This is a genomic window from Flavobacterium sp. NRK F7 (assembly GCF_024054195.1).
GTDB lineage: Bacteria > Bacteroidota > Bacteroidia > Flavobacteriales > Flavobacteriaceae > Flavobacterium.
This window is the reverse complement of the sequence record NZ_JAMXLB010000001.1, coordinates 3,232,080-3,289,750: the sequence shown is the minus strand read 5'-3', so window position 1 is coordinate 3,289,750 and position 57,671 is coordinate 3,232,080. Positions and strand designations below refer to the sequence as shown.

45 protein-coding genes and 1 pseudogene (2 of these 46 cut by a window edge) are annotated in these 57,671 nt (G+C 31.9%); 31 read left to right on the top strand and 15 right to left on the bottom strand.

The annotated features are described in order from the left end of the window. Positions 1 to 1,811 carry the 5' portion of a TonB-dependent receptor domain-containing protein gene (locus tag NHF47_RS14955; RefSeq protein ID WP_252765690.1) on the bottom strand. 544 nt of this gene lie to the left of the window's left edge, so only the first 1,811 of its 2,355 coding nucleotides appear in the window; its start codon is at positions 1,809 to 1,811; its stop codon lies beyond the left edge, outside the window. Between the two features lie 176 nt (positions 1,812 to 1,987). On the opposite strand from NHF47_RS14955, the gene argS reads away from it, so the two are divergent. From argS to NHF47_RS14925, 6 genes and pseudogenes are all read left to right on the top strand, one after another. Further along, a complete protein-coding gene (gene argS, locus NHF47_RS14950; RefSeq protein ID WP_252765689.1) occupies positions 1,988 to 3,775 on the top strand; it encodes an arginine--tRNA ligase in 1,788 nt (595 codons plus the stop codon). A gap of 152 nt (positions 3,776 to 3,927) precedes the next feature. Further along, positions 3,928 to 4,686, top strand: a pseudogene (locus NHF47_RS14945) (ParA family protein); the annotation flags it as partial. Positions 4,687 to 5,142: 456 nt separating this feature from the next. Beyond that, positions 5,143 to 6,489 carry a cytochrome ubiquinol oxidase subunit I gene (locus tag NHF47_RS14940; RefSeq protein WP_252765688.1) on the top strand — a complete coding sequence of 449 codons (1,347 nt, stop codon included), beginning with the start codon at positions 5,143 to 5,145 and terminating at the stop codon, positions 6,487 to 6,489. A gap of 10 nt (positions 6,490 to 6,499) precedes the next feature. Continuing rightward, entirely contained in the window at positions 6,500 to 7,537 is a 1,038-nt protein-coding gene (gene cydB, locus NHF47_RS14935) for a cytochrome d ubiquinol oxidase subunit II (RefSeq protein ID WP_252765687.1), read from the top strand. A gap of 228 nt (positions 7,538 to 7,765) precedes the next feature. After that, entirely contained in the window at positions 7,766 to 8,062 is a 297-nt protein-coding gene (locus tag NHF47_RS14930) for a hypothetical protein (RefSeq protein ID WP_252765686.1), read from the top strand. Between the two features lie 90 nt (positions 8,063 to 8,152). Further along, entirely contained in the window at positions 8,153 to 8,362 is a 210-nt protein-coding gene (locus tag NHF47_RS14925) for a hypothetical protein (protein ID WP_252765685.1), read from the top strand. Here the strand turns inward: NHF47_RS14925 and NHF47_RS14920 are convergent, their stop codons facing one another. Next, on the bottom strand, positions 8,363 to 9,481 hold the full coding sequence (locus NHF47_RS14920) for a hypothetical protein (RefSeq protein WP_252765684.1): 1,119 nt from the start codon (positions 9,479 to 9,481) through the stop codon (positions 8,363 to 8,365). 264 nt (positions 9,482 to 9,745) lie between these two features. On the opposite strand from NHF47_RS14920, the gene NHF47_RS14915 reads away from it, so the two are divergent. From NHF47_RS14915 to NHF47_RS14880, 8 genes are all read left to right on the top strand, one after another. Then, the gene (locus NHF47_RS14915; protein ID WP_252765683.1) at positions 9,746 to 11,326 is read left to right on the top strand and encodes an NADP-dependent glyceraldehyde-3-phosphate dehydrogenase; all 1,581 of its coding nucleotides are present in this window, start codon (positions 9,746 to 9,748) and stop codon (positions 11,324 to 11,326) included. A 67-nt stretch (positions 11,327 to 11,393) separates the two neighbouring features. Next, the gene (locus tag NHF47_RS14910; protein WP_252765682.1) at positions 11,394 to 11,915 is read left to right on the top strand and encodes a nuclear transport factor 2 family protein; all 522 of its coding nucleotides are present in this window, start codon (positions 11,394 to 11,396) and stop codon (positions 11,913 to 11,915) included. Continuing rightward, positions 11,908 to 12,414 (top strand): hypothetical protein, encoded by a 507-nt coding sequence (locus tag NHF47_RS14905; RefSeq protein WP_252765681.1) that lies wholly within the window; start codon positions 11,908 to 11,910, stop codon positions 12,412 to 12,414. Before NHF47_RS14910 ends, NHF47_RS14905 begins: the two co-directional genes overlap by 8 nt. 586 nt (positions 12,415 to 13,000) lie before the next feature. Then, entirely contained in the window at positions 13,001 to 14,314 is a 1,314-nt protein-coding gene (locus NHF47_RS14900) for a TolC family protein (protein WP_252765680.1), read from the top strand. A 162-nt stretch (positions 14,315 to 14,476) separates the two neighbouring features. Next, the gene (locus NHF47_RS14895) at positions 14,477 to 15,553 is read left to right on the top strand and encodes an efflux RND transporter periplasmic adaptor subunit (protein ID WP_252765679.1); all 1,077 of its coding nucleotides are present in this window, start codon (positions 14,477 to 14,479) and stop codon (positions 15,551 to 15,553) included. Between the two features lie 80 nt (positions 15,554 to 15,633). Continuing rightward, positions 15,634 to 18,831 (top strand): efflux RND transporter permease subunit, encoded by a 3,198-nt coding sequence (locus tag NHF47_RS14890; RefSeq protein WP_252765678.1) that lies wholly within the window; start codon positions 15,634 to 15,636, stop codon positions 18,829 to 18,831. An 11-nt stretch (positions 18,832 to 18,842) separates the two neighbouring features. After that, a complete protein-coding gene (locus tag NHF47_RS14885; RefSeq protein ID WP_252765677.1) occupies positions 18,843 to 19,148 on the top strand; it encodes a hypothetical protein in 306 nt (101 codons plus the stop codon). A 1-nt stretch (position 19,149) separates the two neighbouring features. Beyond that, positions 19,150 to 19,338, top strand: a complete 189-nt coding sequence (locus NHF47_RS14880; RefSeq protein ID WP_252765676.1) for a DUF2892 domain-containing protein — start codon at positions 19,150 to 19,152, stop codon at positions 19,336 to 19,338. A gap of 73 nt (positions 19,339 to 19,411) precedes the next feature. Here the strand turns inward: NHF47_RS14880 and NHF47_RS14875 are convergent, their stop codons facing one another. From NHF47_RS14875 to NHF47_RS14860, 4 genes are all read right to left on the bottom strand, one after another. After that, positions 19,412 to 19,714, bottom strand: a complete 303-nt coding sequence (locus NHF47_RS14875; RefSeq protein WP_252765675.1) for a YbjQ family protein — start codon at positions 19,712 to 19,714, stop codon at positions 19,412 to 19,414. Between the two features lie 101 nt (positions 19,715 to 19,815). After that, entirely contained in the window at positions 19,816 to 22,332 is a 2,517-nt protein-coding gene (locus NHF47_RS14870) for a carboxypeptidase-like regulatory domain-containing protein (protein ID WP_252765674.1), read from the bottom strand. Then, the gene (locus NHF47_RS14865) at positions 22,322 to 23,233 is read right to left on the bottom strand and encodes a FecR family protein (RefSeq protein WP_252765673.1); all 912 of its coding nucleotides are present in this window, start codon (positions 23,231 to 23,233) and stop codon (positions 22,322 to 22,324) included. Before NHF47_RS14865 ends, NHF47_RS14870 begins: the two co-directional genes overlap by 11 nt. A gap of 42 nt (positions 23,234 to 23,275) precedes the next feature. Continuing rightward, positions 23,276 to 23,791 (bottom strand): RNA polymerase sigma factor, encoded by a 516-nt coding sequence (locus NHF47_RS14860; protein ID WP_252765672.1) that lies wholly within the window; start codon positions 23,789 to 23,791, stop codon positions 23,276 to 23,278. A 250-nt stretch (positions 23,792 to 24,041) separates the two neighbouring features. Here NHF47_RS14860 and NHF47_RS14855 point away from each other — a divergent pair, with 250 nt between their 5' ends. The 3 genes from NHF47_RS14855 (at position 24,042) to NHF47_RS14845 (ending at position 27,520) form a co-directional block, all read left to right on the top strand. After that, on the top strand, positions 24,042 to 25,061 hold the full coding sequence (locus NHF47_RS14855) for a hypothetical protein (protein WP_252765671.1): 1,020 nt from the start codon (positions 24,042 to 24,044) through the stop codon (positions 25,059 to 25,061). A gap of 178 nt (positions 25,062 to 25,239) precedes the next feature. Further along, a complete protein-coding gene (gene ffh / locus NHF47_RS14850) occupies positions 25,240 to 26,577 on the top strand; it encodes a signal recognition particle protein (RefSeq protein WP_252765670.1) in 1,338 nt (445 codons plus the stop codon). Positions 26,578 to 26,638: 61 nt separating this feature from the next. Continuing rightward, positions 26,639 to 27,520 carry a bifunctional 5,10-methylenetetrahydrofolate dehydrogenase/5,10-methenyltetrahydrofolate cyclohydrolase gene (locus NHF47_RS14845; RefSeq protein ID WP_252765669.1) on the top strand — a complete coding sequence of 294 codons (882 nt, stop codon included), beginning with the start codon at positions 26,639 to 26,641 and terminating at the stop codon, positions 27,518 to 27,520. Between the two features lie 52 nt (positions 27,521 to 27,572). Here NHF47_RS14845 and NHF47_RS14840 read toward each other — a convergent pair whose 3' ends face one another. Both NHF47_RS14840 and NHF47_RS14835 read right to left on the bottom strand, forming a co-directional pair. After that, entirely contained in the window at positions 27,573 to 27,779 is a 207-nt protein-coding gene (locus NHF47_RS14840; RefSeq protein WP_252765668.1) for a hypothetical protein, read from the bottom strand. Between the two features lie 69 nt (positions 27,780 to 27,848). Beyond that, entirely contained in the window at positions 27,849 to 29,444 is a 1,596-nt protein-coding gene (locus NHF47_RS14835; RefSeq protein WP_252765667.1) for a peptide chain release factor 3, read from the bottom strand. A 357-nt stretch (positions 29,445 to 29,801) separates the two neighbouring features. Here NHF47_RS14835 and NHF47_RS14830 point away from each other — a divergent pair, with 357 nt between their 5' ends. The 6 genes from NHF47_RS14830 (at position 29,802) to NHF47_RS14805 (ending at position 38,326) form a co-directional block, all read left to right on the top strand. Further along, on the top strand, positions 29,802 to 31,766 hold the full coding sequence (locus NHF47_RS14830; RefSeq protein ID WP_252765666.1) for a peptidylprolyl isomerase: 1,965 nt from the start codon (positions 29,802 to 29,804) through the stop codon (positions 31,764 to 31,766). After that, a complete protein-coding gene (locus NHF47_RS14825) occupies positions 31,766 to 32,617 on the top strand; it encodes a hypothetical protein (RefSeq protein ID WP_252765665.1) in 852 nt (283 codons plus the stop codon). Before NHF47_RS14830 ends, NHF47_RS14825 begins: the two co-directional genes overlap by 1 nt. Next, a complete protein-coding gene (locus tag NHF47_RS14820; RefSeq protein WP_252765664.1) occupies positions 32,601 to 33,959 on the top strand; it encodes a peptidylprolyl isomerase in 1,359 nt (452 codons plus the stop codon). Before NHF47_RS14825 ends, NHF47_RS14820 begins: the two co-directional genes overlap by 17 nt. Before the next feature lie 167 nt (positions 33,960 to 34,126). Beyond that, on the top strand, positions 34,127 to 35,080 hold the full coding sequence (locus NHF47_RS14815; protein ID WP_252765663.1) for a MoxR family ATPase: 954 nt from the start codon (positions 34,127 to 34,129) through the stop codon (positions 35,078 to 35,080). Positions 35,081 to 35,218: 138 nt separating this feature from the next. Continuing rightward, positions 35,219 to 35,908 (top strand): hypothetical protein, encoded by a 690-nt coding sequence (locus tag NHF47_RS14810; protein ID WP_252765662.1) that lies wholly within the window; start codon positions 35,219 to 35,221, stop codon positions 35,906 to 35,908. A 153-nt stretch (positions 35,909 to 36,061) separates the two neighbouring features. Beyond that, positions 36,062 to 38,326, top strand: coding sequence for an acyl-CoA dehydrogenase (locus tag NHF47_RS14805; RefSeq protein ID WP_252765661.1), 2,265 nt, complete (start codon positions 36,062 to 36,064; stop codon positions 38,324 to 38,326). A gap of 457 nt (positions 38,327 to 38,783) precedes the next feature. On the opposite strand, the gene NHF47_RS14800 is transcribed toward NHF47_RS14805, so the two are convergent. Continuing rightward, positions 38,784 to 39,920, bottom strand: a complete 1,137-nt coding sequence (locus tag NHF47_RS14800) for a hypothetical protein (protein WP_252765660.1) — start codon at positions 39,918 to 39,920, stop codon at positions 38,784 to 38,786. Positions 39,921 to 39,952: 32 nt separating this feature from the next. Here NHF47_RS14800 and NHF47_RS14795 point away from each other — a divergent pair, with 32 nt between their 5' ends. Continuing rightward, positions 39,953 to 41,062, top strand: a complete 1,110-nt coding sequence (locus tag NHF47_RS14795; RefSeq protein ID WP_252765659.1) for an acyltransferase — start codon at positions 39,953 to 39,955, stop codon at positions 41,060 to 41,062. Positions 41,063 to 41,378: 316 nt separating this feature from the next. After that, positions 41,379 to 43,643 carry an aconitate hydratase gene (locus tag NHF47_RS14790; protein ID WP_252765658.1) on the top strand — a complete coding sequence of 755 codons (2,265 nt, stop codon included), beginning with the start codon at positions 41,379 to 41,381 and terminating at the stop codon, positions 43,641 to 43,643. Positions 43,644 to 43,694: 51 nt separating this feature from the next. Here NHF47_RS14790 and NHF47_RS14785 read toward each other — a convergent pair whose 3' ends face one another. After that, complete coding sequence (locus NHF47_RS14785) at positions 43,695 to 44,360, bottom strand: hypothetical protein (protein ID WP_252765657.1); 666 nt, start codon at positions 44,358 to 44,360, stop codon at positions 43,695 to 43,697. A 299-nt stretch (positions 44,361 to 44,659) separates the two neighbouring features. Here NHF47_RS14785 and NHF47_RS14780 point away from each other — a divergent pair, with 299 nt between their 5' ends. From NHF47_RS14780 to NHF47_RS14760, 5 genes are all read left to right on the top strand, one after another. Then, on the top strand, positions 44,660 to 46,066 hold the full coding sequence (locus NHF47_RS14780) for a glycogen synthase (RefSeq protein WP_252765656.1): 1,407 nt from the start codon (positions 44,660 to 44,662) through the stop codon (positions 46,064 to 46,066). A 3-nt stretch (positions 46,067 to 46,069) separates the two neighbouring features. Continuing rightward, positions 46,070 to 47,332, top strand: a complete 1,263-nt coding sequence (locus NHF47_RS14775) for a glucose-1-phosphate adenylyltransferase (RefSeq protein ID WP_252765655.1) — start codon at positions 46,070 to 46,072, stop codon at positions 47,330 to 47,332. A 1-nt stretch (position 47,333) separates the two neighbouring features. Then, positions 47,334 to 49,241, top strand: a complete 1,908-nt coding sequence (glgB, locus tag NHF47_RS14770; protein ID WP_252765654.1) for a 1,4-alpha-glucan branching protein GlgB — start codon at positions 47,334 to 47,336, stop codon at positions 49,239 to 49,241. Positions 49,242 to 49,289: 48 nt separating this feature from the next. Next, entirely contained in the window at positions 49,290 to 51,710 is a 2,421-nt protein-coding gene (locus tag NHF47_RS14765) for a glycoside hydrolase family 31 protein (protein ID WP_252765653.1), read from the top strand. A 517-nt stretch (positions 51,711 to 52,227) separates the two neighbouring features. Continuing rightward, positions 52,228 to 52,896: a Crp/Fnr family transcriptional regulator gene (locus tag NHF47_RS14760; protein WP_252765652.1), complete on the top strand. Its 669-nt coding sequence runs from the start codon at positions 52,228 to 52,230 to the stop codon at positions 52,894 to 52,896. A gap of 4 nt (positions 52,897 to 52,900) precedes the next feature. Here NHF47_RS14760 and NHF47_RS14755 read toward each other — a convergent pair whose 3' ends face one another. From NHF47_RS14755 to rmuC, 4 genes are read right to left on the bottom strand one after another with little or no spacing between them, the layout of a single operon-like run. Beyond that, on the bottom strand, positions 52,901 to 53,455 hold the full coding sequence (locus NHF47_RS14755) for an acyl-CoA thioesterase (RefSeq protein ID WP_252765651.1): 555 nt from the start codon (positions 53,453 to 53,455) through the stop codon (positions 52,901 to 52,903). Continuing rightward, complete coding sequence (locus tag NHF47_RS14750) at positions 53,448 to 54,491, bottom strand: isoaspartyl peptidase/L-asparaginase family protein (protein ID WP_252765650.1); 1,044 nt, start codon at positions 54,489 to 54,491, stop codon at positions 53,448 to 53,450. The genes NHF47_RS14755 and NHF47_RS14750 overlap by 8 nt, the downstream gene beginning before the upstream one ends. After that, complete coding sequence (locus NHF47_RS14745) at positions 54,491 to 54,871, bottom strand: 6-phosphogluconate dehydrogenase (RefSeq protein WP_252765649.1); 381 nt, start codon at positions 54,869 to 54,871, stop codon at positions 54,491 to 54,493. The genes NHF47_RS14750 and NHF47_RS14745 overlap by 1 nt, the downstream gene beginning before the upstream one ends. A gap of 3 nt (positions 54,872 to 54,874) precedes the next feature. Beyond that, positions 54,875 to 56,254, bottom strand: coding sequence for a DNA recombination protein RmuC (gene rmuC, locus NHF47_RS14740; protein ID WP_252765648.1), 1,380 nt, complete (start codon positions 56,252 to 56,254; stop codon positions 54,875 to 54,877). A gap of 102 nt (positions 56,255 to 56,356) precedes the next feature. Between rmuC and NHF47_RS14735 the strand changes: the two genes are divergently transcribed. After that, positions 56,357 to 56,926 (top strand): pseudouridine synthase, encoded by a 570-nt coding sequence (locus NHF47_RS14735; RefSeq protein WP_252765647.1) that lies wholly within the window; start codon positions 56,357 to 56,359, stop codon positions 56,924 to 56,926. A gap of 34 nt (positions 56,927 to 56,960) precedes the next feature. Here NHF47_RS14735 and NHF47_RS14730 read toward each other — a convergent pair whose 3' ends face one another. Further along, positions 56,961 to 57,671, bottom strand: the 3' portion of a protein-coding gene (locus tag NHF47_RS14730) for a dienelactone hydrolase family protein (protein WP_252765646.1). Its footprint extends 54 nt past the window's final position; 711 of the gene's 765 nt are visible here — the last part of the coding sequence; its start codon lies beyond the right edge, outside the window; its stop codon occupies positions 56,961 to 56,963.

Sequence of the window (57,671 nt, the reverse complement as noted above, 5' to 3'; positions counted from 1 at the left end):
GGATCGGTCGGACTTTCGTAAATATAACGATTGATTTCATCATAAATTTTTCTATAAAAAACTCCAGAAGTAATGGAACCAATTTTTGTTCTTCGGGTATAATTTAACTCGAAAGAATTGGTAAACTGAGGTTTTAGATCGGGATTACCTTTAGAATCTATGGTTGGTGTAGACCATTCTCTAATTGGATTCACTTGTTGAATACTGGCACGATCCACACGTCTAGCAACACTAAAGTTAAACGAATTGTTGTCATTCGGATTATAACTTATAAATCCAGAAGGATAAACGGTTACAAAGCTATCTGAAAAATGAGCACTTGCATTCCCTACTTGATTAAAATCGGCTGCGGCTTCAAATTTTTCTAATCGCGCTCCCGCTTGTGCACTCCATTTTTTCCACTGTTTACCATAAGTAGCATAAGCAGAATAGATTTTTCTTTCATAATTGAAACTAGAATTATAACTGTTGTTCACATGTAATAAATTATCTGTCGATTCAATACGCGTTTCTAATCCAGTTTCTAGTTTAGTGGTTTCACTTAATGGATTTACATAATCCAAATTAATAATAACATTGTCGTTAGTGTTATCTACAGTATTTAATGTATAACTTGGAATAAGTGGAAATTCAAATGTAGTGCGTTCAGGGCTATCGTTTTTGTTAAAATTAACTTCTAATTCAATATTTTCTCCTTCTTTCTTAAAATTGTGTTTGTAATCCAAATTATAAGCTTGCGAAGTATTGTCATTTTTAGAGTTAAATAACTGTAAGATATCATCTGTTGCTGGGTCTTCATAATTGACATCGGTACGACCAATAGCGCCTCCATAAAAAAGATTTTGCGTGGTATAAAAGGAAACGGTGTTTTTTTCGTCAATAAAATAATCCATTCCTACTTTAAATAAATGGGATGTATTTTTATTATTGAAATCAAAACCTTGTCTGTTTCTATTATTCGTTTCAAAACTATTGATATAACCATTATTGGCATTTTTTCCATGATTGAAACCATAATTACCATAGAAATTTACTTTCCCTGTTTTATAATTTAAGTCTAAAGACGAATTTACTTTAGGAGTAATACCAAAAGTAACTCCAGAGTTTACCGAACCATTAAAACCATCATTAGCATTTTTATGCAATACAATATTAATAATACCGCTCATTCCTTCCGGATTGTATTTTGCTGATGGATTGGTAATCAACTCAATTTGTTTAATGGAAGCCGATGGAATTTGTTTTAATATTTGTTCGGGAGATAGATTCGTTGGTTTTCCATCAATAAGAATTCGTACATTCGAATTTCCTCTTAAAGTAATTTGATTGGTTTGTGGATCAACGGAAACCGAAGGAATGTTATTCATGATTTCTCCAGCAGTAGCACCCGCACTGATTAAATCTTTACCTACATTAATTACTTTTCGGTCGATTTTTTGTTCCATGATGGAACGCTCTTTAACGACTTCTACACCAGCCAATTGAGCAACATCTTCTTCTATGGCAATCGTTCCTAAATCGGCACGTGAATTTTCAGATAAATCCACTTCTTTAATTAAAGTTTTGTAACCAATAAACTGAATTTCAAGTGTGTATTTTTGAGGAACTAATTTATTAATTTCAAAATTTCCAGTTTCGTTGGTAATACCACCTGTTACCAAAGTGGCATCGTGTTTTACAACAATGGTTACATAAGGTAAAGGTTCACTTGTTTTTTTGTCGATTACTTTTCCTGAAATATTTCCAGAGATTTGAGCAAATAGGGAATACCAACTACTCAATGCAAGTAAAATAAATAATTTTAATTTCATTTTAATAACTGTTTAACGTGATTTGATTGATACTATACTAGACTGTACTTTTTATTCTTTGTTACAAAGGGTATGTTTTTTTGGCTTTTTTTTAACAGTACGACAAATTTTGTAAACTAATTACAAATTACTAATCACTAATCACTAAATTTGCACCTTCATAAAAATCAAGAAAAATGACTTTACAAGAAACACTAACCAAACACATTTTAGAAGCCGTTCATTCTGTTTTCAATTTAACCATTGATAAAGTTGAATTTCAAGCGACTAGGAAAGACTTTGAAGGTGATATTACAATGGTTGTTTTTCCTTTGGTAAAAGCATTAAAAGGGAATCCAGTTGAAATTGGAACCAAAATTGGAAGCTATTTAGTTGAAAATGTAGCCGTAGTTGAAAAATTCAATGTAGTGGCGGGTTTTTTAAATATTGTTATTTCCGATGTTTTTTATGTTGATTTTTTCAATACTATTAAAAGTCAAGATACTTTTGGATATGTTTCTCCAATAGAAGGCGATACAGCTATTATGGTGGAATATTCTTCACCAAACACAAATAAACCGTTACATTTAGGACACATTCGTAATAATTTATTAGGCTATTCCGTAGCTGAAATTATAAAAGCTTCTGGTAAAAAAGTATACAAAACTCAAATTATAAACGACCGTGGCATTCATATTTGTAAGTCGATGTTGGCTTGGCAAAAATTTGGTGAAGGAACAACTCCAGAATCTACAGGATTAAAAGGAGATAAATTAGTTGGGAATTTTTATGTTGCATTTGATAAGCAATATAAAAAAGAAATAAACGAATTAATAGCACAAGGTAAAACAGAAGAAGAGGCTAAAAAAATAGCGCCTTCTATTCTGGAAGCTCAGGAAATGTTGCGTAAATGGGAAGCGGGTGATGAAGAAGTAGTAGGCCTTTGGAAAAAAATGAACCAATGGGTGTATAATGGTTTTGAAGAAACCTATAAAAACTTAGGTGTTGATTTTGATAGTTATTATTACGAAAGCAACACTTATCTTTTAGGAAAAGAAGTGGTTCAGTTCGGTTTGGAAAAAGGAATTTTTGAGAAAGATCCTGATGGTTCTGTTTGGATTGATTTAACTGCTGAAGGTTTGGATAGAAAAATTGTTTTACGTTCGGATGGAACGGCAGTTTACATGACACAAGATATTGGAACGGCAATTCAACGTGTTAAAGATCATGCGGATATAGGCGGTATGGTTTACACCGTTGGTAACGAACAAGATTACCATTTTAAAGTGCTGTTTTTAATTTTAAAGAAATTAGGCTTTGATTGGGCAGAACATTTATATCATTTGAGTTATGGAATGGTTGAATTGCCTTCTGGGAAAATGAAATCACGTGAAGGAACTGTGGTTGATGCAGATGATTTAATGGAGGAAATGACCCAAACTGCTCAAAAGATTTCTGAAGAACTAGGAAAATTAGATGGTTATACTGCTACTGAGAAAGCAGCTTTGTACAAAGTAATTGGATTAGGTGCTTTGAAATATTATATGTTAAAAGTAGATCCTAAAAAACAGATGCTATTCAATCCAGAGGAATCAGTTGATTTTAATGGGAATACGGGACCTTTTATTCAATATACCTATGCACGTATTCAATCGATTTTAAGAAAAGCCGATTTTGATTATTCTTCTGTCGCGATAACATCGAGTGGAGTTGAGATGCAGGATAAAGAAAAAGAATTAATCAAACAAGTACAATTATTCCCTGAAGTAATTCAAAATGCAGCAACCCATCATAGTCCGGCTTTGATTGCAAATTATACGTATGATTTGGTAAAAGAATTCAATTCATTTTATCAAAATGTGCCTATTTTACCTGAACAAAATTTAGAAAAGAAAGCCTTTAGAGTACAATTGGCTAAAACGGTTGGTACTACAATCAAAAATGCATTTCATTTATTAGGGATTCAAGTACCAGAACGTATGTAAAAAATAATATTTTAAATAAAAAAAGAGGTTTTAAATACCTCTTTTTTTATTTGTTTTTTTAATAATTTTTTTACAAAAATTTATTTTATATCTTTGTAAAAGAGGGAGAAAATACTGCAAAAAAACATTTATTAATGACTTATTAGTACTTGATGTGTAGAATTATCGCAATAGCCAATCAAAAAGGAGGTGTAGGAAAATCTTCTACGTCTATAAACTTGGCTGCCTCATTGGCTGTATTAGATAAAAGAACACTTTTAATTGATGCCGACCCTCAAGCAAACACTACCAGTTCGTTTCCAATTGCCGATAATGAAGATTGTACTTTTACTATCGATTTATATAATTATGAAAAAAATAGTATTCGCGCTTTTAGAACTGAAACTCCAAATCTTAGCTTCATACCAACCAATATTAATTTGGCTAATCTAGAAATTCAAGAAAAGAATTATTTTGGTACACATCACGAACTCAAACACTCTATTGAAGATATAAAGAACGAGTATGATTATATTGTAATTGATTGCGGGCCTTCCTTAAACTTTATAACAACCAGTTTTTTATGTATCGCCGATTCCTTATTGATTCCTGTACAATGTGAGTTTTATGCACTTAGTGGCTTGTTTAAATTATTTAACGTTTTCAAAACAATACGAGACAATTATAATCGTAATTTAGACATAGAAGGGGTTTTAATAACGATGTATGATAAACGTTTGGCTTTTTCAAATGTAATTGTTGAAGAAATTAAAAATCATTTCAAAACTTTAGTTTTTTCTACGATAATTGTCAGAAATATTACTATTAGTGAAGCGCAAAGTCACCGAAAAACAGTAATAGATTATGATGCAAGCAGTAAAGGTGCTTTGAATTATTTATCTTTAGCAACAGAAATTATAGACAACAATAAAAACGACGAAATGAGTAATGATAGCTTAGGTAGAAACTTGAATCAAATATTGGAGGATGCGAAAAAGGAAAGTGATTTAAGCACTATTTTCGATAAATTACCAATCAATAAAGAGCGAAAAAGTGCCAATTATTTTTCAAAAAACTACGAAAAATTAATTGGACTAAGCAAAAAGGATATTAATTCAATTTTTTCCGAATCCTATAATGACTACTATAGTGATATTTGGGTTTTTCGCTTGAACGAAAAAATGAGTTATTTTAAGAAAAATTACCTCTATATTTATTTTACTGAAGATAAAGTTGAAAAATATGAACTGACAGTCTTTAGACGAAAAGATGTTATTTAACGTTTTTTACTAAAAATAAATCCTTTTATCTTAGTTAAAAATGTAACTTTTCTTACCCAAACGTAATGCAAAATAAGGTAACTTTGTAAGAAGCTAAAATTTACTACCATGGATGTTGAAATACTTGCTCGAATCCAATTTGCCTTTACAATTGCTTTTCATTACATCTATCCTCCTTTAAGTATCGGAATAGGCCTTTTAATAGTTATTATGGAAGGTTTGTATTTAAAAACGGGGAAAAAAGAATATGAAATTCTCACTCGTTTTTGGTTGAAGATATTTGCCATAACCTTTGGAATAGGAGTGGCAACGGGTATTATCATGGAATTTGAATTTGGTACTAATTGGGCAATATATTCCAAATATGTAGGCGATATTTTTGGAAGCGCTCTTGCTGCTGAAGGCTTGTTTGCTTTTGGCTTAGAAAGTACCTTTTTAGGGATTTTGCTTTTTGGATGGAATAGAGTATCACCAAGAGTCCATTTTATATCAACAGTTGGGGTTTTTTTAGGGTCCATGTTTTCTGCTGTTTGGATAGTGGTAGCCAATAGTTGGCAACAAACCCCAGCAGGTTATCATATTGTAGGCGAAGGTATTCATACTCGTGCAGAAGTGACTGATTTTTGGGCTATGGTTTTTAATCCTTCCAGTTTGGATCGTATCATTCATGTATGGCAAGGTGCTTTTTTAGCCGGAGCCTTTATGGTTTTAAGTGTACATGCTTATTATTTAAGAAAAGGAAGATATGCTGATATTTCTAAGAAAGCCTTTAAAATGGCATTGGTTGTTGCCACTGTAATATCATTTTCTCAATTGATTTCAGGGCATAGCTCAGCTGATGGAGTAGCTAAAAACCAACCCGCTAAATTAGCAGCAATGGAAGGTCATTATGAGAAAAAAGCACCTGCCAATTTATATCTATTGGGTTGGGTTGATAATGAACAACAAGAAGTAACGGGTTTAGCAATTCCAGGTGGCTTATCTTTTTTAGTACATCAAGATTTTGAGGCGCCAATAACAGGATTGAATGCTTTTCCTGAAGAAGATAGACCAAGCCAGGTAAATGCAGTATTTCAATTTTATCATATTATGATTGCTATTGGAATGTTTTTAATTGGTTTAACTATCTATGCATGTTTTTTATGGTGGAAGGGGAAATTGTTTGAAACGAAATGGTTATTATGGATTTTTTCTTTTTCTGTTATTTTACCTCAAATAGCCAATCAAGTAGGTTGGTTTACCGCTGAAATGGGAAGGCAACCTTGGATTGTTTACGGTCATTTAAGAACGAGTCAAGGGTTTTCTCAAGAAGTATCTGCCAATCAAATTGTTTTTTCTTTGGTACTATTCACAATAGTTTATAGTTTGCTTTTCTTGTTGTTTTTATATTCTTTAAATAAGAAAATTAAACACGGACCTTACGATGAAGCTCAAAATGCATTAGAAATTATTTAAAAAGCATCAGATGGAAACATTTTTTGGAATCGATTATCCCACACTTTGGTACCTAGTAGTAGGGTTATTATTTTCTGGTTATGCAATTTTGGAAGGATTTGATTATGGAGCTGGTGCTTGGCACTTATTTTTAAGAAAAGATCTTAGCAGACGCATTGCGATTAATGCTATTGGTCCGGTTTGGGACGCCAATCAAGTGTGGTTAATTATTGGAGGAGGTGCTTTATTTGCTGGTTTCCCTGTAATGTATGCAACCATGCTATCTGCAATGTATATTCCTTTTATGCTTTTTTTAGTGTTATTAGTGTTGCGTTCTTCGGCTATAAAATTTAGAAGTGCAGAAGAAATGCTTTGGTGGAGAACTACTTGGGATTATATCTATTTTATTTCGAATGTACTTATTTCGTTTCTTTTAGGTGTAGTGTTAGGAAATATTTTAGAAGGCTTTGAAATTGGTCACGAATTTAAATATCAAGGTGGCGTTTTTCTGTCTTTTTTGAGTCCGTATGCCATTATGGTTGGTGTTACAACCTTATTTTTATTTATGACACAAGGCGCTATTTTTCTATTGTTAAAAACCGAAGGAAAGCTTTATGAAAGAATTACGTTTCTGCTTAGAAAGGGAATGATTTTCTTTATATTGAGTTTTTCCGTTACATCATTATATACGTTGGTTTTTATTCCAGGAGTAACCGATAATTTTAAAGAAAACCCCATTTTCTTTGTTTTGCCAGTTTTGGCTTTTTTGGCTGTAGCCAATGTACCACGGTTGGTTTCAAAGAAAAAATATGGTTATGCATTGATATTCTCTTCATTGACCATGGCTTTTTTATTAATGTTAGTAGCCTTTCAATTGTATCCCGTATTGTTGCCTTCAACAATACATCCAGAACATAGTGTTACCATTTATAATGCAGCTTCTTCTCAAAAATCTTTAGGAATTATGCTGACCATTGTGGCAATCGGTTCTCCCTTATTAGCGGCCTATTTTGTTTTTCTATATAAAACTTTTTATGGTAAAGTAAAATTAGATGAAACTAGTTATTGATTTTGGTTAATATTATTAAAAAATACGTATAAATACGTATAAAAAAACGGTTAAAATACGTGTAAATACGTATTGCAAGATGTAGAATTATAAACTAACTTTGTATCTAACAAAAAACAAATATCGTTTTTTATTTCTCATTTAAAAAGACATGCTATTACCACACTGTATTGCCTGCAGGTCTGTCATTTAATTATAACCAAATTTATAACATAATAAATATTTATCATGAAAAGAGTACTATTTGTGATTGGTTTAGTTTTGTTGAATTTTGGAATATTTAATTATTTAACAAATCATTTTAAGTCAAATTTTACCTACGAAGAAATGTTGAAAACACTTTTACTTTCTTTTGTAGCAGTAACAGTGATTAGTTTTTTTGTTTCCTCTTGTTTGTATTTTTTAAAAATGTATGTCGAAAAAACGTTGATTTCATTCCGATCTATTTATGTCAATTTGTATTTTAATGTGTCGGTTACCATTTATTTTTTATTGCTACTTCTAATTATTGCTACTTTTATTTGATTCTTTTCAATAAAAAGACAACCCTATTGACATACTGTTGTCATTTTTGGGTTTTAAGTTTGTAGCACAAATAAATAATTAGTTTTAGTTATGGTTTACGTTTTCAAAACTTCAATTGAAGATAAAAAACAAATTAAAAGTATTTCTAAAAATTTAAATGAAATACAAGAAATCCAAAGATGGAATTTCGATTTAGAAGATTGTGATAATATTCTAAGAATTGTGGCCGAAAAAAATATTTCTAAAACAGTTTGTGAACTATTTAGCGCCTTTAATTATACGTGTATTGAATTAGAATAGTTATTGAATAGTTGAATTTGTCACAACTATAGGTGTGTCATCGTGCATCGATATACTCGGATAAACAGGATACCAAGAACCTCCGATATTATTTCGAATGATTGAATTGTCAATTCGAATATTCCCTGTATGATTATTGCTCACAAAGAAAATAGAAGAGCCATAAGCATTTACTTCATTTTGTTCGATTATACTGCCTAAGATAGTTAGTGTCATTTCATTTCCATCATTGTAGATAGCACCGCCACTGCCTCCACCAGGTGTACCACTTTGTGCAGGATTACCACCATTTCCAATGGCTTTATTATGCGAGAATAAACTATTAATTATCGTCCATGAAGTACCGATACTACTAATGGCTCCACCATTGGAACCGCTATTTCCATAAATGTTACCACCACCAAAAGTGGTGTTCACGACATAAATGGGTAAACTATTGTATTGACTAAAGGCTCTAATAGCACCGCCACCTACATCCGGACCAGTACCAACACATCGATTATTGAAAAAGCGACAATTCACTACTTTTAAGCGTCCGCCTCTTGCCCAAATGGCAGCACCACCACCAGATGAACCCGTATCCATATTATGACCGTCAGCAAAAGTGATATTTTGAACCGTAACTCTTGGATGATCTTGATTCTGACAATGGTCTGTTGTCCAAACTAAATCAGGATCACAAGTATTCATATATAAAATACGAGTCGTACCACCACCACTTAAAGTAACTAATCCACCACCATCAATTACCACATCAGGGTTGGCATTGTTAAAAACACATGCCGGTCGATCCATAACAATAGTCACAGGGTTGGGACCGCAATTAAATGTAATTTTTCCTCCTTGTGCAACCGCAGCAACAACGGCATCACAGGTGCAACTTTCAGGTGTTCCATTACCCACTACTACATCAGGATTGTTTACATTCTCAGTTCCAGCACCTACAGGAATGGATGAATTACCATTTGGGTTTCCGGCTGGTGGTCCATCTTGTGGGTTTTCTAATGGATTGTGTACTTCAATACCTTCTTCGTTATTGTCTTTGGAACATGCGATACATAATACAATTACAAAACAATAACCTACTGTTTTGAAATAGTTTAGGGCTGTTTTTTTCATAGTTGTTGTTTGAAAATATATAACGTAAAAAGGAATAAATAATTGTTTGGTTTCTAGGTTTTTGTTTAAAGAATACTTGGCTTTTTTAATTTCTGTTTTATGCGAAAACGTTTGAAGTATTTTATTTTTTAAATTATCAATAATAATGCGTCAAATAATTGTATTTCAGTTGAAAAAGTTTGGTTCTTCCAGTAAATAGTTGGAATTTTATAGTAGCTTTTTTGTATCGATAAGCATTGGAACTCTAAAATAAAAACAAATAAAATGACAACAATTCCAGAAAGAATACAACTGCAACAACCTTGGCATCAAAAAGACTATCTCTTAGATGGCGAACTTAAAATTTGGGATGGAGAAAGTGCTGAGGTATATTCTTCCATTTCAACTACAGCAAATTACCAACCTACTTTATTGGGTTCTGTACCGAATATGAATGAAGCAGCGGCTTTAGCAGCTTTAGAGTCTTCACACAAAGCCTATAATAATGGTCAGGGTGATTGGCCTACCATGAAAGTACAAGACCGTATCAAATGCATGGAGCAATTTGTAAAACAAATGGAGCAAACACGTACTGAAGTGGTCCGACTATTAATGTGGGAAATTGGGAAAACCTTACCGGATAGCGAAAAGGAATTTGATCGAACAGTTGAATATATTTATGATACAATAAAAGATTACAAAGCCTTAAATCAGGAAGGGAATCGCTTTCAGAAAGTACAAGGTATTAATGCCATGATTAAAAGGAGTCCGCTGGGTGTGGTTTTGTGTTTAGGACCGTATAATTATCCTTTGAACGAAACCTTTTCTTTATTGATTCCAGCTTTAATTATGGGAAACACCGTATTGTTTAAACCGGCAAAGTATGGTGTTTTGTTATTAGCTCCTTTACTAAAAGCATTCCAAAGTTCATTCCCAAAAGGTGTTATCAATATTTTATACGGACGCGGTAGAGAAGTGGCGGCACCTATTATGAAATCAGGATTGGTTACCGTTTTATCTTTAATAGGAAATAGTAAATCTGCGATTGCTTTACAAGATTTACATCCGAATAAAAATAAATTGCGTTTGATTTTAGGTTTGGAAGCCAAAAACCCAGCTATCATTTTACCTGATGCGAATTTAGATTTGGCCGTTTCCGAATGTATTACAGGATCACTTTCGTTTAACGGACAACGTTGTACAGCTTTAAAAGTTATCTACGTACACGAATCGATTGCCGAAGAATTCAACAAGCGATTTGCAGCCAAAGTAGATGCACTAAAATTTGGCAATCCTTGGGAAGAAAATGTGTTCTTAACACCACTTCCTGAACCTGATAAACCTGATTATATTCAAGAGTTAATTGATGATGCCAAAGCACATGGTGCTAAGATTATTAACGAAAGAGGTGGCGAACGCATGGAAAATTATATTTTTCCAGCGGTTTTATTTCCTGTAAATAAAGCCATGAGAGTGTATCACGAAGAACAATTTGGACCAGTAGTACCTATTTTAACCTTTAAAGATATCCAAGAGCCTTTAGATGATATGGCGGCTTCCGATTATGGCCAACAAGTGAGTCTTTTTGGAAAAGACATTACCACAGTAGCACCACTAATTGATGTTTTAGTTAATTTAGTTTGTAGGGTTAATTTAAATAGTTCCTGCCAAAGAGGTCCAGATGTTTTTCCGTTTACTGGAAGAAAAGATTCTGCTGTAGGAACTTTGAGTATTCATGACGCGTTGCGCTCGTTTTCGATACGAACTTTTGTTGCCTCAAAAGATAACGATTATAACAATGCCATTTTACAAGAATTATTAGACAGTAAAAAAAGTAATTTCATTAATACCGATTATATACTGTAATTTGGTATCTTGCTTACGTATATAAAAACTAGTTTAGAAATAAGCTAGTTTTTTTAATATAAATAATATGAAAAAAACACTAATCCTAACGTTACTACTTATTCTTTCTACGCTTTCCTTTGGGCAAACCAATGAAAGTCAAAATGAAAAATTGGCTTTAGCGTATATGCAAGCCTATGGAAAATGGGATTTTGATACCATGAAAACCTTTTATGCTGATGCGGTTCATTTTGAAGATCCTACTGCCAAAGCAGCTTTTCAACAAGATTTTGTTTTTGATGGAAAAGAAAAGGTGTACCAATTTTTTAAAACGGTTTTTAAAGACAAATTTAAAAACGACAAGCCACCTTATGTTAATTTCGTTATCGAAAAAGTCTTTACATCAGGAAATCATACCATTATCAATTCCACTTTTGAATGTGTTTTGCCCAATGCTTGGTTTCAAGAAAAAACAAATGAAACCATTCTTGTAGCCATTCCTTTTGTAACCATTCTCACTATCGAAAAAGGAAAGATTACTAAACATATCGATTATGGGAATTATACCAAGTATTTCGAACAAATAAAAGCGCAGGTTGGTAATGAATAAACTACTTCTTTTTATTTTAGTCTTTTTTTCAGCTTTTGTTTTGGGACAGAATGAATCTGTTTTGAAAAATAAAATAGATTCAATTGCGTATAATGCGGATAAATCCAATTTAAAAGTGATAAAAGAGTTAACACTAAAAATGGATAGTATACAAGTAAAAGTAAAGCGATTTAAGAACAAAATTGAGACTGAAAATACATTCCTTAAAAGTAAATCTTTTGTTACAATCAATTTTTATTTTAAGGATGAGAAATTAATTTTAGTAAGAGCAGAAGAGAAAAGTCCATTGGTAGAAGATTTGTCAAATTTTACTGCTTTTTATTATGACGAAAAAGACGTTTTTTATAAAAACTATTATCAAAAGGTTAGGATTTGTCTCCCCATAGATTTTGATAAAAGTATTTATGAGGTATATGGTTATAATAAAAATTTAAACGAATCCTTTTTTACATTGTATTTCGAAGCTTTATATACTAAAATTAGTAAGAAATCTCTATAACAGAGTTTGTAATCAGCACTGCGTCAGTTCGAGTGATTTTTATAAAATGTAAAAAACAATTTTATAAAAATAGTATCGAGAGCTAGTTTTTCTATTGTTTTTCAACCAAATTTAGCGTTGTTAACTATGTAACCAATGCACTTAACTATGTATTCAATACAGTTAACTGTGTATCAATTGCAGTGTACTAGTTATCAATTACACAGAACTCTGAACTCAATACAGTGAACTATGTATCAATTACACAGAACACTGTATCAATTGCATAGAGCTAGTAATCGAGTTACGTTTAAACCAAATTAAGTTTTGCTTATTACGAATCAAGTTATGTTTAAACCGAATTAAGTTTTGCTTATTACAAATTAAGTTACGTTTAAACCAAATTAAGTTTTGCTTATTACGAATCGAGTTATGTTTAAACCGAATTAAGTTTTGCTTATTACAAATTAAGTTACGTTTAAACCGAATTAACTTCAGGTTCTTCATTAAACCTTATAATGGAAATAAAATACTTATGTAACTTTGGTTACCAATTGGGCCATTTTGCCATTGTACTTTTGTTTCAGAAATTAAGAACAAAATAGCAATGAAGAATATAAAATGGAACCTCTTTACAGGCGTACTCTTTTTTACGATTGGAGTTTTTAGTCAGGAAACCCTCTCGATTTCGAAAGAAGAAATACTACAAAAAGCTTCTGAGAAAAATTTGCAACTACAAGCTGCTAATGCCTCTTATCAAGCTGCAAAAGCTGATTATCGTCAATCGAATGCTTTGTTTTTGCCGAATGTAAACGTGTCTTATACAGGTATAGTTACCACCAATCCGCTAATGGCGTTTGGTTCCAAATTAAATCAGGAAATCTTAACTCAAGCTGATTTTAACCCTACTTTGTTGAATAATCCCGATCAAACTCAAAATTTTGCAACGGTAATTGAAGTCAAACAACCTTTAATTAATGTAGACGGATTGCTTGGAAGACAGGCTGCAAAAGCTAAAATGGATGCTTTTCAATTGCAAACCGAACGAACCAAAGAATATTTAGTCTTAGAAGTTTCTAAAGCCTACATGCAATTGCAATTGGCTTACAAAGCTGTTCTTGTTTTAGAAAAAGCAAACGAAACCGCAAAAGGAAATTTAAAACTAGTAGAAAATTACTTCAACAATGGCATGCTACAAAAAACCGATGTGTTGAATGTACAAGTTCGTGTAAACGAAATAGCAAACCAATTGCAATATGCCAAAAGTAATGTGCAAAATGCTTCCGATTATTTGGCTTTTCTTTTAAACGAAGATACCAATGGAAAAGTATATGTGCCAGCAGAATCGTTAGCCAATGAAGTAACCTTAGAAGCTATTGAGGTGGGTTTGAATACGAATAGAAAAGATATTCAAGCCATGGAAAAATCAACTGAAGCGTATAAAAAAATGTTTCAATCTTCTAAGTATGGTTTTTTACCACGTTTAAATGCCTTTGGAAATTATCAATTATACGATAGCCAATTCTTAGGAACTCAAGCTAAAGGCTACTTACTTGGAGCACAATTGTCTTGGGATGTATTTGATGGTTATAAAAACATTGGGAAAACCCAAAAAGCCAAAGCCGATTTTAATAAAGCTAAAATTGAAACCGAACACTATAAAAAACAAAGTCTTTTAGAAGTTACTAAAACCAATCGTCAATTAGTGGATGCTGAAAACAAAGTGCAATTAAGTCAATTAGCCTATGAACAATCTCAGGAAGTTTTTCGCATTCGTCAAAATCGCTTTGCGCAAGGTTTAGAAAAAACAACCGATTTACTAGCAGCTGAAACACAAATGGCTCAGAAAGAATTGGAAGTATTGCAAGCTGTTTTTGAATATAATTTTACGAAAGAGTATTTACAGTTTTTAATGAAATAAAGCCGTCAGTACGAGTGTTTTTTATGAAATGCAATGCAATAAAAAATGTATCGAGAACAAAAAATATAAAGTAAAGTTTCTCGATACGCTTCGCACTCGAAGTGACGTGAAGAGAGAACAGAAAATAAATAACCGTCGACAGATCACCTATAAAAATAAAATATGAAAAAAATAACTTTAATGATAATCGTAGCACTTGTTGCAATGTCTTGTGGAAGTGAAACTAAGAATACTGCTGCTACTTCCTCTCCCATAAAAGTCATGGTATATGGAAAAACTAGTAATGAAAAACAAGCTTATGTGGCAGCAAGTGGAAAAATTGAATCCGAAAATAGTGCCAATTTGAGTACTAGAATGATGGGATTTGTAACCAAAGTACCTGTGAAAGTGGGACAAAAAGTGAAAGCAGGACAATTGTTAGTTAGTATTAACAACACCGATTTACAAGCTAAAAAAGCACAAGTAGATGCTTCTATTATTCAAGCTACGGCAGCTTATAACAGTGCTAAGAAAGATTACGAACGTTTTACGAACTTATTTGCGCAACAAAGTGCTTCTCAAAAAGAATTAGAGGATATGACCGCTCGTTATGAAATGGCAAAAGCAGGTTTGGAAGCAGCCAAACAAATGCGTAATGAAATTCATGCCCAATTTGCTTATGCAAATATTACCGCACCTTTTAGTGGAATCATTACCAATTCTTTTGTGAAAGAAGGTGATATGGCTAATCCTGGTATGCCTTTAATTAGTATTGAAGGCGCTCAAAAATTGCAAGTTACTGCTATGGTTTCCGAAAATGATATTACGTCTATAACCAATGGCATGAAAGTAAAAGTGTTAGTAAAGTCATTAGGGACTACAGTAAATGGAACGGTTAGTGAAGTGAGTTTATCGGCTAAAAATACGGGCGGACAATATTTAGTAAAAATTGATTTAGAAAAAACAGATGCTAAAATTTTGTCAGGCATGTTTGTGAATGTACAATTTCCAATAGAAAAGCAAGAAAAGGCTAATGAAGCTACTACTGTTTTGGTTCCCGAAACGGCTTTGGTTAGAGAAGGACAATTGACAGGAGTGTATACTTTAGGAGAGAATAACATTGCCATCTTGCGATGGTTACGTATAGGTAAAAAATATGGAAATGAAGTTGAGGTATTGTCAGGATTGTCAACCAATGAACCTTATATCGTAGCAACAGAAGGGAAATTGTATAATGGAGCAAAAGTGAGTATCCAGTAATCAGTCACAGTTTTATCACTTCAAGCTGTCCTCTCGAGCGCAGTCAAGAGGCGAGAAATCTAACTTTTAAACTTAAAAAAATGCAAGAAGGTATATCAGGAAAAATAGCCCATTTTTTCATTAATTCGAAACTAACCATTTTATTAATGGTAGCTTTAATGATAATTGGCTCGTATAGTTCGTTCTTAATTCCGAGAGAAGAAGAACCACAAATCAATGTTCCCATGGCAGACATCCTGGTGGGTTATCCAGGTGCTAGTCCCAAAGAAGTGGAAAGTAGGGTAATTAAACCCTTGGAAAAAATCATTGGAAATATCAAAGGAGTAGAGCATATACATAGTATGGCAATGAATGGTCAGGCGATGCTAGTAGTGCAGTTTTATGTAGGAGAAAACAGTGAAGATTCCTATGTAAAGTTATATGACGAATTGATGAAACACCGCGAGATGTTTCCTCAAGGCGTGTATCAACCTATGGTTAAAACACGTTCGATAGACGATGTTCCGATGTTAGGGTTAACGCTTTGGAGCGAAAATTATAGTGATTTTCAATTGCGTCAAATTGCGGAAGAAGTTACATCAGAAATAGAAAAAGTAAAAGAGGTAGCTATTACGAAAGAAATTGGAGGTAGAACACGAGAATTAAAAGTTGTGTTGGATAAAGATAAAATGGCTGAAAACAAAGTGGATGCTTTGAGTATTATGCAAATGATTCAGGCCAATAATGGTAGCGCGCAATCTGGCAATTTTGTTCAAAACGATACCGAATATTTAGTGACTACAGGGCAATTTTTAACGACTTCTGAAGATGTTGAAAATTTAGTTATTGGGGTAAACCAAAACAAACCCGTGTATTTAAAACAAGTTGCTACCATTCAAGATGGACCCCAAACGCCTAAGAACTACGTTTCTTTTGGTTATGGGAAAACCAATGAAAAATACAACCAATTTAAATCGGAATATCCAGCGGTTACCATTTCTGTTGCCAAAGTAAAAGGAGCAGATGCCATGCAAATTGCAGATAAAATTTTGAGCAAAGTAGAAACGTTAAGAAAGAATTTAATTCCTAAAGATGTTCATGTAGAAGTATCACGTAATTATGGAGAGACAGCTTCTCATAAAGTAGGCGAATTATTATTGCATTTAGGTGTTGCTATTTTAGCCGTTACTATTTTAGTTATGCTGGCAATGGGTTGGCGAGGAGGTTTAGTTGTTTTCTTTTCGGTTCCCTTAACCTTTGCTCTTACGTTATTCAGTTATTATTTATTAGGATATACTTTAAATAGAATTACGCTTTTTGCATTGGTTTTTGTAGTAGGAATTGTAGTGGATGATAGTATTATTATTGCTGAAAACATGCACAGGCATTTTAAAATGAAACGTTTGCCCTTTAAACAAGCCGCCATTTATGCCATAAATGAAGTAGGTAATCCAACCATTTTAGCAACTTTTACCGTTATTGCTGCTATTTTACCGATGGCATTTGTATCTGGAATGATGGGACCTTATATGAGTCCGATGCCAATTGGCGCTTCAATAGCCATGTTATTATCTTTATTTGTTGCTTTAACGGTCACTCCTTATTTAGGATATCATTTGCTTCAGGAGAAAGACGAACAGGAACACAAAGACGAACAAGGTTTAGAAACCAGTCTGATTTTTAAAATCTATAAGAAATTGGAACAACCCTTATTAGATAGTTCAGTAAAAAGAAATCTGATGTTTGGAATTACTATTTTGCTGTTATTAGGTTCTGTAGTGATGTTCTTTACCAAATCGGTTGCCGTAAAAATGTTGCCTTTCGATAATAAAAATGAATTTCAAGTAGTTGTCGATATGCCTGAAGGAACAACTTTAGAAAGAACAGCTGTAGTTACTAAAGAAATTGCACAATATCTTACCACGATTCCTGAGGTAGTCAATTATCAAAATTATATTGGAGCGTCAGCACCTATTACATTTAATGGTTTAGTGCGTCATTACGATATGCGAGGTGGAAGTAATATGGCTGATATTCAAGTGAATTTATTGCACAAAGAGGATCGGGATTTACAAAGTCATGATATTGCGAAACTAGTACGTCCACAAATACATAAAATTGCTAAAAAGTATGGTGCCAATGTAAAAATTGTTGAAGTACCACCAGGACCTCCAGTTTTATCTACTTTGGTAGCTGAGGTGTATGGTCCAAATTATGAAGAGCAAATTAAAGTAGCAAATCAAGTGAAAACTATTTTAGAAACAACTTCGGATGTAGTGGATATCGATTGGATGGTTGAAGCTCCTCAAGTAGAATATAAATTGGAAATTGATAGAGAAAAAGCCATGCTAAATGGGATTGCTCCCCAACAAGTAGTAGGGAATTTAACCTATTTATTAAGAGAAATGCCAGTATCTAATTTATATGATGAACGTTCTAATGATCCCGTAGGTATTGTTATGTCTTTGGCAGATGCTGATAAAACCTCACTACAAGATATTGAAAATTTAAAAATAAAAGGCAATCAAGGCGATGTAGTACCTGTAAGCGATTTGGTAAAAGTAAAAACCGATACTTTACAAAACACCATTTATCGCAAAGATCAAAGAAGAGTGGTGTATGTTTTGGCAGATATGGCTGGCGTATTAGAAAGTCCAGTTTATGCAATCTTAGGAATGAATGAAAGATTGCAACAAATGCAACTGCCTAAAGGATATATAGTGGATGAGTTGTATATGGATCAACCTTCAGATGAAAGTGATTTTACAGTAAAATGGGATGGAGAATGGCAAATTACCTTGGAAGTTTTTCGCGATTTAGGAGCTGCTTTTTTAGTGGTAATTATTATCATTTATATGCTTATTGTAGGTTGGTTCCAGAATTTTAAAACCCCTATGGTGATGATGGTCGCTATTCCATTATCGTTAGTAGGTATTGTTTTAGGTCATTGGTTATTAGGAGCTTTCTTTACCGCTACTTCTTTTATCGGAATGATTGCATTAGCAGGAGTAATGGTACGAAATTCGGTCTTATTGATTGATTTTATAGAAATACGTTTAAATGATGGTATTCCAATAAAGCAAGCTATTATTGAAGCAGGAGCCGTGCGTACAACGCCTATTTTATTAACGACTGGTGCAGTAGTAATTGGTGCTTCAATTATTTTGTTTGATCCTATTTTTCAAGGATTAGCTATTTCTTTAGTTGCAGGAGCTATTGTTTCTACTTTACTAACACTGCTTGTAGTACCGTTGATTTATTATATCACCGAGCGAAAAAAATGGGAAAACAATAATTAAAAAGTAGGCCAATGAAATTAGTAGTTATTACAGTTATTGCGGAGTTTGACAAAACCGTTAAAAAAATGCTGAAAGAAGCAAAAGTAGTGTCTTATTCCTATCGTGATGTAAAAGGGTATCGCGATAGTACAGAAGAGGCAATTGAAACCAATTGGTTTGGCTCTGAAATGAACGAAACAGAATCTATAGTATTCTTTGCATTTGTTGAAAAACAAAATATAGATACTTTATTTGATTTGGTAGCAAAGTTTAATTCAAAACAAGAAACAGTCTCACATATTCACACAGCAGTTTTAACTGTAGAAAAACACAATTAATATGATAAATAGATTAATAAGAGCCATTGCAGGAACATTTATAATAGTTAGTGTTCTTTTAGCAATGTATGTCAACCAAAATTGGTTATGGTTTACCCTTTTTGTAGGCGCAAATTTGTTACAATCCTCGATTACAAAATGGTGTTTAATGGAAGATATACTTAAGAAAGGATTTAAAATTAAAGAGTAGACATTTAAAAATTAAAAATGCCGTTGTACAAAAACGGCATTTTTTTATAGTTTATAGGAAATAATTAAAAGATTTATTTTTTTGCAACATATACTGCTGTTCCTGTAATGGTAACGGTTACATAATTACTAGCAGTTAGTTCCATATCCACATTTATTCCTACTACGGCATTAGCATTTAAATTTTCAGCATTCTTTTTTAATTGTGAAAAAGCTTTTTGTTTCACTTCAGCCATACTATCACTAATACCTTCATAATATTTTTGCATGTTAAATGTCATTTTCATTTTTTGCATATTCACTGCAATTCCAGATACAATACCTAAATATTCAATTATTTTATAATCTTCTATAGAAGGAGTGGTTGTTACAATCATAATTTCTGATTTAAAAGTTTATTGGATTAGTCGTCTAAATCACTTAATTGTTTCATTTCTATGATAACAATTTTAAGAAGATAAATGAGAGCAGCTTGTTTTTAAAAAAAATATCGAATATATGCGTTAGGTGTCAGCGCTAAAGAATAGGTATTTACTTTTTCAATACTATTTGTGTTTTGATTGATTCTATAATACTGATTCAGATTATTTTTAGTATTGAAAACATTTTGTACTGAGGCTCCCATTTGTAATTTGTTTAAATTATCGAAAGTATAGGTGTACCCTGCGGAAATATTGGTTTGAAAATAATCAGAAAGACGAGCTGAGTTGGGAGCGTTATAAACAATGTCATTATCTACAATTATATCCGTTAATGGAAGTGTAGTAGGTCTACCACTAAACCATCGACTACCAAATGCAATTTTAAAAGGATCGGCATTATAAACGAGACCTAGTTCTAAATTGTGTTGAATATCAAAATTATTTGGAAATTTTTGAGGCTCAAAGTTTTCAAAAATATAATTGTTTCTTGAAATGGTATAGCTTAACCAAGTTGTAAAATTTTGAATTTGTTTTTGTACCAATATTTCAGAACCGATAATAGTATACTTACCCGCTATTCTTTCAAATTCTAACTGATTTTGGAATCCCTGACTTCTTGAAGTAATTCCGTCCACTTTTTTATAAAAATTATCCATGGAAATTAACCAATTGTTTTTTTTAAAGGTAAAACCCCAAGAAACTTGATTGCTGGTTATAATAGGAATATCATCATTATTAACAAGAACCCATCTTCTATTTTCTACTCCAAGAAAATCTTGTTGTAAATCGATTACTTGTGTACTTGTCTGGTGTTTTTTTTCCGCTAATACTTGAGAAGATAAGGTTTCTGAAACCTGATAATTGAATCGAATCCTAGGCTCTACAATTGACTTTTGAAAAGTAGATATATAAGTATATCTCAAACCCAAAGTAGCGTTCCATTTTTGATTTTTTGAAATATAATCCCCTTCAGCTATTAATGCGTGATGCTGTAAAACATTTTTTATGTTTCTGGAAAAGGTTGGAATGGTAACTGCGTCTTTATTACGAATGCCAATTTCGTTAAATTGGTACCCTTCTCTAAGGGTGAAGGCATCTTTAATTTCATGTTGGTTTTCAATACGTATGCCAGTATCTAGAACGGTATTTTCTTGTTGAAATACTTGGTTACCGTTAATCGATTCATTTTTAGAATTGATTTGATAATTAGAAGCATACACTGTCATTTTAGTAGTGTGTTTTGCATTCCAGTTCCTTTTAAACCAAGCACTTCCTCCAAAAGATTGCTGTTCTAAGCTACTGTTTTTTTGAACAGTAGTGGTGTTCTCAACTTTGCTTTGTTGTAAGTCTAATTGATTGGAAATTGTGATCAAATTAATTTGAAAACTATTTTTACTCGATAATTTATGGTCATATTGAAGAGTTGCATCATAAAAATAGAAATTTTCATCTGTTGTGAAAGGTATATTTTCATTGGAAGTAGATGAAACTACAGTGTTTTGGAAAATACGTTTGTAATAATTTTTATAGGTTGGAGTTCTTACTAAATCAGTATAAGAGCGTCTACCGCTAATAGTTAAACTAGATTGTGGAGAAATTTTGAAGTCGGAATTGAAATCAAAATTTAATAAATTCAAGCCAAAGGAGTTGTTGTTTTTTGGTGAAGTATTTTCTGTGTGAATACTTACGGTACTTGAGACACTTTCTCCAAACAAAGCAGAGGTTCCATTTTTTGTGATTTTAATTTTATTAGGTAAGTTGGGATTTAATACTGAAATTAAACCATAAAAATGTCCTGTTTGAAACAACCGTATATCATTCCATAAAAATAAATTTTGGTCGTGTGAACCACCTCTTACATTTATATTAGAAACCGTTTCTTCTGGACTATTTATACCAGGAATTTGTTGCATTGTTTGGAAAACATCGGGTTCTGTTAAACCAGGAAGGATTGAAAACTTTTTGGGCTGAATTTCAAAAGAACCATCTATTTTTTTACTAATTCCTTTGGTTAAATATACTTGAGCAATTACTTCTTTTAATTGACTTGAATTGGGTTCTAAATAATAGGTATTACAGTCATTGACTTGTTCTTTTTTTAACTGTAAGATTAATTTTTTATAACCTAAATGATTGATTTCTAATGGATTTGAAGAAGAGTAGGTAATTTCGAAATAACCTTTGTCGTCAGAAATGGTAAAATTATTAGTTTGAGTGTAATGTATAGAAGCATTTTCAATGGATTCATTGGTTTCATAATCAATAAGATAGCCGCAAATTTTAATTTCTTTATTGGGTACAATAGAAATATAATGTTCCGTAACAAAATAAAATTTTAAATTGGTTTGGTTGGCCAAGTAATTTAATTTTTCTGTAAGAGTTAACGCTGTATTGGGAGGAATTGTTTTAAAAGCGATAATATCTTCTTCTAAATAATTGAAAGTAATGTTGTGTTGTGTTGAAATACTTTCTAAAATTTTCTTTAATTCAATAGTATTGCCATTATCCTGAGCAAAAGAATTCAGAATAATGGCAATAAAAAATAAGTATGAAAGATATGCCCTATATTTCATTCATTTTTATCAATTCATATTGTAAATCTGAAATTTTTATAGGCTGTAATTGATACGTTGTGGCAATAATTTCAAGCGCAACAGAAATATTGTTTGTAGGTATTTTCCCTGTAAACAATTGGTTGGCTGATTTCGGATCGTAACCAATTGAAATATTATATTGTCGCTCAATTTCTTCGATAATATTTTTAAGTTGTTCTTGTTCAAATAATAATTCATTTTCTAACCAACTTGGTGCTGTTTCATTAGTTTTCTTTTGAATAATTAAGTCATTATTTTCAAAAGAAACTTTTTCACCTTGTGTTAAAATAATAGTGGTTTCATTATGGTTTACTTGAACTCTTCCTTCAAAACAAACTACATCAAAGCGCTTGTTTCTGGCTTTTACATTAAATTGGGTTCCTAAAACAGTTACTTTACCTAATGTTGTATTTACTTCAAAAGTCTTTCCTTTTGCAACTTTAAAATAGGCTTCACCTGTAAGATGTAAGATTCTATTGTTGTCCCAATTTTTATTTTTGTATTTTAATTCTGAATCTGAATTTAAAGTAATTTCTGATTGATCGGGTAATAAAAAGGCAGATTTTGTACCTTTTTTAGCAAACTCAACCACATTTGTGTTTTCTTGGTATACCATAAAAACACCTAATGAAATTAGAATTAATGCAACAACTCTGAAGAACCAATTTTGAGCCATTTGAATAACTTTTCCCGTTTCATTCTTTCTAAGTTTAATTTTGTGTAATAAACTATCTTCATCAAAATCCTTAGTTTTTAATGTAGCAGCATGCTCTCTAATATTATTATAAATAGAGTAGTCAGAATCTTCCTTCAATTTGTCTAGTTCTTCTTTAGGCAAATCGTTGTTCATCCATTCCGCTAGTATATATTTTTCTTCCATACGGATTCTCTTTATTATGAAACAAGTAAATGTTGTTTTACCCTACTTAAAATTCTTAATCTCTTTTTTTATTTCAATTAAAGCCAAATGTATTCTTTTTTCAACGGCCTTAATACTAATATTCAACTCTTCTGCAATTTCAGCATATTTTTTGCCATCTATTCGATGCATTAAAAAAGCTATTCGTTGCGTTTCATTAATATTGTTTATAGCTTTTATTAACTTATGTTTAAATTCCTCTTGTTCTAAAATATGTTCTGGACTTTCATTATGAACGTCTAATTTAATATTTTTTTTTGAATATTCTAAAACTACTTTTTGATGCGATATTATATTTAAGGAAGCATTGTTTGCAACAGTGTAAAGATAGGACTTGGCTTTTTCTAAAGGAACATCTTTACAGTTTTGCCAAAGCTTTACAAAAGCCTCTTGTGTAATATCTTCTGCTAACTCTTCATTACCAAATTTATAAATTAAATAATTGCGTAATGACTGTGCATGTAATCTGAAAAAAGCAGTAAAATTTATTTCCTCACAGATATTTTTTTTTTCTTTCATTAAAAAATTTAAAAAAACAGGTAGGGTAAAATTTAGTATAACTGTTTTACATAAGAACAAATGTATGAAAATTAAGTTTACAAACTAACATTTTTAAATTACAGACATGCAAATAGACAAAAAAACATTCGAAGAAAAGAAGACAAATTATGTAATCATACAAACGATGATATGGAGTTTGATTTTGCTGCTTATCTTTAATTTGTTTACCTTGTAATATAATATATAAAAAAACGAATTGTAGATAGATATGAAAAAAATAAACTTTTTATTCCTACTATTTCTTTTAATGATTACTTTTTCTTGTCAAAATGAAGAAAACGAAATCATTAAAGACGATAAAAACAGCCTTACTGCAGAAGCGCCACTATATAGACTAGTGGAAAGAGTAGCACAAAACCCTACTTCAAGAGACAATATTCTTGATAATTCTAGTTGTTTTGCTGTAGTATTGCCAGTTGAGGTGATTGTGAATGGACAACAAATACAAGTGAATAATACTGACGATTATCAACTAGTACAAGATGCAATTGATGCATTTACCACAGATGATGATATTGTTAATTTTATTTTTCCAATAACAATACAATTTCAAAATTTTGACACACAAATAATTGATGATATAGATGCTTTAGAACAGGTATTGGAAGATTGTGATGAAGATGAAGATTTCAATGAAATTGATTGTATTTCGATAAATTATCCGATTACTATCAATACGTATGATAGCAACAATCAAATTGCATCAACGGTAACTATTGAAAGCGATGATGCCTTGTTTGATTTTTTTAATAATCTAGAGGATACCATGTATGTAGGTATTAATTATCCTATTTCGATAACAAATTCTAATGGTCAAAATATTGTGATTACCTCTAATGAAATGTTAGAAGAAGCTATTGAAGAAGCGATAATGGAATGTAATGTTTCAGGTTTAACATTAGAATCAGTTATAACAGATGGGACTTGGTATATCTCTTATTTTTTCAAAAATAATGTCAATCAAACCACAGATTTTGAAGGGTATAATTTAACCTTTTTTATTAACGGAGATATGAATGTGGCTGGTAACGGTAATGATTTAGATGGAGGTTGGGAAATTAATTCTAATGCTAGTGAAAGAAAATTAGAAATAGAATTAGATGGTGATTTGTTGCTTGATTTAGAAGAAAAATGGAAAGTTATCGAATATACTACTACTTATGTAAAACTAAGGTTAGTGGGTCAAGGTAACGGAGGAAATAATTATATGTATTTATCGAAGAATTAAAATTTGGTTTTTTATTAGTTGCCCCAAGTCCCGAAAACCAGTCGTTATGACTGGTTTTTTTATTATTTTGCTTTTGTGGTTGGAATATTTTGTAAGTTATAAAAACAAGTTTCTTTTCTCACTTTGAAACTTTTACACTTTATACTATCTTTGCGACTTATTAAAATCAAATACTATTATGTTTAATAATTTAACGGATAAATTAGATAAAGCGTTTCATATATTAAAAGGACACGGAAAAATTACCGATGTTAATGTAGCAGATACTTTAAAAGAAGTACGAAGAGCGCTTTTAGATGCCGATGTTAACTTTAAAATTGCAAAAGATTTTACAACTAAGGTTAAAGATAAAGCGATTGGAGAAAATGTGTTAACAACACTTCAGCCGGGTCAATTATTAGTTAAAATAGTAAAAGACGAATTAACAGAATTAATGGGTGGCGAAGCTGCAGGAGTTAATTTGTCTGGAAACCCATCAGTTATTTTAATGTCGGGTTTACAAGGTTCTGGTAAAACTACTTTCTCTGGTAAATTAGCTAATTTTTTAAAGACAAAAAAGGCAAAGAAACCATTATTAGTAGCGTGTGATATTTATCGCCCTGCTGCAATTAATCAGTTGCATGTAGTAGGAGACCAAATAGGAGTAGAGGTTTATTCTGAACCAGAGAATAAAAATCCTGTTGAAATTGCGCAAAATGCCATTAAACATGCAAAAGCAAATGGCTTTAATGTAGTGATTGTCGATACGGCTGGACGTTTAGCTGTAGATGAAGAAATGATGACTGAAATTGCAAATGTTCATAAAGCAATACAGCCTCAGGAGACACTTTTTGTAGTGGATGCTATGACTGGGCAAGATGCCGTAAATACAGCAAAAGCATTTAATGATAGATTGAATTTTGATGGTGTTATTTTAACAAAATTAGACGGTGATACGCGTGGTGGTGCAGCTATTTCAATTAAATCGGTTGTAGATAAACCTATAAAATTTATTGGTACAGGAGAGAAAATGGATGCGATTGATATTTTCTATCCTTCTCGTATGGCCGATCGAATTTTAGGAATGGGAGATGTGGTTTCCTTAGTAGAAAGAGCACAAGAGCAATACGATGAAGAGGAAGCAAGAAAATTGCAAAAGAAAATTGCTAAAAATGAATTTGGTTTCGATGATTTTTTATCTCAAATTCAGCAAATTAAAAAAATGGGAAGCATGAAAGATCTTGTGGGTATGATTCCTGGTGCAGGTAAAGCCTTAAAAGATGTTGAAATTGAAGATGATGCTTTCAAACATATTGAAGCGATTATTCAATCAATGACACCAGCTGAAAGAAGTAAGCCATCTCTAATAGATGTTAAGCGTAAAACTAGAATCGCAAAAGGTTCAGGAAGAAAAATTGAAGAAGTAAATCAATTGATGAAGCAATTTGATCAAATGAGTAAGATGATGAAGATGATGCAAGGAGGTGGAGGAAAAAATCTAATGAAGATGATGGGAGGCATGAAAGGTATGAGATAATATAAAGGCGCGAATGTTCGCGTCTTCTTTTTTTATATAAATAACTACTAACAACAACAAAATGAATTTATTAGACGGTAAGAAGGTTTCTGATGATATTAAAAATGAAATAGCAGCAGAAGTTTTAAAGATGAAGCAAAATGGGGAAAAAGTCCCTCATTTGGCGGCTATAATTGTAGGTAATGATGGAGCGAGTTTGACTTATGTAGGAAGTAAAGTGAAATCTTGTGAAAGAGTAGGTTTTGAATCAACCTTAATTAAAATGCCAAGTACTACTTCTGAAACAGAACTGCTAAAAAAAATTAAAGAATTAAATGAAGATGATACTATTGATGGTTTCATTGTACAATTACCGTTACCAAAACAAATTGATACTCAAAAAATTATTTTAGCTATAGATCCTAGTAAAGATGTGGATGGTTTTCATCCTGAAAATTTTGGTAAAATGGCTTTAGATATGACTACTTTTATACCAGCAACTCCTTTTGGAATTTTAGAATTATTGGAAAGATATAACGTAGAAACCAAAGGAAAACATACCGTTGTAATAGGTAGAAGTCATATTGTAGGAAGACCTATGAGTATTCTTATGGGACGTAAAGGGTTTCCAGGGAATTCAACTGTAACATTAACGCATAGCCATACTAAGAATATTAATCAAATTACAAGTCAAGCTGATATTATTATTACTGCTTTAGGGGTTCCGAATTATCTTAAAGCTGAAATGATAAAAGATGATGCAGTTATTATCGACGTTGGTATTACACGTGTTCCAGATGAAACAACTGAAAAAGGGTATAAGATTACTGGAGATGTAGATTTTGAAAATGTTTCTAAAAAAGCCTCTTATATTACACCTGTTCCTGGAGGTGTAGGGCCTATGACTATAGCGATGCTTTTGAAAAATACCTTGTTAGCAAGGGAGCAAAAACGAAGTAAGTAAAAAATGGAATATATAAAAAATAAAAAAGTTGCTCGAGCAACTTTTTTATTTTTTATTTAATGATTTTCGTTTTTTGAATATTATTTTTAAAATAAATAACAGCAAATACGATTCCTGAGATAGCTAACCAAATTAATTTGGAATTAATTGGAGCAGCAGGAGGATCATCATCGGCAGGAGGGTCTAACTGTGCAAAACCTACAAAGCTAAACAAGCACATTAATAAGGTTAAGAAAAACGTAGTAATTTTCACTTTCATTTTGTAATAGGTTAATATATTAGCAGTACCATTGAATATCATTCAATATCTTGCAATAATATTAAAAAATTATGTAATACGAAAATCTGACGTAAAAAATAACTCAACCGTTGGATATTTTTGTTTGGTCATTTGGATAGAAAACTCACTATCTGCTAAAAATACTAATTGACCATATTTGTCATGTCCGAGAAATTTTTGTTTTACTCTCCTAAATTCTTTGAATTCTTCGTTCTTTGGGTCTTTGGGTTTAACCCAACAAGCTTTGTGTGCAGGGAAATTTTCATAGATACATTTAGCGCCATATTCGTGTTCTAAACGATATTGAATTACTTCATATTGAAGTGCTCCAACTGTTCCAATAACTTTTCTACCATTCATTTCTAATGTAAACAATTGGGCAACTCCTTCATCCATCAATTGATCAATTCCTTTTTCTAATTGTTTGGCTTTTAATGGATCGGCATTGTTAATGTATCTAAAATGTTCAGGAGAAAAACTAGGAATTCCTTTGAAGTTCATTTTTTCACCTTCGGTAAGGGTGTCTCCAATTTTAAAATTTCCAGTATCATGTAATCCTACAATATCTCCTGCATAGGAAATATCAACAATTTCTTTCTTTTCAGCAAAAAAAGCATTCGGACTCGAAAATTTTATGTTTTTACCATGTCTTACATGTAAATAGGGTTTGTTCTTTTCAAAAGTACCCGAAACAATTTTAACAAAGGCTAATCGGTCTCTGTGTTTTGGATCCATATTCGCATGAATTTTAAACACAAAACCGCTAAATTTTTCTTCATCTGGTTCTACTAATCGAGTATCAGATTCTTTTGCTCTTGGAGTAGGTGCAATTTCAATAAAACAATCTAATAATTCACGCACTCCAAAATTATTCAATGCTGAACCAAAGAAGACGGGTTGTAATTCTCCATCTAAATATTCAGATTCGTTAAAATCTGGATATACTTCACTAATAAGTTCTAATTCTTCACGAAGTTTCTGTGCTGGTTTTTCACCAATAATTTTTTCTAGTTCTTTACTCTCAATATCAGAGAAAGCTATTGTTTCTTCAATGTTTTTTCTGCTATCTCCTTCAAATAAATTAATGTTTTTTTCCCAAATATTATAGATTCCTTGAAAGTCATAACCCATTCCAATTGGATAACTTAAAGGCGTAACTCGTAATTTTAATTTTTGTTCAACTTCATCCATTAAATCGAAAGCATCTTTACCTTCACGGTCTAATTTATTGATGAATACAATCATGGGGATGTTTCTCATTCGACAAACTTCTACCAATTTTTCTGTTTGTTCTTCCACACCTTTTGCAACGTCAATTACTACAATCACGCTATCTACAGCAGTTAAAGTTCTGAAAGTATCTTCTGCAAAATCTTTATGACCAGGCGTATCTAGAATATTGATTTTTTTTTCTTTATAATTGAAAGCAAGAACAGAAGTTGCAACGGAAATACCTCTTTGACGTTCAATTTCCATAAAGTCAGAAGTGGCTCCTTTTTTTATTTTATTGCTTTTTACCGCACCTGCTTCTTGAATTGCTCCACCAAAAAGTAATAGTTTTTCAGTTAAAGTTGTCTTTCCTGCATCGGGATGGGATATAATTCCAAAGGTTCTTCTTTTCTTTATTTCGTCTTTAAAACTCATTCTTTAAAAAATTTTTGCAAATATATAATCTTTTGTATTAACCTTTTGCAATTTTGCTTTTATATCTTAAATAGCAATAATTGGTTCGTTAATGGCATTAATTTATGGAATTAATGTACTTTTTTCTTCTTTTTGTAGTTATATAGTAAGGAATAGTTGAATCTAAATTATAATTATTAAATCCTGCAAATTCATTGATATAAGTATAAAATAAGATGTAGTAAGTTGTTTATGAATGCATTAAAAACAGGGTCTTTTTTTTGTTTATAATTTTTTGTTAATAGCTATGCATATTGTTGGTTTATACGTTTGAATTATTATTTTTGTGGGTTAGAAATAAAAAATCATAAAAATCATATGAGAAACATTGCATTTATTTTAATTTGCTTTTATTCTTCTTTCTTTTTGTATGCTCAAGAAAAAGAGGTATTATTTACAATAGATGACCAGCCTTTTTACACCGATGAGTTTGTTCGAGTATATAACAAAAACTTAGACTTAGTAAAAGATGATTCTCAAAAAGATTTGGACAAGTATTTAGACCTTTTTTTAGGATATAAATTAAAGGTGCAAAAAGCAAACAAATTAGGGTTGCAAAATGATAGTAAATATATAAATGAATTAAATTCTTACAGAACGCAGTTAGCAAAAAACTATTTGAATGATTCTAAAGTGACAAATGGTCTTATTGAAGAAGCGTATCAAAGAATTAAAAATGAGGTGAGAGCTTCTCATATTTTAGTTTTAGTAGATGAAAGTGCAACACCACAAGATACTTTAAAAGCCTATAATGCTATTATGAATTTAAAAGCTAGAGCAGAAGGTTCAGAAGGTTTTGATGCAATTGCTGCTAAATATTCTGAAGATCCGTCAGCAAAAGAGAATAAAGGAGATTTAGGCTATTTTACAGCTTTTAAAATGGTGTATCCTTTTGAAAATGCTGCTTTTTCAATACCAGTAGGATCTATTTCTAAACCTTTCCGCACTCGATTTGGTTACCATATTATAAAAGTTACTGATAAAAGGGAAAATAGAGGTGAGATAACTGTTGCTCATATCATGATTTTAAAACCTAATAATAAAACAACTGCAGAGGAACAAAAAGCGAAGCAAACGATTACAGATATTTATCAAAAAATTCAACAAGGAGAAAATTTTGAGACTTTAGCAAAACAATTTTCAGAAGATAAATCTAGTGCTGTAAATGGTGGTGTCTTACAACGTTTTGGTTCAGGTCAATTAACTTCTCAAGAATTTGAAGATGTTGCTTTTTCTTTAAAAGATAAAAATCAAATTTCAACTCCTTTTGAATCTAAATTTGGATGGCATATAATAAAATTAATTGAAAAACATCCGGTACAATCTCTTGATGAGATGCGTTATGATTTGGAAAATAAAATACGTAGAGATGAACGTTCTTTAATTATAACCAATTCATTGGCTAAAAAAGCAAGAGCAAAATACCCTATAAAGGTGGATGATAAAATGGTTTCTAAAATTAAATCTTGGATTACAGATGACTTTTATACACAATCTTGGAGCATTCCTGAAAAAGCTAATGAGGTTGATGAAACCCTTGTTACTATTAATAATGATTCGAAAATTGCTACGAAAGAGTTTTTAAACTATTTAGTTTCTCAACAAAAAGGGGCTGTAAAAGTTAAACCAACTTCAAAATTAGTGGATCAACTTTTAGAAAATTGGCTAGATGATAAATTAATTGCTTATTATGATGCTAATTTAGAAAATGAATTTCCAGAGTTTAAATATGTAATGGACGAGTACAGAGACGGATTGTTACTGTTTGATTTAATGGAAAAGGAAATATGGATTAAAGCCAAAACGGATACCGTTGGTCTAGAAGGTTTTTATCAAAATCACAAAAAGGATTATATGTGGAAAAAAAGAGTGGATGTGGATTTATTATCATCTACTGATGCCAAAATAATCAAAAAAGCACAAAGTTACCTTAAAAGTGGCAAATCAATAGAATACATTAAAGAGAAATTGAATAAAGAAGGCCAAGTCAATATCATGGTTAAATCTGGAGTTTTTGAAGAGGATTTTGATGTTTTACCAGAGTTTAAAATTGAAAAGAAAGGTGTAACTCCAATAGTTTCTAAAGGAGAGTATTATTTTACAGCTTTAGTTAAAGAAGTTAAATCAGCAGAGCCTAAAGCGTTGTCAGAATGTAAAGGAAAGTTAATTAACGATTACCAACAGTATCTTGAAAGCAACTGGGTAAGTGAGTTGAAAATGGAATTCAATGTAAAAGTTGATGAAACGGTCTTTGCAAAAATTAAAAATCAACTTAAAAAGTAATGAAGTTTTTTCGAGTAATCATAGTTGTTCTTTTAACTACTACTTCTTGTGAATACTTTCGAAAGCCAAAAGAACCAATGGCTGTCGCAAGAGTAGGTGATGATTATTTGTATAAAAAAGATATTCAAAATTTAGTTCCCAAAGGGACTTCTAAGCAAGATAGTGTCGCTATTGTTAAAAGTTATTTGGATCGATGGGCAACACAAAAACTGCTGTTTAATGGAGCAGAAATAAATCTTTCTAAAGAAAAGATAAATGAATACGAAGCCTTAATAAATCAATATAAAATTGATTTGTATACGAAAGGATATGTGGAGCAATTGGTTTTTAAAAAAATTGACACAGTCGTTACAGATGTCGAAATAAAAGAATATTATGAAAAAAACAAGCAGTTTTTTAAAAACCCTACTGAATTAGTTAAGTTGCGTTATATTAATTTAGTTAAAGAAAATCCAAAGTTTGATAATATTAGAGCAAAGTTTACTTCCTTTGCCAAAAAAGATATTAAATACTTGGAGGATTTATCGATACAATTTAAAAGTTATGCTTTTAATGATTCCATTTGGGTGGATGTTAATCAAGTTTTTCAAAAATTGCCATTTATAAATTTAGAGAATAAAGGAAAATATTTAGAAGACGGAATTAATTACCAGTATCCAGATTCTACAACCGTTTGGTTAGTAAAAGTTAATAAAGTTTTACCGAAAGATAGCCCTACACCTTTACAATTTTTAAAACCTACAATAAAACAAGTAATTATAAATAATAGAAAATTAGAATTAATAAAGACAATAGAAAAGGATATTACAAATGATGCGATTAAAAATAAAAAATATGAAGTTTATAACTAAAAATACACCATTAGCACTTTTTTTAATGGCAATGACTAGTGTTTTTGCACAAGCACCAAAAGAAAAAGTCGATGGAGTTGTGGGTGTGGTAGGAGATTTTGTAATTTTAGATTCTGATATCGATTTAGAATACATACAATTAAAAGCTAGAGGAGTAGATACCAATCAAATTACACGTTGTGAATTGTTTGGAAAACAATTGGAAGATAAATTATATGCGCATCAAGCGATTCAAGATAGTATTATTGTAACTGATGCAGAAGTAAATAGTTTTATGGATCAACAAATCGATGCTATGGTAGAACAGGTTGGTTCATTAGATAAAGTTATTGCTTTTTATCGCAAGAAAAACGTAGATGATTTTAGATCTTATTTTTTTGATATTATCAAAAATAATAAGCTAACCGAACAAATGCAGAAAAAAATTATTGATGATGTAGAAATTACTCCTGAAGAAGTGCGAAACTTCTTCAAAGAAATACCTCAAGATGAAATTCCAACCTTTGGAGCTGAAGTAGAAGTAGCTCAAATTGTTGTAAAGCCAATTGTTTCGGAAGAAGAGAAACAAAAAGTTGTCGAAAAATTAAGACAAATTCGTCAAGAGGTGATTGATGGTTCTAGTTTTTTTAGTAAAGCCGTTCTGTTTTCTGAAGATCCAGGATCAAGTTCAAATGGGGGTTTTTATAAAATGAACCGTAAAACTCCTTTTGTTAAAGAGTTTAAAGATGTGGCTTTCTCTTTAGATGAAGGAGAAATTTCGGAACCTTTTGAAACTGAATTTGGATATCATATAATTATGGTTGAAAAAATTAAAGGACAAGAAGTAGAATTGAGACATATTTTAATTGCGCCAAAATATACTAATGAAGCTTTAAAAGAAGCGAAAGAAAAAATTGAATTGATTCGTTCAAAAATTATGAACAATGAAATTTCTTTTTCAGATGCGGCAAAATCATCTTCTGATGAAAAAGAAACTAGAAACAATGGAGGTGTTCTTTTGAATCCAAGAACATTAGAACCTCGTTTCGAATTAACCAAAATGGACCCAGCTTTATACAGCCAAATTTCATCATTAAAAGATGGAGAAATTTCACAACCTATTTTGTCAGATAACCAACAAGGAGCAGGTAAGTTCTATAAAATCATTACAGTAAATAATAGAACAGAAGAACATAAAGCTGATTTCGCTCAAGATTATCTTAAAATTAAAGAATTGGCTTTACGTGACAAACAAATTAAAACCATTGGAAAATGGACAGAAGAAAAAATTGCTGAGACCTATATAAAAATTAGCCAAGATTACAAGCAATGTGAGTTTACAAATAACTGGTTAAAGAAATAAAAGTATCCTATATTTTAATAAAAGCGAATAGTAAAGGTAAATCATTGGTGTTTCCTGCTATTCGCTTTTATCGTATTTAAGCTAAACTGTAAAAGTCTTTTATATTTATAAGTATTTTTTCTTACATTAGTAACCCATAAGATAACATTTAAATTCGTATTCCATATATGTCAGATGTAGCAACCATTCAACAACTGGTAGAAAAACAAAAAGCGTTAAAACAAGAAATTGCAAAAGTTATAGTTGGACAAGATGAAGTCATAAACCAAATTGTATTAAGCATTTTTGCTGGAGGTCATGCTTTGTTAATTGGTGTGCCAGGTCTTGCTAAAACTTTAATGGTTAATACGATTTCAAAAGCATTAGGATTAGATTTTAAACGCATTCAGTTTACACCCGATTTAATGCCTTCGGATATATTAGGAAGTGAAATTTTAGATGAAAACCGTCAGTTTAAATTTATAAAAGGACCTGTTTTTTCAAATATTATTTTGGCAGATGAAATTAATCGTACACCACCTAAAACACAAGCTGCTCTATTAGAAGCTATGCAGGAAAGAGCGGTTACTGTTGCAGGACATAATTATAAATTAGATTTGCCTTATTTTGTCTTAGCAACTCAAAACCCTATTGAACAAGAAGGAACGTATCCTTTGCCAGAAGCTCAGTTAGACCGTTTCATGTTTGCAATTAAATTGGAATATCCTACTTTCGAAGAAGAAGTAAACGTGGTTAAAGCAACTACAACTGATTTTAAACCTGAAGTAAATCCACTATTTACAGCAAAAGAGATTATTGATTTTCAAAATGTAATACGTAAGATACCCGTTCCTGATAATGTAATTGAATATGCAGTTACTTTGGTAAGCAAAACGAGACCTGATAATCCATTAACTAATGATTTTGTAAAAACCTATATTGATTGGGGTGCCGGGCCAAGAGCTTCACAAAATTTAATTCTAGCAGCTAAGACCCAAGCCGCTTTAAAAGGCAAATTCTCTCCCGATATAGAAGATGTTCAAGCTGTTGCAACTGGTATTTTGCGTCATCGTATTGTTAAAAATTATAAAGCAGATGCAGAAGGAATTTCAGACGAGGAAATAATTAAAAAGCTGTTTTAATTGATTTGTATAAAAAAATAGAAAATTGTTTAAAGTTTCTGAACTTCACCTACTATTTACCTGTTACTAATTTTATATTACTCTTGAAATGTAATTGATTCCATGATTACGTGTAAATTTTTAAAAAATATAATCCTTTTGGGGTTACTTGTTCTATTGGCTTGTAAAGAAAATTCAAGGCATTATGTAACTAACGAAAAGTACTCTAATGGTAATGAGAATTACGAAGAAATAGATACTGTTTTAGAAAAGAACGATCCTAAAAGATTGGATTTGTCTAAACAACAACTGTTCATAGATACTACGAGAACTTCGCAGTTTTATCAAAGTTATTTAGATTGGAATCCGAATCTTCAACAAGAGGACTTTTCTGATGTTCTAAATCTGATTACTAAAAAGTACCCTTTGCAAAAGCAAAAGATTTCTAATTTTCCAAGAAAATGGATAACGATTGAAAAATTAAATGGTGAATTTTTAATTTATCGACCTTGTAATGGAAATACAGAAAGCTTTGTAATTACAGACGAAGCCCTGTATTTCTTCCATCAGTTAGAACCTGAAGTAGCATTGCTACATCAGGTAATCACTTCAAATGACACTACATTTAATGCGACTTTACATACTTTGTCGGAAAACAACACAGTTATTTCCTTTGATTTTTCAATTCAACCTAGTGCTACTAAAGATGTATATCAATTGAAATATAGTCATGATACTATTGTTGAAGAAAGATATGTTATTCCAATGGATAAAGTAACTCATTTTAATTTGGTAGTGAATCACTGTCCGGAAGATATGGTTCGAGAGTATGATAACTTTGATTACTAATTGTAATACCATTGCATTGTAAAAGCAAACTACTAGTAACTTTCTTGCTTCGTTTTTAACAATATATTATAAAAAATTAAAATGGGAAAGCCTGTATTTTTAGTAAATTAGAGATTTACAAGATGTAACATATAATTTCTAATTTTTTTAGATATGGTTAGTCCAAAATTACAAGCTTTTATACCTCTTTTTTATTTGGTTTGGTCCGATGATCTTCTAACTATAAAAGAGTTTCAAACCCTTGCTTCTTTTATTAAAAATCAAGATTGGTTAAACCAAGAAGAAAAAGAGTATCTTTTATCGAATATAGATCGATCCAATCCACCTTCTCGTGAAACTATTTCTAATTGGAATGAAAAAATTCGAAAAAGTATTTTAAAAAATCCATCTATAGCATCTAGTTTTGATGTTGCCAAAATGCTTTCCAATAATGAAGCACAAATTGTTTCGTTAAAACCTTATTTTTTAAAGATTGAGAATGATTTAGGCTATTTAAGTGAAGAAGTAATTAGTACATTTAAAACAACAGTAGATACTTTTACTTCTAAAAATAATACCCTTTCACAGTTTGATGTAACTAAACTTACTACTGTTCTTGATGGAAATCAAGTAGGTATTATCAACAAGGTAAAAACTGTAATTTCAAGACCTGAATTTGCTTATGAATATGGACAAGATATTACTGCATACCGAAATAAAGTTTACGATTGGTGTAAAATTTTGGCTAAAGAAAATTTCGGAAATAAAGCCTATCCTAAAGAATATGGAGGTGGAAATGACATTGAAGCCTATTTTGCGATTATGGAAACCTTAAGTTATCACGATTTAAGTTTGGTTATTAAATTTGGAGTTCAATTTGGATTGTGGGGTATGAGTGTCTATTCTTTAGGAACCAAAAAGCATTATGAAAAATATTTAAAAAATATTGGAGACTTGACTTTACCAGGTTGTTTTGCGATGACAGAAACACATCACGGCTCCAATGTGAAAGGATTAGAAACGACTGCAACATATAATCATAAAGACAAAACTTTTAGTATTCATACACCACATCCGAAGGCTCAGAAGGAATATATAGGTAATGCAGCTTTACATGGTCAAATGGCTACGGTATTTGCTAAATTGATAATTGATGATCATGATTATGGTGTAAATGCTTTTATTGTGCCTTTAAGAGACAGTGTTGGAAATATGGTAAAAGGGGTTACCATTGGCGATTGTGGTCACAAGATGGGATTAAATGGAGTTGATAATGGAACGATTCGTTTTGATCAAGTGATAATTCCAAAAGAAAATATGTTAGATCGTTTTGCTTCTGTAAATGAAAATGGAGCATTTGAAAGTCCTATTCCAAGTGATAATCGACGTTTTTTTACGATGTTAGGAACTTTGGTAGGTGGACGTATTGGTATTCCAAGATCTGCTTTGTCTGCTGCCAAGTCAGGAATAACTATTGCTATTAAATATGCTGATCAAAGACGACAATTTGGTCCAGATGGAGGGTCGGAAGTTCCTATTTTAAATTATCGTATGCACCAACGAAGATTATTTCCGCATTTGGCTACCATTTATGCGACTCATTTTGGATTGCACTATTTGACCCGTCGCTTTTTAGAGAAAAACGAAGAAGAAATGCAAGAAATTGAAGCTTTGGCCGCGGGTTTAAAAGCCTATTCTACATGGAGTACAACGGCTATCTTACAAGAATGTAGAGAAGCATGTGGAGGGAAAGGTTATTTGTCGGAGAATAGAATTGATGATTTAAAAAACGATACTGAAATCTATACTACTTTTGAAGGGGATAATACAGTTTTAATGCAGTTAGTGGCTAAAAACCGATTGTCAGAATTTAGAAAAGAATTTGGTAAAATGAATTCTTTAGGAATAATCAATTATGTTTTTGAAAATGCAAAGACGGCACTCTCTGAAAAAAATCCAATTGTTACACGAACCACCGAAGCTGCTCATTTATTGGATTTTGAATTTCATTTACAGGCATTTCAATATCGAGAAAAAACGATTTTAGCTTCTGCCGCTAAACGAATAAAAAGATTAATCGATGAAGGACTAGAACCTTACGATGCTTTTAATGTAGTGCAACATCATATGATTGAAGTCGCTCAAGCCTATCTAGAAAGAATACTTTTGGAGCAATTTCATGAGAAAATTTCTCAAGTTCAAGATCAAGCAATACAAGCTGTTTTGAAACAGTTGGCCCAATTGTTTGCGCTTTCAGTAATTGAGAAAAATAAGGCTTGGTATTTAGAGGAAGGGTATATGGAACCAGTGAAAACAAAAGCTATTCGAAAAATGGTAAATCAATTGTGTTGGGAAATTCGTCCAAATGCGGTTGGTCTTGTGGATGCCTTTGCAATTCCTGATAGCTGTTTGGCAGCACCTATTGTTTTTCAAAACTAATTTTTTAGATTGTGTTGGTCTAAAAAGAAATGGATATTTTATTTAATTGTAAAATTTAGTTTAGATTAGCTAAATAAAAAATGAAAATATGAAATGTTTTAACCATACACATAAAGAGGCACTCGGTATTTGTAAAAATTGTAGTAAAGGTATTTGTGAAGATTGTTTAACTTAAGTCAAGAATGGAATTGCTTGTACTTCTTCTTGTATAGATGAAGTTAATCAAATTAATTTATTAATAAATAAAAATAAAGAAAATCTAAATTTTGCATCTAAGAATCATCAGAAGGCTGCCTTTATTTATTTAGGTTTTGGATTGGTTTTTATTGTTTTCGGTATTACTACAGAGGGTCTTACATGGTTTTTAACAACAATAGGTTTTATTTTTATAATTGGAGCAATTTTTAGTTTTACCAATGCAAAAAAGTTAAAAAATAGTTTGTAAGCACTGGAAAATCTATTGTTTAATTTTTTCATCCAATTCTTTATCGTAAAAAAACAAAAACATGCTTCCCATCATATCTTGATGGGTCGATGAGGTATTATCAACTTCTAAAACGAGTTCGTAATCATGATTTTTATAAAGCCATACTCCTTCTCTGGAACTAAAAGGTGTAACTTCAAGTAACCCTGTTTTGTTTTTATAATTCGAAATCGGACTTTGAAATACATTTTTTTGAGCAGTTCTATCATATAAGGCAATAGAAGTTGCAAAAGGATGTACATGTATAGCTGAAAAATGCAAGCTAAGACTATCTTTTAAGTCTAATTGTTCAGATATATTGCTTCTATAGGTGTTTTTCCCTTTGGGAATGACCCAATGACCTGAAAGCATATTCCCTTCTTTATCCATGTAACTGTGATTTTTTGTTTCTACGGGAATACATTGATTGGTTCCCGGATCTAAAGGCTCTTCAAAAGGATTATTTTTATTGTAGGGTAATTGTATATAAACGGTTTTACTTAATAATGGTTTTTGCGATCCATCATATTTTTCATGCGAAATTAAAATTTCATGTTTTATTTTTATGAAAATGGAAGGAAAGTTATGATTTAGTGCTTGAGAAGTGATATAGAGGTAGTCATTGCCTTTAATGGGTATTCCAAAGCCTTCTGGATATTTGTATTTTTCAAATCCATTAGATAAAGATGTGAGTCTAGGATATTGTTTACCAATACGATCTTCTAAGTGCCATTGGGTGTAATAATTCACATCGTTTAAATCCACATTCATATGACAAATGAAATCTTTAGAAATAGGTTCATTCGTTTGGGCATCAATAGCGCTCACTTCAAAACCAGTAATCCAAAGTAAATCATTCTCTTGGCTTAGTTGAATATATCTGGATGATTTTGGACCTTCCATAGATTTATAAATCGCATCTATTAAAAAAGTAGGAGAATGCATTTTGTATTCGTTCTCCTGTTTCTCAACTTTCCAATTACTGTCTACCAATCCAAAAGTATATAATAGTTTCGTTTTTAGTATCGCTTGATGACGAGTGGATAAAAAAGAATAAACGGTAATCCCAAAAACGCTTGAAAAAATAAAAGTAAAGGCTAAATATTTATATATCTTTGATTTTATTATCATTTTATAAAAGAATAACAACAAAAATAAGTGAAATGAGTATACAATCGAAAAACAAGCAAAGAATTTTTGGTTTAGATGTTGTTAGAGCACTAGCTATTATATTGGTGTTATTTTCTCATGTGTATTATTTAATTGATCTTAATCATCCTTCCATTATAGCTTTAAGTGGTTTAATTGGATTTACAGGTGTTGAGTTGTTTTTTGTTTTAAGTGGTTTTCTTATTGGTTCCATTTTATTAAAAAATTATGTAGAGCACAATTTTACAAAAAAAGATCTTTTTGTATTTCTAAAAAGAAGATGGTTTCGGACACTACCATCGTATTATTTAGTATTGTTTCTCAATATAATCCTTGCACTATTTATGGGCTATTCTCTTGAAAATATATGGAGGTATTTTTTCTTTCTTCAAAATTTTTCAGCGTATTATATTACCATTTTTAGTGAATCTTGGAGTTTGTCTATTGAAGAATTTACGTATATTTTGTCTCCAGTAATATTGTTTATAGTTGGGAAAATTTGGAATTATAATAGAAAGATAAGTTTTTTACTTATAACACTTTTACTGTTGTTTTTTTTTAATGGAGTGCGCTATTTCTATTATTTAAATAGTTCCATAAACGATATGGATCAATGGAATACCCAATTGAAGTTAATTGTAATTTATCGTGTGGATGCTATAATAATTGGTTTTTTAGTGGCTTGGATTCATTATTATTATGGAAATCTTCTTAAAAAATATAGTGTTTATCTATTTATTATTGCAGTTCATTTGTATTTTCTACAATTTGTAGTATTTAATGTATATGGATTTGATATTCATACCCAACCCTTATATTTTAGAGTTTTTTATTTTACATTTTGTGCTTTTACTTTTGCTATGGGTTTGCCTGTTTTTATTTACTGGGAAAAGGCCAACTTTAAAATTTCTAAAATCTTTACGGGTATCAGTAAAATATCTTATAGTATGTATTTATTGCATTATAGTATTATTACTGTAATTCTTAAAAAAATGCTTTATGACAAATATATTATTCTTTCAAATATTCTTGTTATTGTACTATATTTTTTAGGGACGTTTGTTTTTTCTTATTTTTTATATCGTTTTTATGAAAAACCTTTGATGCAATTAAGAGATAAATAAGTGTTATTAGCATTCTAAAGTTACATTTTTTATAAGCCAAATAAAAAATTGCAATTGTAAATTCTTATTTTTTGCTTAAATCTAGTACGATAACGTTTTAGTAATTTTGATAATTTAATAATTTTTGTTTCTTAAATTAAGAATTTAGTAAAAAATACTATAAAAAATTATTTTTTTTGAATTTTCATCATTAAAAATGCGTAATTGAGAATAATATTTAGTAGAAATTAAGGTTTTATTAAAAATTTTTAAATCTCGTTAAGATTCACTAAATTTGTGTCACTTTTAAAAACTAACAAAAAATAATTATACTAGTATGGCTTTTGATATTGAAATGATTGAAAAAGTGTACGCTACAATGGCAGAACGTGTGGATAAAGCGCGTGAGCTTGTGGGTCGTCCACTTACATTATCTGAGAAAATTTTATATTCGCATTTGTGGGAGAAAATGCCTACACAAGCGTACACAAGAGGAAAAGATTATGTTGATTTTGCACCAGATAGAGTAGCTTGTCAAGATGCGACTGCACAAATGGCCTTATTACAATTTATGCATGCAGGTAAAAAAAACGTAGCTGTCCCAACAACAGTTCACTGTGATCACTTAATTCAAGCAAAGGTTGGTGCTGAGGCAGATTTGTCAAGAGCAAAATCACAATCTAGCGAAGTTTTCGATTTTTTATCTTCCGTTTCTAATAAATATGGAATTGGTTTTTGGAAACCAGGTTCTGGAATTATTCATCAAATTGTTTTAGAAAATTATGCTTTTCCAGGAGGAATGATGATTGGTACTGATTCTCACACAGTAAATGCAGGAGGATTAGGTATGCTAGCAATTGGTGTTGGTGGAGCTGATGCTGTAGATGTAATGGCTGGAATGTCTTGGGAATTGAAATTTCCAAAATTGATTGGAGTAAAATTAACGGGAAAATTAAACGGTTGGACTGCTCCTAAAGATGTTATTCTTAAGGTGGCTGATATTCTTACTGTTAAAGGAGGAACTGGTGCTATTGTTGAATATTTTGGAGAAGGCGCAGAATCAATGTCGTGTACAGGTAAAGGTACTATCTGTAATATGGGTGCAGAAATAGGCGCTACAACTTCTACTTTCGGATATGATGATTCAATGCGTCGTTATCTAAACGCTACAGATCGTCAAGATGTGGTTAAAGCTGCGGATAAAGTTGCTGCATATTTAACAGCTGATAAAGAAGTATATGCTGATCCTGCTCAATATTTCGATCAATTAATTGAAATCAACTTGTCAGAATTAGAACCACATATTAACGGACCATTTACCCCAGATAGAGGAACACCAGTTTCTAAAATGAAAGAAGAAGCTGCAGCTAATGGTTGGCCAATAAAAGTAGAGTGGGGATTAATCGGCTCTTGTACTAATTCATCTTACGAAGATATGACCCGTGCTGCTTCAATAGTAGAACAAGCGGTTGCTCATGGTATTTCTCCAAAAGCTGAATTTGGTATCAATCCTGGTTCAGAGCAAATTCGTTACACTATCGAAAGAGATGGTATTATCGCAACTTTTGAGAAAATGGGTACAAAAGTATTTACGAATGCTTGTGGACCATGTATCGGACAATGGGATAGAGAAGGTGCTGATAAAGAAGAAAAAAATACAATTGTTCACTCGTTTAATAGAAACTTCTCTAAACGTGCTGACGGTAATCCAAATACACATGCTTTTGTAACTTCTCCAGAAATGGTTGCTGCATTAGCTATTTCAGGAAGATTAGATTTCAATCCATTAACAGATACATTGGTAAACGATAAAGGAGAAGAAGTAAAATTAAATCCACCAAAAGGGGATGAATTACCAAATAAAGGTTTTGATGTGGAAGATGCTGGTTTTCAAGCTCCTGCTGAAGATGGTTCAAATGTTGAAGTCGTAGTTTCTCCAACATCTGAACGTTTACAATTACTAGCTCCATTTGCTCCTTGGGACGGTCAAAATATTACGGGTGCTAAATTATTAATTAAAGCATTTGGTAAATGTACTACAGACCACATTTCAATGGCTGGACCTTGGTTGCGTTTCAGAGGACATTTAGATAATATTTCTAACAATATGTTAATTGGTGCTGTAAATGCATACAATCAGGAAACAAATAAAGTTAAAAATCAATTAACAGGAGGTTATGATGCAGTTCCTGCAGTACAAAGAGCCTATAAAGCTGCTGGTGTTCCATCAATTGTGGTAGGAGATCACAATTATGGAGAAGGTTCTTCTCGTGAGCACGCTGCTATGGAACCTCGTTTCTTAGGTGTTAAGGCTGTATTAGTAAAATCTTTTGCACGTATTCATGAAACAAACCTTAAAAAACAAGGGATGTTAGGCTTAACATTTGCTAATGAGGCCGATTATGATAAAATTCAAGAAGATGATACGATTAACTTCTTAGATTTAACTGAATTTGCACCTGGAAAACCATTAACTATTGAATTCGTTCACGCTGATGGAACTAAAGATGTAATTTTAGCAAATCATACGTATAATGAAGGTCAAATTGAATGGTTTAAAGCGGGTTCAGCCTTAAACTTAATAGCTGCTGGAAAAGCATAGTATTCAATTTTTTTAATAAATTCAAAAGCTCCAATAAAATTGGAGCTTTTTTTATCGTATCTGCTGGATTGTAAAAAAGCAATCTTCACTGGTACCTAAAATAGAAACAGAAACTAAATCACTAACAATTTCGAAAATTAGGGTGTCTCCTGTTGTTAATTCAATCAGAGATTCCACTTGTCTTACTGGTGGTGTTACATTCGTTGAAAGAACGCTTATATTAGCAAAGCTGTTTCGGTTTACAACTGTTCCGTTTTTGGTGATGGCTACACCAAAATTTGTCGCCACACCTACTGTTGAATTGGATTTAATCTGAACTTTTATGGCATAAATACCGTCTTGTTTAGCTGTGAAAGTATTCGTTGTCGTATTAAATTCTGCATTGGCATCAAATTGAATAAAATCAAACGGAATTTTTACTCTATTGGATAGCAAATTTAAATTGACTAAAGAACTACTAGAAAACTGTCCTTTAATGACTGTTTTAAGATAACTGTTTACAACCGTTTTTGAGGATACTCGTTTTGAATTACCTACATTATCTACCACAATTATAGAATCTTTTGCTGCTGTCAAATTGGTTGTTAAAGTTGTACTTCTAATTCGTAAATCACCATTAATATCCAAAGTAGCGGTAGGATTAGTGGTTTCAATTCCTACTTGTGCATAGATGCAGGTAGTAAATAAAAAAAGGATAATTAAGATACAATTTTTCATGATTTTTTGCTTTTGATTGTTTCCTGTAAAATTAAAAAGCAAACTTGTTAAACTTTGATAGATTTATTGTGTAAAATGTTAATTTATATCCTTTTGAAAATAGTTAAATTGTAGTAAAATACTTTAGGAATTGTATAGTATTTTATATCTAAAGAGAAGTTAATTTTAAAAATTAATTGAATAATAACAAATTGATAAAATTTACACTTTAAAAATTGATTTTTGATTGCAAAACACCTTTTTTATTTTCTTTTTCTTAACTCTATTTTGAATAAAAAATTGTAATTTAACAAAAAAAAATGGCAATAATTCATGTAGCAGCTGAATGTTTTCCAATTGCTAAAGTGGGAGGTTTAGCAGATGTGGTAGGTGCACTACCCAAATTTCAGAATCAAAATAATCAAAAGGCAGAAGTAATCATGCCTTTTTATAATTTGCCATTTCTACAAAATCAGCAATTTAAGAACCTATATGATGATGAATTACCTTTAAACGGAAAAAAATATTCTTTTACAATCAAACAACTTAAAAGCGATATTGGATTTCCTCTCTATTTAGTAGACATTCCTGAATTACTATATACCGATTATGTATATTCCCAAAATGACACCCTTCGTTTTCTAGCTTTTCAAATAGCTACATTAAAATGGATTGCTACTTGGGAAATACAACCTGAAATAGTACATGTTCATGATCACCATACTGGATTAATTCCTTTTATGATGACACAATGTTATCAGTTTGATACTTTAAAAATGATTCCCACTGTTTTTACCATTCACAATGCACAATATCAAGGTTGGTTTTCTCATAATCATATAGAATGGATCCCAAAATTTGATTTTTCTAAAGTGGGTTTGTTAGACTGGAATGGAACGATAAATCCAATGGCTGCCGCAATAAAATGTGCTTGGGCAGTTACAACGGTTTCTCCTTCATACATGGAAGAATTAAAATTAAAAGCAAACGGATTAGAACAATTATTGCAACATGAATCCGCAAAATGTTCTGGCATCTTAAATGGAATCGATACAGAGGTTTGGAACCCTGAAACGGATAGCTATCTTAAAAAGAATTATAAAAAAACAAGTTGGACAACAGGCAAACGCGCCAATAAAAATTGGTTGTGTGAAAACTATGATTTAGACAAAGAGCGTCCCCTAATCGCATTTATAGGACGATTTGTTGAAGATAAAGGTTGCGATTTATTTGCTACATTTTTTTCCAGCTATTTATCCGATGCAGAGTTGTCAGTTCTTATTTTAGGTTCTGGGAATCCTAAAATAGAGTCTGAGTTAACCCAACTAAATACTGTTTTTAAAGGAAAATATCACTATGTTTCAGGATATAACGAAGCTTTGTCTCATGTTATTTATGCGGGTGCTGATTTTTTACTGATGCCTTCTAGAGTAGAACCCTGTGGTTTGAACCAAATGTATTCGTTACGATATGGAACTATTCCTATTGTAAATAGTGTAGGTGGTTTAAAAGATACAATTATTGATTATCAAGAACCTAATGGTTTTGGAATCGTAATGGAAGAGGTTAGTCTTACTTCGATACAAACTGCTATTAATCGAAGTTTGCAAGTTTTTGAAAATCAATTAGTTGTTAAGCGAATTAGAAATCAAATTATGAAGATTGACCATTCTTGGTTGGCTTCTGCTAGAAAATACCAACAACTCTATAAAAAATTAAAAAAGTAACGTATGTTTTCAGAAAAAGTCGTTTCGATTATTTTAGGTGGTGGACAAGGTTCCCGATTGTATCCTTTAACAGACAACAGGTCTAAACCAGCAGTTCCTATAGCTGGTGAATATCGATTAGTAGATGTACCTATTTCAAATTGTATTAATTCCAATTTTAAACGCATATTTGTATTAACGCAATTCAATTCGGCTTCATTAAACAGGCATATAAAAAATACGTATCATTTTAGTTTTTTTAGCTCCGCTTTTGTGGATGTATTAGCTGCAGAACAAACTCCAATGAGTCAAAAATGGTTCCAAGGTACGGCAGACGCTGTCAGACAAAGTATGCACCATTTTTTAAAGCATGATTTTGAATATTTTTTAATTTTATCGGGTGACCAATTGTATCAAATGGATTTCCAATTAATGTTGGATAACCATATCGAAAAGAAAGCAGAAATTTCCATAGCAACTATTCCAGTAAATGCCAAAGATGCCACTGGTTTTGGTATTATGAAAACAGATACTAACAATAGTATTACTTCTTTTATAGAAAAGCCAAGTAAAGATTTACTTTCCGATTGGAAATCTGCTGTAAGTAAAGAAATGGAAGAGGAAGGAAGAGAATATTTAGCCTCGATGGGAATTTATATTTTCAATCGCGACTTATTAGTGAAACTAATGGAAAACCAAGATACCATTGATTTTGGTAAAGAAATTATTCCACAATCAATTCATACCAATAAAGTGGTGAGTTATCAGTTTGAGGGTTATTGGACTGATATTGGTAACATTGAATCTTTCTTTAAAGCCAATTTAGGTTTAGCCGATGATTTTCCACAATTTGATTTATACAACAGAACCAAAAGGATTTATACTAACGCTCGTATGTTACCTACTTCAAAGGTTTCTGGAACTCAAATGTATAAAGCAGTTGTAGCTTCGGGTTGTATTATTAATGCAGAAAAAATTGAATATTCTGTCATTGGTATTCGTTCTAAAATTGAAAGTGGCTCCACTGTTATTAATACCTACATGATGGGAAGTGATTTTTATCAGGCTTTAGAAGAAATTCTCGATGATAACATTGTAAACATGGGTATTGGAAAAAACTGCTATATTAAAAATGCAATTTTAGATAAAAACTGTTGTATTGGTGATCATGTTAAAATTGAAGGTGGACCCCATTTGGAAGATGTCGATACGCCTACTTATACAGTTAGAGACGGAATTGTTATTGTGAAAAAAGGTGCGATTATTCCATCCAACTTTACAATTTAATATGGGGAAGGTTGTTGTACATAGTCTCTTTAGTGAATTTGATATTGATTTATTCAAATCAGGTAAACATTATCGGTTGTATGAAAAACTAGGTTCTCACATAATAGATGTAAATGGAGAACAAGGAACTTATTTTGCAGTTTGGGCACCAAATGCTTTTCGCGTTTCTGTTGTTGGTGATTTTAATTATTGGAATGAAGAAGAACATCTTTTAAATGTTCGATGGGATTCGTCTGGTATTTGGGAAGGATTCATACCTCATGTAGGTAAAGGTAGTGTGTATAAATATGCGATTCATTCCAATCTTGCTTCTGAAAAAATTGAAAAAGCAGATCCGTTTGCCAAACGTTGTGAACATCCACCTAAAACGGGTTCTATCGTTTGGGAAGAAGCCTACGTTTGGAACGATCAAAATTGGATGCAGGAAAGAGCAAGTAAGAATAATTTGCAAGCTCCATTTTCTGTGTATGAAGTACATTTGACCTCTTGGAAACGAAAAGTAGAAGAAAACCGTTCCTTATCTTATTTTGAATTAGCGAATGAATTAGTGAAGTATGTGAAAAAAATGCACTTTACTCATGTAGAGTTCATGCCGATAATGGAATATCCTTATGACCCTTCTTGGGGTTACCAAATTACAGGATATTTCGCACCCACATCTCGTTTAGGGTATCCCGAAGAATTTAAATATTTAGTAGATGCTTTTCACAAAGAAGGAATTGGGGTAATCCTAGATTGGGTACCTTCTCATTTTCCAGAAGACGCACACGGTTTAGGGAGATTTGATGGGTCTTGTTTATATGAACATCCTGATCTTAAAAAAGGATACCATCCCGATTGGAAAAGCCTTATTTTTAACTACGGAAGAAATGAAGTTCGTGCCTTTTTAATTAGCAATGCTTTATTTTGGTTAGACCAATATCACATAGACGGTCTTCGAGTGGATGCTGTGGCTTCTATGATTTATTTGAATTATTCTAGAAAAGAAGGAGAATGGGAACCCAATATTTTTGGTGGAAATGAAAATTTAGAAGCGATAAGCTTTTTAAAAGAGCTCAATGAAACCGTATATTGGAATTACCCTGATGTTCAAACTATAGCTGAGGAATCGACAGCTTTTCCAATGGTTTCTAAACCTACATCCATGGGTGGTTTAGGTTTTGGTATGAAATGGATGATGGGTTGGATGCACGATACGTTGCATTATTTTAATAAAGATACCATTTATCGAAAGTACCATCAAAATGAAATCACTTTTAGCTTAACTTATGCTTTTAGTGAAAATTTTATGCTACCGTTATCCCATGATGAGGTCGTTTATGGAAAGAAATCAATTATTGGAAGAATGCCAGGTGATGAGTGGCAACGATTTGCCAATTTAAGAGTTTTGTATGGGTATATGTTTACACATCCTGGCACAAAATTACTATTTATGGGAAATGAAATTGCGCAATATGAAGAATGGAATTTTCAATCGAGCCTCGACTGGAATTTATTGGATTTTTTCCCTCATATCCATTTTCAACAATACATAGCTGATCTAAACTTGTTGTACAAAGAAAACAAAGCGTTGTATGAAATTCCTTTTACACAGGAGGGTTTTGAATGGATTAGTTATGATGATACTGAAAATAGTGTGATTTCGTATTATAGAAAAGGCAATGATGAAAGCAATCGATTAGTAGTGGTTTGTAATTTTTCAACGAATCCACTTCAAAAGTATAGAATTGGAGTTTGTAAAGAAGGAATTTTAAAAGAAATTTTTAATAGTGATGCTTTCAAATATGGAGGAAGTAATGCTGTAAATGAGCATGAAATCACTACAGAGCATTTTTTCTTTCACAATCAAACGTTTTCGTTCATAACTTCTTTGCCTCCTTTAGGAATTTCAGTATATAAATATAAATAATTTGCTATTTTAGAGGATAGTAATAAATGATTGTAAAAAAAGTAAGTCATGATTTTAAATACAGAGTTAGAACATAAAGGGAATCTTTTTCCAGACAAAATTGTTTCCTTTAAGAAAGATGTTGATAAAATTTACTTTTATACAGCGAACAATGTTGTTTTACAAGTAACCGTAATAAGAGATAGTGTATTGCGTTTCCGATTTACAACTGTGGGTTCTTTTAGTAGGGATTTTTCCTATGCTATTTCATCTCAAGCTAGTAGAGGGTATAATCAATTAGATATTACCGAAACTACGGAAAGCTATGAAATTAGTACTTCAAAAATAATCTGTGTTATTTCTAAAAAAGATCTAAAAACAGTATTGTATGATGCTGTTGATAAAACCTTAATTTGTCAGGATGAATTAGGATTTCATTGGGAAGAAAGTTATGAATTAGGCGGTGATATTGTGAAAATGTCTAAGCATTCTGAAACCAGTGAGAGTTTTTATGGTTTAGGCGACAAACCTTGTCAAAATAATTTAAAAGGAAAACGTTTTGAAAATTGGGTAACCGATTCCTATGCATTTGGAAAAGATACCGATCCAATATATAAAGCCATACCGTTTTATATTGGTTTGCACTCTAAAAAAGCCTACGGAATTTTCTTTGATAATACTTTCAAAACCTATTTCGATTTTTGCCATGAAAGAAGAAGTGTAACCAGTTTTTGGGCTATGGGTGGCGAAATGAATTACTACTTTATTTATGGTCCTGAAATGAATGATGTAATTGCTAATTATACCGATTTAACAGGTCGTCCTAAACATTTACCGCCGTTATGGGCACTAGGATACCATCAATGTAAATGGAGTTATTTCCCAGAAGCCAAAGTAAAGGAAGTTACACAAAAATTCAGAGAACTTAAAATTCCTTGCGATGCCATCTACCTCGATATCGATTATATGGATGGTTTTCGTTGTTTTACTTGGAATAAAGACTATTTTCCAGATCCTAAACGAATGGTGGCCGAATTGGCCGAAGATGGTTTTAAAACTATTGTTATTATAGATCCAGGAATTAAAATCGATCCAGATTATTGGGTCTTCCAAGAAGGATTAGAAAATAAATATTTTTGTAAACGCGCAGATGGACCCTATGTAAAAGGAAAAGTTTGGCCAGGGGAATGTTATTTTCCCGATTTTACCAATCCAAAAGTGAGAGAATGGTGGGCCGATCTTTTTAAAGAACTAATTGAAGAAATTGGGGTAAAAGGGGTTTGGAACGATATGAACGAGCCAGCTGTAATGGATGTGCCAGGAAAATCTTTTCCAGATGATGTGAGACACAACTACGATGGTTCCAATTGTAGCCATAGAAAAGCACATAACATTTATGGGATGCAAATGGCTCGTGCTACTTATCACGGCTTGAAAAAGTTTTCCTATCCAAAACGGCCTTTTGTAATTACGCGTGCGGCTTATTCGGGAACCCAGCGTTATACTTCAACTTGGACAGGCGATAATGTAGCAACTTGGGAACATTTACAAATTGCCAATGCGCAAGCTCAACGAATGAGCCTTTCTGGTTTTTCATTTGTAGGTTCCGATATAGGTGGTTTTGCAGAACAACCGAATGGCGAATTGTATGCAAGATGGATTCAACTTGGAGTGTTTCACCCGTTTTGTAGAACCCATTCTTCTGGTGATCATGGCGATCAAGAACCGTATGCTTTTGGTACTAATATTACTGATATCGTACGTAAGTTTATCGAAATTCGCTATCAATTATTACCGTATTTATATACCGCATTTTGGAAATACATAGAAGAAGGAGTGCCTATTATTAAATCTTTGGTTGTTTATGACCAAGAAGACCAGCAAACCTATTTCCGAAATGACGAATTTATTTATGGGGATAGTATTTTAGTTTGTCCTATAGTAGAACCCAATTCAAAAGGAAGAAGAATGTATTTTCCGAAAGGCAAATGGTATAATTTTTTCAACAACGAATCAATTGAAGGTGGAGAAGAAAAATGGGTCGATGCCGATATAGATACTTTACCCATTTATGTAAAAGAAGGGGCTATTATTCCAAAATATCCAATCCAACAATATGTAGGAGAGTTAGAAATTACCGAATTAAAAATTGATGTCTATTACAAACTAGGTAAAGAATCTTCCATGGTATATGAAGATGGTCAAGACGGTTACGATTATATGAAAGGACGTTATAGTATTCGCAATTTCAATTTGGTTGGAAAAGAAGACGTTTTAATTATTCAACAATTTAAATCGGGGAAATTTACGACCTCATATGAAATTATTGAACTGAATATTATTGGTCTGCCTTTTGAAAAAGGTATAGTAGAGGTAGACAATGAAATTATTGATTATTCAGCCATTCAATCCAATATTGTTAGAGCTAGAAAAGATTTTACCGAAATTAGAATTTACAATAAATACTGCGAAATCCCTTTGAAAGAGTAAATTAATTAGTTTTTTGAGAAGCATAAAATAGATCTTTAAGTGGTATCATCTCCCGTTATTCACTGTATCTTTTTATTGGTTTCGCCTTGGAAATTTTTAATAAAGCAAAACAAATAAAGGGATGCTGTTACACACGAGCAAAGCGAACTGACGAAGTAATCAAAACAAAACCTTATTAGAAAAATAACCCGAGAATACTAAAAGATAGTTCGCTCTTATTTAAAAATTAATGTAATTAAAACAAAATTAAAATGGCAAAAAATGATTTTTGGAAAACCGTATCAAATTATATGAGTTTTAAATTGATGTTAGTATTATTAATCCTGCTTTTTTTAGTTTTAGTATTTATATGGAAGGCTATTTTTGGCCAATAATAATGTTGGCTTACTTTGATAGTGATTTCTATTCTCTAACATCCAAAAAGTAGTTAATTAAATGATAAATATGCTCTAGAATCTCTGGAGCATTTTTTTATTGTAATAATATCAGTATTTTTGATATACTAAAATTATTGCTAATGAGTTCCATTTGGTATTTTGAAGATGTCAACCTATTTAATATCATGTGTCCGCACAAATATAAAGATGCAGGACACAGTCATTCGTCTAAAAATTACAAAAAAAATGATATTATTTATACGGAAGACGATACTGCTGATAAAATATACCTTGTCAGTAATGGTAAGATAAAAATTGGTTACATCAACGAAGAAGGAGAGGAGGTCATATCAGCAATTTTATCAAAAGGAGAAATTTTTGGGGAGAAAGCAATTCTTGGAGAAGAAAAAAGGAACGAATTTGCATTGGCACTCGAAAATAACACTACAATTTGTCCTATCGCTGCCGATGAAATGCTCGAATTAATTAGAGGAAACCGTGAACTCAGCTTGAAAATTTATAAGTTTATTGGTTTTAGACTAAAACGATTGGAACGCAGGTTGAAATTGTTATTGTTTAAAGATACTAAAACACGATTGAAAGAATACTTGAATGAACTCGCTTTGGATTATGGGTATAAAAATGCAGTTTCTGGAGATACCGTTATCAAACATCCTTTTACACAAAGAGAAATTGCTTCTCTAATAGGTACGTCTCGACCTACTTTAAATATTTTAATTAACGAACTTCAAGAGGAAGGATACTTGCAATTTGATCGAAAAGAAATTATTCTTAAAAAGCACCATTAAATCATTAAGGTAAATCGATAATTACATTATACTTTTTAAGTAAATCTAAAGCTGCTTTAGATTTATAATCGAAAGAACTTTCCTGATGAATTCTTTTTTTGTTTTGTTCAATGCGTCGTAAGGCATCAAAAAAACGTCTTACTTCTTGTAAATCGGATAAAATTAAATGTGGAACCGAAGTGGTTTTACCTGATTCATCTTTGGCCACCATGGTAAAATAACTCGAATTACAATGTTTCACAACTCCCGTTTGAATGTTTTCTGAAACCACTCGAATGCCTACTACCATAGACGTGTTACCTACATAATTTACAGAGGCTTTTAGGGTAACCAATTCCCCAATTTCAATAGGATTTAAAAAGTCAACTTTATCTACTGAGGCAGTAACACAATAACAACCAGAATATCTAGAGGCACTGGCAAAGGCAATTTGATCCATTAACTGTAATAAATAACCACCGTGTATTTTACCACTAAAATTAGTATGTGAAGGAAGCATCAATTCGCTTAAAGTAACTTTTGAAGCTTCAACAGTATTCGATTCTTTTTTCTTATTCATTCTCTTTATAAATCCCAAGGGTTAATTTTCCGTTACTATCTATGGCTGCTCGATACATGCCAGGCGTGTTGAATTCCATAACAATAGTTCCTTTTTTATCCAAAGCAATAATACCACCAGTACCTCCTAATTGCGTCAGTTTCTTCTGAATAACTTCTTGGCTTGCTTTTTCTAAAGTTCTTTTTTTATAATCCATTAAAGCAGCAATATCATAGGCGACTACATTGCGTATAAAGAATTCGCCCCAACCTGTAGCAGAAACACCACAAGTGCTATTATTAGCATAGGTTCCAGCACCTATAATTGGAGCATCACCAATACGTCCCCATTTTTTATTGGTCATGCCACCCGTTGAGGTTCCAGCAGCAATGTTTCCATTTTTATCCAAAGCTACACAACCCACAGTTCCATATTTTGAATCTTTTATTGTAGGATCGTAAAATTCAGCTTTGTCATCGTGGTCTAATTCTATTTTTTCTTTTTCTTTAGCTCGTAATAAAGATTGGTATCTGTTTTCAACATAAAAATAGGAAGGATCTACTAGTTCTAAACCATTTTGCGCGGCAAAAAAATCGGCTCCTTCTCTTGCTAATAGTACATGTTCCGATTTTTCCATAACAGTTCGTGCCAAAGTAATAGGGTTTTTAACTGTGGTTACTCCTGCGATAGCTCCTGCTTTTAAAGATTTGCCATCCATAATGGATGCATCCAATTCATTTTTGCCTTGGTTGGTAAAAACTGCACCTTTGCCTGCATTAAATAAAGGGGAATCTTCCAAAACACGTATTGTTTTTTCTACAGCATCTAAACTACTACCTCCATTTTGTAAAATTTTGTAACCGGTTCGAACAGCTTCTTCAAGCTTTTTTTTGTATTCTTGTTCTAATTCTGGAGTCAGATTTTCTTTTAAAATAGTACCTGCTCCACCATGGATAACAATGGCAATCTTGTTAGTTGAAGTGGGTGATGGATTTGTTTCACCTGATTTGCATTGGGAAAAAGCAACTAGAAATATTAAAAATACAATTCGTTTCATTATTCACCATTGTTAAAATAAGGAGATGTTTCTTTTTCTACTTTAGTAATAAAATAGCGGGTGTCTCCCCACCAAAAGAAGGTACGTAAACGTTCCACATATTCCACTTTTACAAACTTTCCTTGTAAATTTTTTAAGCTATCAATTACTGGTTGTTGATTGTCTAAAACGGAAAACTTGAAAATTTGAGCTCCAGAAATACCTTGACTAATTTCGCCTTCCCAAGTTTTTACAAAGTAGCCTTTTTTACTGATTTTTATTAATTCTCCAGAACGCACTCCTTCACTATAGGGAACATAATAAATATAGGTCATGTAGCTAACTAGTGTTAGAATTGCCAGTAAAATACTGAAAAAAATAATTTTTTTAAATGTGGTCATAATTTATTCGTTTTCAATGATGGAATTGATTTCATTTTCTGAAGCTCTTTTCAAAACACTTTCTGGAAGTGCTTTTTTAGCTTTGGCTCCCATTTTTTTAAGTTTTTCTACGCTCACCACAAGGTTTCCTTTTCCGTCTACTAATTTGTTCATGGCATTCCCGTATTCTGATTTGGCTTCGTCCATTTTTTTACCAATTTTAATTAAATCAGATACAAAGCCTTCAAATTTATCGTACAAAGCACCCGCTTGTCGTGCAATTTCAATGGCATTTTCTTGTTGTTTTTGATTGGTCCACATACTGTCAATCGTACGTAAAGTAGCTAATAGTGTAGCAGGTGTGACAATCACAATGTTTTTTTCAAATGCTTTGTTGTATAAGGTGCTATCTTCATTAAGTGCCAATGCGAATGCGGGTTCAATTGGAATGAAAAGCAACACAAAATCGGGACTTTCCATCTGGTAAATATCCTGATAGTTTTTATCACTCAATTGGTCAACATGTCTTTTTACTGAAGTAACATGCTCTTTTAAAATGATACTTTTAGCGGTTTCATCTTCTTCATTTACATAACGTTCGTAAGCAGTTAAAGAAACCTTTGAGTCAATGACCATTTTTTTACCATCTGGAAGGTTGATAATCACATCGGGCATGATTCTTCCGCCTTCTTGACTCGTAAAACTTTGTTGTACTTCATATTCACGTCCTTTTTCCAAACCTGATTTTTCCAAAACCCGTTCTAATACTAGTTCGCCCCAATTTCCTTGCATTTTGCTATCTCCTTTTAAAGCTTTGGTCAAATTAACCGTTTCTTTCGACATTTTATCATTCATTTCTCTTAGACCTAAAATTTGTTGACGCAAAGCGGCATGATAATCAATGCTTTCTTTATGGGTGTCTTCTACTTTCTTTTCAAACAACTGAATTTTTTCTTGTAACGGATTCAAGATAATTTTCAAGTTTTCTTTATTTTGTTCTGTAAACTTTGTAGTTTTTTCCTCTAAGATTTTGTTAGCCAAATTTTCAAATTCTTTGGTAAACTTCTCCTGAAGCTCGTTTACTTCTTGTTTTTGTTCTTTATTTCGTTCTAATAAATTATCAAAATCGTTTTCTTTTTTGGCTAAATGAATGGCTAATGCTTCTTTCTCTTTTTGAAGATTTTCTTTTTCACTTACAACTTGCGCTAAAGTTTTTTCAAATTGTAATTTTTCGGCTAACAATTGATTTTTTACTTCTTCCATTTGGTTTACCAAACCTGAAACCCTTTCTTCTAAAGAAGATTTTTCGGCTTGAGCTTGGGTTTTAGAAAGCAATTTGCCAAGGTAAAAACCTATGGCTAAAGCGAGAATAAATACGGCTAATACTAAAATAATTTGTGACATATACATTAAGAAATTTCAATTGTAAATTTAAGGAATTAATTCAACTTTAAAATCAGAATTCATATAAATTGAATACTGTATTTTTGCTGTAAATTCAAAAAAATGCATCACCAACATTTTATGCTTCATAAACCGCATGGCTATTTGAGTCAGTTTATTTATGAATTGAAAAGAAAAAAGAAGTTATTAGGCGAATTGTATCCTTTTCCAGAAGGTACTATGGCAATAGGGAGACTTGATGAAGATTCAGAAGGGTTGCTCTTACTTACAACAGACGGAAAAGTAAGTGAACAAGTGCGAAGTAAAACTGTTGAAAAAGAATATTATGCTCAAGTGGATGGTATTGTTACCGATGAAGCCGTGCAACTATTGCAAAAAGGAGTAGAAATAGGCGTAAACGGTTCAAAATATACCACCTTGCCTTGTAAAGCGAAACGAATTGAAACGATTCCTTCTTTTATTGGACCAGGTAAAAAAATAAGAGATGAACGACACGGACCTACTTCTTGGGTTTCCATAACGGTTACCGAAGGGAAATTTCGTCAAGTAAGAAAAATGACTGCGGCTGTTGGTTTTCCAACTTTGCGATTGATACGAGTTCGAGTAGGAAAAATGTATTTAGAAGGAATGCCAACTGGTGCTGTTCAAGAAGTTCAAGAAATTGTTTTATAAAAAAATCCCTTCTTCTGGAAGGGATATTTATGGTTTAATTGAAAATTTCTGTAAAAAAATCTTTCATTGCTTGCCAACTTCTTTTGTCGGCTAATTCATTATAAGCAGCGCCTTTGCTATTATCAGTATCTAAATCTTTGTGGGTAAACGCATGAACCGCATTTGAATACATATTCATTTGCCAAACAGCTTTTCCAATTTTCATTTCGTCTTGGAAAGCTAACACTTCTTTTTGAGGTACATAAGGATCATCAGCTCCATGAAGTACTAATATTTTTGGAGTAATGACTTCCGTTTGACGCATGGGATCTTTTCCTAAACCACCGTGAAAAGAAACTACTCCTTTTACTTTTAAATTACCTCTTGCTGCTTCTAAAGCTCCAGTTCCACCAAAACAATACCCAATAACTGCAATTTCATCTGGATTTGCTCCTTGTTTCACCAATTGATCAATAGCCAATTGAATTCTTTTTTGGTAATCTTTATAATTGTTTTTAAAATAACCAGCTAATTTTCCTGCTTCAGTAGTATTGCTGGGTGTATTGCCTACACCATAAATGTCAGCTACAAAAGCATGATACCCTAATGCAGCTAAATTTTCAGCAGACTCTTTAGCATGTGCATCGATACCCATCCAAGCAGGTAAGATGATAACTCCGATGTTTTTTGGGTTAGCCACAGTTGCTTTAGCAAAAAAGCCTTCTAATTTTTGACCGCCATCAGTATAGGCAACTGATTTTAATTG

Coding starts and splice junctions, on each gene's coding strand:
- NHF47_RS14785 (WP_252765657.1), bottom strand. CDS start 44,360: ATGAAAAATTGTATCTTAATTATCCTTTTTTTATTTACTACCTGCATC.
- NHF47_RS14805 (WP_252765661.1), top strand. CDS start 36,062: ATGGTTAGTCCAAAATTACAAGCTTTTATACCTCTTTTTTATTTGGTT.
- NHF47_RS14755 (WP_252765651.1), bottom strand. CDS start 53,455: ATGAATAAGAAAAAAGAATCGAATACTGTTGAAGCTTCAAAAGTTACT.
- NHF47_RS14870 (WP_252765674.1), bottom strand. CDS start 22,332: ATGAAATATAGGGCATATCTTTCATACTTATTTTTTATTGCCATTATT.
- NHF47_RS14925 (WP_252765685.1), top strand. CDS start 8,153: ATGGTTTACGTTTTCAAAACTTCAATTGAAGATAAAAAACAAATTAAA.
- NHF47_RS14800 (WP_252765660.1), bottom strand. CDS start 39,920: ATGATAATAAAATCAAAGATATATAAATATTTAGCCTTTACTTTTATT.
- NHF47_RS14885 (WP_252765677.1), top strand. CDS start 18,843: ATGAAATTAGTAGTTATTACAGTTATTGCGGAGTTTGACAAAACCGTT.
- NHF47_RS14825 (WP_252765665.1), top strand. CDS start 31,766: ATGAAGTTTTTTCGAGTAATCATAGTTGTTCTTTTAACTACTACTTCT.
- NHF47_RS14910 (WP_252765682.1), top strand. CDS start 11,394: ATGAAAAAAACACTAATCCTAACGTTACTACTTATTCTTTCTACGCTT.
- NHF47_RS14855 (WP_252765671.1), top strand. CDS start 24,042: ATGAAAAAAATAAACTTTTTATTCCTACTATTTCTTTTAATGATTACT.
- NHF47_RS14905 (WP_252765681.1), top strand. CDS start 11,908: ATGAATAAACTACTTCTTTTTATTTTAGTCTTTTTTTCAGCTTTTGTT.
- NHF47_RS14835 (WP_252765667.1), bottom strand. CDS start 29,444: ATGAGTTTTAAAGACGAAATAAAGAAAAGAAGAACCTTTGGAATTATA.
- NHF47_RS14840 (WP_252765668.1), bottom strand. CDS start 27,779: ATGAAAGTGAAAATTACTACGTTTTTCTTAACCTTATTAATGTGCTTG.
- NHF47_RS14940 (WP_252765688.1), top strand. CDS start 5,143: ATGGATGTTGAAATACTTGCTCGAATCCAATTTGCCTTTACAATTGCT.
- cydB (WP_252765687.1), top strand. CDS start 6,500: ATGGAAACATTTTTTGGAATCGATTATCCCACACTTTGGTACCTAGTA.
- ffh (WP_252765670.1), top strand. CDS start 25,240: ATGTTTAATAATTTAACGGATAAATTAGATAAAGCGTTTCATATATTA.
- NHF47_RS14790 (WP_252765658.1), top strand. CDS start 41,379: ATGGCTTTTGATATTGAAATGATTGAAAAAGTGTACGCTACAATGGCA.
- NHF47_RS14895 (WP_252765679.1), top strand. CDS start 14,477: ATGAAAAAAATAACTTTAATGATAATCGTAGCACTTGTTGCAATGTCT.
- NHF47_RS14760 (WP_252765652.1), top strand. CDS start 52,228: ATGAGTTCCATTTGGTATTTTGAAGATGTCAACCTATTTAATATCATG.
- NHF47_RS14815 (WP_252765663.1), top strand. CDS start 34,127: ATGTCAGATGTAGCAACCATTCAACAACTGGTAGAAAAACAAAAAGCG.
- NHF47_RS14860 (WP_252765672.1), bottom strand. CDS start 23,791: ATGAAAGAAAAAAAAAATATCTGTGAGGAAATAAATTTTACTGCTTTT.
- NHF47_RS14845 (WP_252765669.1), top strand. CDS start 26,639: ATGAATTTATTAGACGGTAAGAAGGTTTCTGATGATATTAAAAATGAA.
- glgB (WP_252765654.1), top strand. CDS start 47,334: ATGGGGAAGGTTGTTGTACATAGTCTCTTTAGTGAATTTGATATTGAT.
- NHF47_RS14795 (WP_252765659.1), top strand. CDS start 39,953: ATGAGTATACAATCGAAAAACAAGCAAAGAATTTTTGGTTTAGATGTT.
- NHF47_RS14830 (WP_252765666.1), top strand. CDS start 29,802: ATGAGAAACATTGCATTTATTTTAATTTGCTTTTATTCTTCTTTCTTT.
- rmuC (WP_252765648.1), bottom strand. CDS start 56,254: ATGTCACAAATTATTTTAGTATTAGCCGTATTTATTCTCGCTTTAGCC.
- NHF47_RS14920 (WP_252765684.1), bottom strand. CDS start 9,481: ATGAAAAAAACAGCCCTAAACTATTTCAAAACAGTAGGTTATTGTTTT.
- NHF47_RS14765 (WP_252765653.1), top strand. CDS start 49,290: ATGATTTTAAATACAGAGTTAGAACATAAAGGGAATCTTTTTCCAGAC.
- NHF47_RS14750 (WP_252765650.1), bottom strand. CDS start 54,491: ATGAAACGAATTGTATTTTTAATATTTCTAGTTGCTTTTTCCCAATGC.
- NHF47_RS14890 (WP_252765678.1), top strand. CDS start 15,634: ATGCAAGAAGGTATATCAGGAAAAATAGCCCATTTTTTCATTAATTCG.
- NHF47_RS14775 (WP_252765655.1), top strand. CDS start 46,070: ATGTTTTCAGAAAAAGTCGTTTCGATTATTTTAGGTGGTGGACAAGGT.
- NHF47_RS14780 (WP_252765656.1), top strand. CDS start 44,660: ATGGCAATAATTCATGTAGCAGCTGAATGTTTTCCAATTGCTAAAGTG.
- NHF47_RS14915 (WP_252765683.1), top strand. CDS start 9,746: ATGACAACAATTCCAGAAAGAATACAACTGCAACAACCTTGGCATCAA.
- NHF47_RS14745 (WP_252765649.1), bottom strand. CDS start 54,871: ATGACCACATTTAAAAAAATTATTTTTTTCAGTATTTTACTGGCAATT.
- NHF47_RS14880 (WP_252765676.1), top strand. CDS start 19,150: ATGATAAATAGATTAATAAGAGCCATTGCAGGAACATTTATAATAGTT.
- argS (WP_252765689.1), top strand. CDS start 1,988: ATGACTTTACAAGAAACACTAACCAAACACATTTTAGAAGCCGTTCAT.
- NHF47_RS14820 (WP_252765664.1), top strand. CDS start 32,601: ATGAAGTTTATAACTAAAAATACACCATTAGCACTTTTTTTAATGGCA.
- NHF47_RS14865 (WP_252765673.1), bottom strand. CDS start 23,233: ATGGAAGAAAAATATATACTAGCGGAATGGATGAACAACGATTTGCCT.
- NHF47_RS14735 (WP_252765647.1), top strand. CDS start 56,357: ATGCATCACCAACATTTTATGCTTCATAAACCGCATGGCTATTTGAGT.
- NHF47_RS14900 (WP_252765680.1), top strand. CDS start 13,001: ATGAAGAATATAAAATGGAACCTCTTTACAGGCGTACTCTTTTTTACG.
- NHF47_RS14930 (WP_252765686.1), top strand. CDS start 7,766: ATGAAAAGAGTACTATTTGTGATTGGTTTAGTTTTGTTGAATTTTGGA.
- NHF47_RS14875 (WP_252765675.1), bottom strand. CDS start 19,714: ATGATTGTAACAACCACTCCTTCTATAGAAGATTATAAAATAATTGAA.